This is a genomic window from Mycobacterium sp. 1465703.0, assembly GCF_001672975.1.
Classification (GTDB): domain Bacteria; phylum Actinomycetota; class Actinomycetes; order Mycobacteriales; family Mycobacteriaceae; genus Mycobacterium.
The window spans coordinates 1-41,642 of the sequence record NZ_LZKU01000172.1; the positions used below are offsets into that span (position 1 = coordinate 1).

The window sequence follows — 41,642 nt, forward strand, 5'->3', positions numbered from 1 at the left end:
CCGTCCCGACGTCATTCACGTTCAGTTACTCGGGCGCGGTGACGGCTCCACCGGAGTGGACTACACGGTCAACGCGGGTCTCGGGTATCCGCTCGTCACGGGCCCGGCCGATCATGCCGGTGCGATCAATCATGTACTGCCGGCCTGGGATGTGTGCTGCGGACTGTACGCCGCGTTGGCCGTCGTCACCGCCGTCCGCCACCGCGAACAGTCCGGGGCGGGTGCACGGGTCAGCCTGGCGTTGGAGGACGTCGCGCTGGCCACCGCCGCGAATCTCGGCTTGCTGACCGAACCGCAAGTCAATGGAACACAACGTGAACGGCTGGGCAACGCCATCTACGGCCAATACGGGCAGGACTTCACCAGCCGCGACGGCGCCAGATTCATGGTGGTCACGTTGACCGGTCGGCACTTTCGCGATCTGCTCGCGGTGACAGGGACCGGTGCCGCGGTGTCGGCGCTCGCCGAGTCGCTGGGCGTCGACTTCGGGTCCGAAGGCGACCGCTACCGCTACCGCGACGTACTGTCGAGCCTGTTCGCCACCTGGTTCAGCGATCACACCGCCGACGAGATCACCGCTGCGCTGTCGAAGACCACGGTGCTGTTCGAGCGGTACCGCACCTTCGCCGAGGTCGCGGCCGGACCGAAGGTTACTGCGAATCCAATGTTCTCGCGATTGCGGCAGCCTGGCCTCGGCGACTATTTCGCCCCGGGCCTGCCGGCCGCGTTCGACGGCACTCACCCGGTCAGCACCGCCGCACCCGCATTGGGACAAGACACCGCCGACGTCCTGATGCGTTTGGGGTTGTCCGCCGCCGAGATCGAGCGCCTGGCGGACGCCAAAACCATCGCCTGCTGAGCAGCCGGAAGGGAAACACCGCGCATGACCAAGCTCGCCCAGACCCTCGGACTGTCTGAGTTTCAAACCGAGATCATCTCTACCGTAAGACAATTCGTCGAGAAGGAAGTCATTCCCAACGCGGCCGAACTGGAACGCGGCGACACCTACCCGCAGGCCATCGTCGACCAGATGCGTGACATGGGCCTGTTCGGGCTGATGATTCCCCAGGAGTACGGCGGCCTGGGCGAATCGCTGCTGACCTATGCGCTGTGCGTCGAAGAGCTCGCGCGCGGCTGGATGAGCGTGTCCGGGGTGCTCAACACCCACTTCATCGTGGCGTACATGCTGCGCCAGCACGGCACGGACGAGCAGAAGCGGCGGTTCCTGCCCCGGATGGCAGTTGGCGAGACCCGCGGCGCCTTCTCGATGTCAGAGCCGGAGCTGGGTTCCGATGTGGCCGCGATCCGCACCCGGGCCCGGCGCAATGACGACGGCACCTACACCATCGATGGTCAGAAGATGTGGCTGACCAACGGCGCGACCTCGACGCTGGTGGCGGTATTGGTGCGCACCGACGAGGGCTCGGACAAACCGCACCGCAACCTGACCGCGTTCCTCGTCGAGAAGCCGGTTGGCTTCGGCGAAGTCGTTGGCGGCCTACATATCCCCGGCAAGATCGACAAGCTGGGCTACAAGGGCATTGAAACGACCGAGATGATTTTCGACGGCTATCGGGCCAGTGCCGACGATGTGCTCGGCGGCACCACGGGGCAGGGCTTCTTCCAGATGATGGACGGCATCGAGGTCGGCCGGGTCAACGTCTCGGCGCGCGCCTGCGGTGTCGGAATTCGCGCTTTCGAGCTCGCGGTGCGCTACGCGCAACAACGCGAGACGTTCGGCAAGCCGATCGCCGAGCACCAGGCGATCGCATTCCAGCTAGCCGAGATGGCGACCAAAGTCGAAGCCGCACACCTGATGATGGTCAATGCCGCCCGGCTCAAGGACTCGGGAGAACGCAATGACGTCGCCGCCGGGATGGCCAAATATCTGTGCAGCGAGTACTGCACCGAGGTCACCCAGCAGAGCTTCCGGATCCACGGAGGATACGGCTATTCCAAGGAATACGAGATCGAGCGGCTGATGCGTGACGCGCCGTTCCTGCTGATCGGTGAGGGCACCAGCGAGATTCAGAAAAACATCATCAGCAAGCGACTGCTGGCCGAATACCAGGTGTGACGACATGAGCGTTCCGGATTTCGCTGCGCGGCCTCAACTTTCCGAGGATGTCGCGCGGATCATCCGCGGCCGGATATTCGACGGCATCTATGCCGCTGGGTCATACATCCGGCTGGACCAGTTGGCCGCGGAGTTGGGCATCAGCGTCACACCCGTGCGCGAGGCGCTGTTCGCGCTGCGCGCCGAAGGCCTGATCGATCAGCAGCCGCGTCGGGGTTTCGTGGTGTTGCCGGTCACCGGACGCGATGTCACCGATGTGGCCAATGTGCAGGCGCACGTCGGTGGTGAGCTGGCCGCTCGCGCTGCGATCAACATCACCGACGACCAACTCCACGAGCTCAAGGAAATTCAGGCGCAGCTGGAAGATGCCTACGCCGGCGACGAGCACGAGCACACCGTGCGGCTGAACCATGAATTTCACCGGGCCATCAACATCGCGGCCGACTCGCCTAAGCTGGCACAACTGATGTCGCAGATCACCCGCTACGCACCCGAATCGGTGTTTCCCGCGATCGAGGGCTGGCCCGAGCAATCGATGAAGGATCATCGGCGGATCTTGTCGGCGCTGAAGAAGCATGATGACGATCTGGCACGCGCGGCGATGTCGGAACATCTTGCCGCCGGGGCGGTGCCGTTGATCGACCACCTCGTCGCGCGCGGAGTGGTGACGGACGCCGGCGGTCCGTTGTCTTCGTGAAGCGGCCCGGGTGATATCTGTTGTTGCCCGCGACGCCTAGGCATACGCTGCAACCCAAGGGGGCAACAAAGCGGAGCGAGGAAGAGTGTCCCCAATACTTCGCGGATCGAGCGTGTTCCTTGCGTGCATGACGGCAATCGCCTTCCCGGCACCGGTGAATGCCGACCCGGTCGACCCGATACCGGGCACCGGTGTATTTGTCGTCGGACCTGACATCGCACCCGGGCTTTACCGAACTGCCGGTTCGGCGTCGACGTTCGGGGTCTGGATAAACAATGTCCCGACCCAGGACTCGATGTGCGCCTGGCTCACCTACAGCACACCCGATGCGAGCAAAGATCATGTGGTGCAAACCAATATGTCGGTCGGTCCGATGTTCGCGAACATCAACACAACGATTAAGGCGTTCGAGTCGCAGAACTGTCAGCCGTGGACACGGGTCCCCTGAGCCTGGTCCACCAACATCTCCCGCAGCCGGCGGATGTCGACCTTTCCGGTGCCGCCGCGCGGAACGTCGTCGTCGGAATCCAGCAGCAGCCACACCGTCGGAACCTTGAAGGCACTGAGCAGGCCTCGGGCACAGCCGCGCAGCCGCTCGGCAGTCAGTGCGCGATCGCCACGCACCACCGCCGCGCCCACCTGTTCGCCCGCGGTGCTCGGCACATTGGTGACAAAGGCGTTGTCGATTCCGTCGATCGCGCGCAGCGCGCGCTCGACCTCGCTGGGGTAGACGGTCGCGCCGCTGACTTTGAACATGTCGTCGGATCGTCCGTGATAGAAGAGGAATCCATCGTCGTCGAGGTAGCCGAGGTCACCGGTGGGATAGAAGCCGTCGGCGGTGAAGAGGTCCTCGCGGCTGCGCCCGCAGATGCCCCGCAGCGTGTGCGGTCCCCGAATCGCGATCATTCCGGCACTGCCGGTCGGGAGGGGCGCACCGCCTTCCGCGTCGAGAATGCGGACTTCCATTCCGGGAAAGGGCTTTCCACAGCTGCCCCACGCCGAGGCGGGCATGTCGGTGTCGGCGGGGTAGCCGCAATACGGTCCGAACGACTCGGTCATGCCGAACAACGCCGCCCGCGCCCCGGGCCGTGCGCGTTGCTCGGGCGGAAGCAGCGCCTGCAGGCTTCCCGGCTGCAAGGCCGAGAGGTCAGCGCCGACCGCGCTGGCGTGCCGCGCCAACGTCTCGGCTTGGTCCGGCCAGCCCCGAAACAGCGTGACGCGTTCGCTTTCCAGCAGCCGCAGGGTGGTTTCCGGCCGCGGTATTTCCTCGGTAACCAGAGTGGCACCGGCCAACAGCGTGGTCAGTATTCCGCTGCCAAACCCGCCCACCCAGAAAAAAGGCATCGGCAGATACAGGCGGGTATCTGCCGTGATGCAACGCGCCGCCAGGCCCGATTGCACGGCGCCCAACGCGCTGCCGTGGGAATGCATGACTCCCTTGGGGGATCCACTGCTACCCGAGGTGAACGTGATGACCAGCAGGTCGGCGGTCGTGACCGTTGCTGTCATGGGGTCGACGATGTCGCGGGCCTGCTCGCTCGCGCAGGCGTTTTCGAGCCGGTCCATGGGCCAAACCTGGCGTAGCGCAGGGAGCTCGGGTTGCCCCGCCGCCTGAAGGTCGTCGAGGTAGCGGTGGCCGCGGAATTCCTCGACGCTGATCAAGAATTGCACGGAAGCCGCCCGCAGCTGTGCGGCCAGCTCTGCAGCCGTCAGCAAGGTGCTCAGCGGAACCAGCACCGCGCCGATGCGGGTCAGGGCGACGGCTACCTGCACCCAGCGGGTGCTGTTCGGCATGATCAGCCCTACCCGGGTGCCCTTGCCGACGCCGGACTCCACGAAGATGGCGGCCATTTCCCTTGTGGCGCTGTCGAGTTCGTGATAGCTGACGCGTGAGGACGGGTCGACCACCATCGGCTTGGAACCGTATTGCGCGGCCCGCGACCGTACCAGCGCATCGATGGTGTTAGGCATCGAACAGCTCCCTGAGTCGCCGCATGTCGACCTTGCCGCTGGACAGCAGCGGCACATCGGCGCGGCGCAGTGCAACGAACCGCTTGGGGATCTTATAGGTGGACAGTTCGGCTTTGAGCCGTTCGCGCAGCGCCGCCGCATCCAAGCCATCCGAGTCGTCCGGCTGCACCACGGCCGCGGCGACGACCTGACCGCGCCGCGCATCCGGGACGCCGATGACGTACGCCACCATCCCGCCGGTGGCCCTACCGATGGCCTGTTCGACCTCGGCCGCTGACACATTGGCGCCCGCCGTTTTGATCATCGCACCCATGCGTCCGGCGAAATAAAAGAATCCGTCGTCGTCGGTCCGCACCAGATCGGCCGTGTGGAACCAGCCGTCGGCATCGAAGCACTCCTCGCGACTGCGTTTGTAGTACCGCTGCATCAAGTACGGACCGCGGATGCACAGTTCGCCGACTTCGCCGACACGCACGACGGCCGCCGTGTCGGGATCGACGACCTTGGTTTCAAATCCCGGTGCCGCCTTGCCGAACGAGCCGCGGCGGTGTTCGGGTTGGTCTGATTCGTCATCGGCTATCAGCAATACGCTGCCGGCCTCGGTCATGCCCAGCATGTTGTGGCGCAGTTCCGGGTCGGCGGGCCGCGCTCCGACGGCCATGATCGGATAGAGGTTGCCCCGCCGAATCGACGACAGGTCACGTGCGGCAAAACTCGGATGGTCGGCCAGGTGTGCGACCGCTGCGCTGAATCCGTTGGTGATGGTTGGCCTTTCGGCTTCCAGCAGGTCCAGCGTTGCCCCGGCATCGGTGGCGTTGGAACACACCAAGGTGGATCCGGCCACCAAGGTGGCGAGCAGGCCGAAGGCGAGCCCGCCGATCCAGAAGAACGGCGAATTGCAGAACAGCTTGTCATCGGCCGTCAAACCCCGGATGCGATTGAGATTTCGCTGATGCCCGAGCAGCGAACCGTGGGTGTGCAGCACTCCTTTCGGGGCGCTGGTGGAACCCGACGTGTACACGATGGCCAGCGGATCACATGGTGCGACATCTTTTTCCAACGCCATCACCACGCTGCCCGGTCGTCGGTACAGCGTCTCGTGCGTGACCGCAATATGGCGCAATTGCGGTGCTGCGGCACAAAGTAATTGGGATCCGAAATCGGCCTCGCCAAGCACCTCGCGTAGGCGTTGCACATAGTCGTGGGAACGGAAGGACCGAGCAGTCAACAATATCTGGACATCGCTGTGGGTCAGCTGCTCACCCAATTCGCGAGCGGTAACGAAGGTGGAGAACGGGATCACCACGGCCCCGATTCGTGCCGTCGCCAGCATCCCCACCACGAACTCGGGTCCGTTCGGGTAGAGCAGGCCCACATGGGTTCCCTTGCCGGCACCGAGGGCAATCAGTCCGCGGGCAAGCTCCGCCGACCGGGAGTCGGCTTCGGCGTAGCTGAGCCGGTCGCTATCGCAGACCAGAAGCGGATGGTCACCGCGCACGCGGGCTTGATGCCGCATGATCTCGGCGACCGTCAGCGCATCACCGGGCATGGTCGCGCTGCGCTGCGGGCTCGCCGAAGAAGCTCTGGATCGCGCCGAGATCGGCCTTCCCCGACGGAGTGCGGGGAATGGTGTCGACGATCGCGATTTCGGTCGGTATCTCATAGCGAGCCAGTCGCTCTCGTAGATACTCAACCAGCCGGTCGCTGTCGGTTGAGGCCTGCTCGCGTAGCTCAACCATGGCGACCGGCGTCTCGCCGAGTCGCTCGTCTGGCCGGGCGATGACGGCCGCACCGGCCACAGCGGGGTGGCTCTCCAGCGCGGCCCGAACGTCCTCGGGCATCACCTTGAACCCGCCGCGGATTATGGCCTGGTCGGCGCGCCCGACGATCCAGAGGAAACCGTCGGCGTCGATGCGGGCCATATCCGTGGTCCGCATCCATTGCGCGGTCGGCCCCAGCTGACCGGGCTTGACCTCGAGCAGGCCGACTTCATCCGGGCCCAACGGTATTCCATCGTCGCCGACCACCCTGAGCTGAGCACCCGGATTTGCCCGACCGACGCTGCCCCGCTTGGTTTTCCAGTATCGCTGATGGTCGGGCAGCGTCCAGCCCGCCACCCCGCCACCGAATTCTGTTGCCGCATAGGAGGTCAGGACCGGAACGCCGTACTTCTCGGTGAAGGCATCGGCATCCTCGGCCGACAGCGGTGCCGTCCCGCAGGTGACCGCCCGAACACTTTCCAAATCGGCGCGCGAAACATCGGAGTGCAGTACGGTTCGCAGGGCGGCCGGTACCAGCGATACCGCCCGGGGCCGGTGTTTGCGCACCGCATCAATCCATGCGTTGAGCTCGAATCGCTCCAGCAATACGAATGGTCTTGCCTCGGCGATGCATTGCAGCACGCGGAAAACCCCGCCGATATGCACCAGCGGCGAGTTCACGATCGCCACGCCGCGGCGCAGCTCGGTGGGCGCCGGCGAGCGGTCGGGCTCAGCGCCCATCACACTGCGGGCCAGCATGTCGTAGCTCAGATCGATTCGCTTGGGCGGACCCGTCGTGCCGCTGGTCAACATGCGTACCGCCACATCGGACGGCGGGCCGGCCTGGCTTACCCGCGGCCCGGATACCTCGACGCCGTCTAACACCTCCGAAATCGCGACCGTGGGAGTGCTCGCTGCCACCAGCGACGTCAAGTCTGCACGCTCGCCGACGATCACCGGAAGCCGCAGTCCCGCAATGTCGGCCGTGGTGCGCTCATCGCCCCGGGACGGGTTGATGACCACGACCGTTCCACCGCCCAGCAGCACGCCCAGAAATGCCGCCACCTGACCGGGCCGGTTGCGCAACAGCATCCCGACTTCGGCTCCGCCGGTAACGGCGGCGATGCGTTGTGCCATTGCGCCGAGCTGAGCCCAGGAATTCCATTGACCCTTGAACTCGATAGCCGGCGATTGCGGCGCGAGGTCGAGCACGTCGGCGATGCGTCGGACCAATGGGTGACGCGACATCAGCGGATCTTTGGTTTGCGCGCGGGAACCTCGGATTCGTGCTGAGCGGCCAGCTCCGCTGTTCCCAGTGGGTTTCCCAGCCGGGTGTAGATGAGGCCCTGTTCCAAAGCGGCGCGATACGGCTTGTCCAACGATTCCCAAATCGCTTTCACTGTGCCCGCGGTTGCGGTCGGCGGCTTGGCGGCGATGGTCGCCGCAATCGCATGGGCGCGGCTCCAGAGCTGGTCGGCGGCGACGACCTCGGAGACCAAGCCAATCCGCAGGGCGGTATCTGCGCTGACCCGTTCGTCGTTGCCCATCAAAGCAATCCGCAGAGTTTCGCCCAGGCCGATGCGGCGCATCAGGCCGATCGGTTCCAACGCGCACACCAAGCCGGCCGACACGTGGGAGTCGAAGAATGTGGCGTCTTCGGAGCAGATGACAACGTCGGACTCGTTGATGAAATAGAACGCGCCCGCCGTGCACATACCCTGTACCGCGCATACCACCGGCTTCCACATCTTCTGCCACTTCGGGCTCAGCGCTTCACCGGGATCCTCGTGGTTCCAGATGTTTTCGGGCTGCCCGTATGGCGTCTTGATGTCCAGCCCGGCGCTGAACGCGCGGTCGCCGGTGGCACGCAACACCACGGCATGCACCGACTCGTCGAGTTTGACCATGCGCCATGCGCGGGCCATTTCCTCACACATGGTGCGGTTGAACGCGTTGAGCTGCTCGGGACGATTCAGCGTGATGGTGGCGACGTGGTCGCTCGCGTCGACGTCGAGCAGGATGGTTTCGAAGGTCATCGGCATTGCCAATTCGGTTTGCGTTTCTCGACGAAGGCCTTGGGGCCTTCCTGCGCGTCCTCGGTACGCAGCACACGCTCGCGGAAGGTTTCGGCGAGCATCTCAGCCTCGTGCAGCGGCACATTGAGGCCCTTGAGAATCGCCAGGCGTGTGCCACGGACTGCCAGCGGCGCATTGGAATTGACGATGTCGGCGATCTCGTGCGCGCGCTCCAGCAGGCGGTCGTGCTCGACGATCTCGCTGATCAATCCGAGGTCGTAGGCGCGTTGTGCGCCCATCCGCTCATGCTTGCCCATCAAGGCCATCCGCAACGCGATCGAGCGGGGCAACACCCGAGATACCCGCACCAACTCGCGGCCTGCCACCAGGCCGATGCTGACGTGCGGATCGAAGAAGGTCGCCTGTTCGGATGCGATGACGATGTCGGTGATAGTGACCCAATCCATGCCGGCGCCACAGCAGATTCCGTTCACAGCGGTCAACACCGGCTTGGCCATGGTGCGAAACGGAGGCGTACCCTCCTGCGGCGCCTCCCACTGGTCGTACGTCGACAGGTACGGCCGCTCGTAGATCACCTTGCCGTCTTCGGGAATTTCTTTGACATCGGCGCCGGTACAGAAGGCGCGGCCGGTGCCGGTGACAATGGTCAGCCAGACGTTGTCGTCGTTTTCGGCTTCGTCGTAGGCAGCCCGAAGTTCGGTGATCATGTGCGGGCTGAGCGCGTTGAGCGCGTCCGGGCGGTTCAGGGTGATGGTCGCGGTGTGCCCGTCGACCTCGTACTTGATCGTGTCGAACGAATCAGTTGGCATATCTCATCCCTTCACACCGGGTCATCGGCCATCGAACTTCGGCGCGCGTCGCTGCCGAAAAGCCTCCAGGCCTTCCTTGAAATCTTTTGTCCGGCACGATAATTCCAAGTTGAAGAGCTCTTGGGTCAGCGATTGGCTCAATGTTGCGTGCTGGCCGAAGTTCAGCGCCTGTTTGGTCAGCCCAATCGCGGCGGTCGGTCCGGAGGCCAGCCGGCCCACCAACCCCTCAGCGGCCGGGTCGAGGTCGGAGCCGCTGACCGCTTGGTGAATCAATCCCCAGTCGGCCGCATCCGGCGCGCTCACCTTCTCGCCGAGCAGCAGCATTCGCCTGGCCCGTGCCAGGCCGACGAGACGGGGCAGCAGCCAGGTGGATCCCGAGTCCGGGCTGAATCCGCGATCGATGAAGGGCTCCCAGAACACCGCATCGTCGGCGGCCACGGTGAAGTCCGCGGCCAGTGCCAGGCTGCAGCCGAATCCCACCGCCCAGCCGCGCACGCTGCACACCACCGGCAGCTGGATGGTTGCGATGAGCTCGATCACCCGGTGGGCGGCGTGGGGGATCCGGCGCACCAGATCACCGGTGCGGGGACGCTGCCCACCGGGATTGTTGGCAGCCACCCAGTCGGCGCCGGCGCAGAAGTCATCACCGGCGCCCCGGAGGTGAACGGCTCGCAGCGAATCGTCGGCGGCCGCAGCAGTCAATGAGTCGACCAACGCCGCGATCATCAACTGCGTCAACGAATTACGCCGGGAAGGACGGTCGAGCGTCACCAGTAACACCGCACCGTCCCGGTGCACTGTCACCGAACCCTCGGCACCGGCCGTGTCGGCCCCCTGACTCACCGTCGAATCCGGCCTTTCTCCGCCGATACGGTTACCCATACAGTAGGCAATACGATTGATACGCTGTATAAGTTAGCAAGGATACGCTGGCTGCGGAACAACGGGGTGAAAGCGAGGATCATGGCCTTGTCGGAAGGGCATGCCACACCCGCGTCGACGCGCGACAGCGACGCGAGATTCGGGGAGGCGCCGCTCGCCCAAACCGTGGCGGCCGCGGCCGCCATGCGCCGGCTCAGCTCGCTGCTGGTATCCCTCGAGCATCCGCACCGCGCCGTCGACGCCATGCTGGAGAAGTTCGCCGAGTGGGAACGCGAACTGGCTGCCGCGGCACCGGCAGACAACGCGCCGCGCATCGGCGAGATGCCCGACGATCCCCGACGCGTCTACCTCAACCACGCCACCGATATCGGTGCGTACAACCCGTGCTTTCCCGAGTACCGATTCGACCGACTGGATCCCGAGAAAGCCAGCGGGAGAGTTGAATTCCCGTTGATATACGAAGGCCCGCCGGGATTGGTGCATGGCGGATTTCTGGGGGTCTTCTTCGACTGTGTCATTCAGCACCACAATTGCGTCACCGGCCTTTCCGGCAAAACCCGATCCCTGGTGGTGACCTTCCGTCGACCGACACCGGTGTTGACCGAGCTGCGATTCGACATCGCTCGTTCCCAGGGCGAACGCGGCATCACCTCGACCGCACGGTTGTTGCTCGACGACGAAGTCCTGTGCACCGGCGAAGTCAACACGTTGGCGTCGCGGCCGGAGAAGCTTGCCGGATCGCGATTCGGCAGGCGCCGAAAGGAGTCCGATAGATGACCGCCTCGAGCACCTCTGATGATCGCGTGCTCTTCGACATCGATCCCGACCGGCGCATCGCGACCATCACGCTGAATAATCCCAAACAGCGGAACTCCTATGACGCGGCGATGCGTGAGGCTGTGGCCCGTTGTCTGGATCAGGTGGCCGAAGACGATGACCTCACGGTGGTGCTACTGCGCGGCGCCGAGGGAGTCTTTTCCACCGGAGCCGACATGAACAATGCCTATGGGTGGTATGGCTCGTCTGCTCGACAGAATCAGGAAGCCGGCGACGACGCGGCCGCCAAACGCCGCCCAAGTCAGCGTCGGCGACTTGCCGTGGACCGCAAATCCTTTGGCTTCTATCACAATTTCATGGGATTCCCGAAGGTGACGGTGGGGGAGATCGCCGGTTACGCTCTCGGCGGCGGCTTCGAGATGGCGTTGATGACCGACATCTCGGTCATCGCGCGTGACACCAAGATCGGCATGCCGGCAACGCGTTTCCTGGGTCCCGCACTGGGCAGCTTGCACATGTTTTTCCATCGGCTCGGGCCGGTGCTGGCCCGGCGGCTGCTGTTGACCGGCGACATCATCGAGGCGGGTGACGTTGAAAACCTCGGAATCTTCACCGACACTTGCGATCCCGGCGCGGTCACCGGCCGGGCCCGATATTGGGCCGAGAAGGCGGCGAAGATGCCCGCCGACGGCGTTGTCATCGCCAAGGAGGCGTTCCGGCTGGTCGAGCAGAGCCAGGCATACCAGGGTGAAGAGGTCGCCAGTTATCTGTTCCACGCTTTCGGCACCAATCTGCAATTCGGGCCGGGCGAATTCAATTTCGTCAAGACCCGTGCGCAGCATGGCGCCAGGGAAGCATTCCGGTTACGCGACGAGCACTTCCACGTTCCGGAACCCGAGGCCTGACAAGGGGTTTGGCGGGGCCTAGCGGGCGGCTGCGGCCTTGGTCCGGGACCCGGACGACTTGGCAGGTCTGCGCTGCCGTGCTGGCGCCGACTTGCTGCTTTTCGATCCGCGGCTCTCGTCGATCAGCCGGCTGGCGTGATCGAGAATGCAGGTGAGCCCGTACTCGAAATTGGTTTCATCGGGCGCCCCGATGCGATGACCGATCCGGGTCACTTGCGCAAGGAGCGGGGTCTTCTCCGGGTCGATCGCCACCGCATCCTCGATCGCTCGGGGTCCGACGTCCGACGACTGATTCTTCTCGTACAGCCGTTGCAGTACCACTGATCCGCGAACGTGGACCGAAACCGCCGAATAGGTGTCGAACGCGTCCTCGGGTGATAGGCCGGCCTCCACCAGATTGGCAACGGCCTTCTCCATCTCCTGAGCGCCCATCCGCGCCGCTTTCGGACTCAGGGCCGCCCGAATCAAAATCAGGTCGCACAGAATTGGATTGCCCATGAAGGTCTTACGCATCAAGCGGGCGTGGTTGCGCAGGGTCTCGCGCCAGTCGCTGGCCTCGACGTAGGGAGTGGCGAACACGTACTTGCTCAGCGCGCGGTCGGTCATCGCGTTGAGTAGGTCGTCCTTCTTGCGGAAGTACCAGTAGATGCTTGTCACACCGACGCCGAGATGTTTGCCGAGCAGCGGCATGCTCAAGTTGTCGATCGACACCTGCTCCGCGAGTTCGAATGCGCCGCTGATGATGTCATCAGGATTGATGGACCCGCGCTCGCGTCGTTGGCGCTTATCGGCGGTTGCCTGTTTTGCCACTACGGGCACCTCCATCAAAATCCGTTTCGGGCATTCGGTCCGGCGGCCGTGCTGCCGGTACAGTTGAATTTACCGGCACTTCTCTTCTGACCTGCGTATACGCCTACGTATCGTATTCTTCCTCTGCTACTGTAATACCTATCGTAGGCTTTTTGGTAAACCGGCTGGACAGGCAGAAATGACCGGACTAGAGCTACGGATTACGCAATGGATCTAGGACTGGCGAATGCCACTGCGGTCGTAGTCGGCGGTAGCCGCGGTATGGGATTGGCGACGGCACGCTGCTTTGCCGACGAGGGCGCCCGGGTCGCGGTGGTGGGACGTAGCCGCGACGCCCTCGATGCCGCGGTGACCGATCTCACCCAACGCGGTAGCCCGGACGCGGTCGGACTGGCGGCCGACATCGGGGATGACGGCGCGGTCGGCCAGGTGTTTGATGAGCTCGCTCAGCGATGGGGCGGCGAACTCAACGCTCTGGTCATCACCGTGGGTCCGGGCGCCGCGGGCACATTCGAAGATCTGACCGACGACCAGTGGCGCCAGTCTGTCGAAGACGGCGTGCTGGGCATGGTGCGCTGCGTCCGCGCGGCGCTTCCGCTGCTGCGCAAGGCGCAATGGGCCCGGATCGTCAACTTCTCGGCGCACTCGACTCAGCGACAAAGCATCATGCTGCCCGCCTACACGGCGGCGAAGTCGATGCTCACCAGCGTTTCGAAGAACCTCTCCCTGCTGCTGGCCAAGGACGAAATCCTGGTGAACGTGCTGTCGCCCGGCAGCATCGCGTCGGAAGCCTTGGTCGGTTGGGGTGATTCGGTGGGGGTCGACGGCAACGACCCCTACGCCCTGATGAAGGCCATCGCCAAGCATTTCGGTCATCCTGCACACCTGCCCCGTGCCGGCCTGCCTGACGAAATCGGCCCCGTCGCCGCGTTCCTGGCATCGCGACGCAACTCGTATATGACCGGAGCGAACATCAACGTCGATGGCGGTTCAGACTTCACCTGATTACAGGCCGAAGAAATCGATTGGCAGACAAAAGGAGTCGACCATGGCTACGGCAGCAGAGGCGCGAGCGTGGGCGCCCGGCGCATTGCGGGGGATCGGTGACTCCCTCTACACCCCGTTCTGCGGCACCGATGGCGATGACATCGACTGGGACGCCTACCGGACGCTGGTGCGCTACTGCGTGGGCGATCTCGGACATCCGATGTTGTGGTGCACCAGCGGAATCGCCGAGTTCTGGTCGCTGACTCTCGACGAGCGCAAACGCCTGCTGGAGGTGGCGGTCGAGGAGGCGCGCAGCATCAATCCCCACGTGGTGGTGCAGGCCTGCACGGCGGCCATGTCGGCGAAGGAGTGCGTGGACTTGACGCTGCACGCCCAGCAGGCGGGCGCCGATATCGCCTACATCCAAACGCCGATGATGGAGGCGCACGGCGGCGACGGCGTGCTGCGTTTCTTTCAATACGTGGCGGCGCGAACGGATATCGCGTTGGGCATGTTCAATTCGCCTTCGTCGGGTTATGTGCTGACACCGGCCGAAAGTGCCCGGATCTATAACGAGGTTCCCGCGGTGTGCGCCACCAAGGAGGGTGCGTTCCGGCCGGCATGCAGCCGGATGCTGCATGAACTGGCCCCCGGCCTGGCGGTGTGGGAATGTGACAAGACGGTGTACCGGGCCGGCTGGCTGCGCGACGGGATCGTCTGCCCGGCGCAATTGGGCACCTCGGGTTATCTTTTCGAAACACCCACGCGGCGTTTGTTTTCCGAATACTGGGATCTGGTGCGCAGCGACAAGCTCGTGGAGGCCATGGACTACGGCCGCGAGTCCGGGCTGGACCAGTTCGATCTCGACATCGGATCCTGGTGGACGTGCTATCCGGGGCGAGCGGATTACTTCACGCACTGGGGCGGCGCGTTCAAGTACGCCGCGTCGCTGCTCGGCCTGCCCATCGGGGCATATCCGCATTCCCGCCCCCCGCAGGCCGAGCTGCCCGCCGAGGCGAAGGCCCAGATCGAGAACGCTTATAAGCGCCTGGGCCTACTCGAAACCGTGTTGCAGTAGAAGGAATTACACAGCGAAGCGGGCCCGGTCAGCGACCGGGCCCGCTCGATTAGCGTGCCGTCTATTTCTGCTCGGCCCGCTCACGCTGTTCGTAGGCCTTGGCCTTACCGCGAGCCTTCTCAGCAGCGGCTTCCTTCTTTCCAGCATTGCGCTGGGCTTCCGCCTTGTCCTGCTGAGCCTTGCCCTCGTCGATCAGGCCGTCATTGCCGATGATGATCCCGATGACCTGCTTGGTCTTTCCGAGGGCATCTTCGACGATGCCTCGAACGAGTTCGATCGGGCCGCTTTTGACGTCAACCATTGCAACTACCTCCCATTGTCGGCTGGCTTCTGTTGGGTTTCCCGATCGCGCGGGCGGTGCAAACGTGCCTCCAGCGTGTCCCACGCCACAAGAATTAAGTCTTGCCACGTCGACGGGGGTTTGTGTGCCGAAAATGAGTTGCCGGCGTTCGGTTACGGCGCCGTCAAATTCGTTGTCCGCGGGCCGTCGATCCGGGGGTGGGTGAAGCGACGGTTTGGCGCGTGAAATCGCAGATTGGTCGGGGTTTCACACCCGACTGACGCCGGTTGTGGAATGCGGTACCGATAGGTATACAGTATGGGTACAAACTCGCCTGTTAGTCAGCTATGAGGGGACAGTCCGATGAGCGCCGCCGACCGTGTGGTCACCGATGAGGCGGTGCTGTATGAGACCACTGAAACCGGTGTGGCAATTCTGACGTTCAATCGCCCCGATCGCCTCAACGCCTGGGGCCCCGACATCGCCGCCGGGTTCTACGCGGCGATCGACCGCGCCGAGCAGGACCCCGCCGTCCGGGCCATCGTGTTGACCGGCCGGGGCCGGGGGTTTTGTGCGGGCGCGTATCTGGGCGCGCCGAGTTCGGCACCCAGCTACGGCGAGACGATGGAGAAGGCGGGTCAGACCAACCTGGCCGAGCTGGTCGGGGAGCGCCCGCCCCACTTCGTCACGACGCTGCGCAAGCCCGTCATCGCGGCCATCAACGGTGCGTGTGTCGGCATCGGCTTGACCCAGGCGCTGATGTGCGATGTCCGGTTCGCCGCCGCCGGCGCGAAGTTCGGAGCCGTGTTCGCCCGCCGCGGCCTGATCGCGGAGTTCGGCATTTCCTGGATACTGCCGCGGCTGACCAACTGGGGCGTGGCTCTCGATCTGTTGCTGAGCGGGCGGACCTTCCTCGCCGAGGAGGCGGCCGAGCTGGGCCTCGTGAAAGAGGTTGTCGCTCCGGACAGTCTGATGAAGCGTGCCCTGGACTACGCCGAGGACATCGCAACGAATTGCTCCCCGGCGTCCATGGCGGTGATCAAGAGGCAGGTCTACGGCGACGCGACCCGCGACGTCGAACAGGCCAATTCGCTCGCCGAGGTTTTGTTGCACGAGGCCATGCCGCGCCCGGATGTGATCGAGGGCATCACGAGTTTTCTCGAGAAGCGGCCGCCGCAATTTCCATCGCTCGATTCGACCGACGCTTAGTGTTCGCCGGTAATGGCGGAAAGGATGATCATGGCTGACTTGGGTTACCAGGCGATCGACGTTGACAATCACTACTACGAGCCGCTGGACTCGTTCACCCGCCACCTGGACAAAAAGTTCAAACGGCGCGGCGTCCAGATGGTCAATGAGGGCAAGCGGACGTGGGCCGTGATCGGGGATCGCGTCAACCACTTCATCCCCAACCCCACCTTCGACCCGATCATCGTGCCGGGCTGCCTCGACCTGTTGTTCCGCGGCGAGATTCCCGAAGGCGTCGACCCGGCCTCGCTGATGAAGGTCGAACGGTTGGCGGACCATCCTGAGTATCAGAACCGCGATGCCCGGATCACGGTGATGGACACCCAGGACATCGAGACGGTGTTCATGCTGCCGACCTTCGGATGCGGGGTCGAGGAGGCGCTCAAACACGACATCGAGGCGACGATGGCGTCGGTGCATGCGTTCAATCTGTGGCTCGACGAGGACTGGGGCTTCGACCGGCCCGATCGCCGAATCATTGCCGCGCCGATCATTTCGCTGGCCGACCCGGCCATGGCCGTCGAAGAGGTCGAGTTCGTGTTGGCGCGCGGCGCCAAGTTGGTGCTGGTGCGGCCCGCGCCGGTGCCCGGCCTGGTCAAGCCGCGGTCGCTGGGCGATCCGAGCCACGACCCCGTGTGGGCCCGGCTGGCCGAGGCGGGGGTGCCGGTGGGATTCCACCTGTCCGACAGCGGCTATCTGCACATCGCGGCGGCGTGGGGCGGCAAGGCCACCTTCGAGGGCTTCGGTGCCAAGGATCCGCTGGATCAGGTGCTCCTCGACGATCGTGCCATTCACGACACGATGGCCTCGATGATCGTGCACGGCGTGTTCACCCGTCATCCGAAACTCAAGGCGGTCAGCATCGAGAACGGCTCCTACTTCGTGCATCGGCTGATCAAGCGCCTGAAGAAGGCGGCAAACACCCAACCCCGGTATTTCCCGGAAGACCCGGTGGAGCAGTTGCGCAACAACGTGTGGATCGCGCCGTACTACGAGGACGACTTGGCGGAGCTTGCCGAAGCCATCGGCGTCGACAAGATCCTGTTCGGTTCCGACTGGCCGCACGGAGAAGGCCTCGAATCGCCGGTGTCGTTCGTCGAGGAGCTGAAAGGCTTCAGTGAGTCCGACGTCCGAAAGATCATGCGGGACAACGCTCTAGATCTTCTTGGCGTGCAAGTCGGCTCGGCTGCGTGAGTAACCGAGGCCGGCTACGCCCGTGAGCGAATGGACCATTGGGGCGGTTCTCGACGAAATCGCCGCTGTCATACCCGAGCGGACCATGACGGTCTGCGGCAGCCGCCGCAGCACCTTTGGCGAATGCGCGGAGCGCACCCGTCGGCTGGCCAACTTCCTGGTAAGGCGGCGACTGGGCGCGCACCGGGAACGCGAAACCCTGCAGAACTGGGAATGCGGGCAGGACCGGGTGGCGCTGATCATGCACAACGATCTGTATCCGGACATGGTCATCGGCTGCCTCAAAGCCCGGACCGTACCGGTGAACATCAACTACTACTACACACCGGGCGAGGTCGGCGAACTGCTCGACTACGTAAAACCCCGAGCCGTCATCTATCACCGGGGGCTGGGGGCGAAATTCGCCGACGTGTTGACACATGCCGGCGTTGACCTGCTGCTGTCGGTTGACGATGCAAGCGGCGTTCCGGAACTGCCCGGCGCGATGTCGTTGGATGACGCACTGGCGCAAGGGGATAACGAGCACACCGTGACGGCATCCCCGGACGATCTGCTGATGATCTGCACCGGCGGCACGACCGGTCGGCCCAAGGGTGTGCTGTGGCGACAGTCCGACATCTACGTGTCGTCGATGGTCGGGGCGGACCACGCCTGCGCACAGGAGATCCACGACAAGGTGCGCGGCAACGCCGGGGCGCCGTGGTTCGCGGTCTCGCCGTTGATGCACGCGGCCGGCATGTGGACTGCGTTCGCGGCGGTCATGGCCGGTACGCCCGTGGTGCTCTACGACACCTCGAAAAGGCTTGACCCGCACGTCGTCTGGGAAACGGCCGAGCGTGAGAAGGTCGGCATGATGACCATGGTCGGGGACGCCTACGCCGCACCACTGGTGGCCCAGTTGCAGGGCGGTTCCTACGACCTGTCGTCGCTGTACGCCATCGGCACCGGCGGCGCCGCAACCAATCCGAAGTACCAGCAAGCCCTGCTGGAGTTGTTACCCCAGATCACGCTGATCAACGGTTACGGCTCATCGGAGACCGGGAACATGGGCTTCGGCCACAGCCGGCGCGGTACCCAGACCGATACGTTCACACTGCGTGAAGGCGGATTGGTTCTTTCCGAGGACTACAGCCACTTCCTTTCCCCCGGCGAGGCCGAGGTGGGGTGGGTTGCGCGGGAAGGGCGAATACCGTTGGGCTACTTCAATGATCCCGACGCCACCCGCAAAACGTTCCCCGAGATCGACGGCAAGCGGGTGGTGATCTCCGGCGACCGTGCCGCACTGGAACCCGACGGAGCCCTGCGGTTGTTCGGTCGCGATTCGTTGGTGGTCAACACCGGCGGCGAGAAAGTCTTCGTCGAGGAAGTCGAAGAGGTGCTGCGCGCCCACCCGGCGATCGCCGACGCGTTGGTCGTCGGTCGGCCCAGCGATCGCTGGGGCGAAGAACTCGTCGCGCTCGTCGAACTCCGGCATGGTGCCGCGGCGACGGCCGAGGAGCTGCACACGCTCTGCACGTCGAAACTGGCGCGGTTCAAGGCGCCTAAGGACTTTTTGTTCGTCGAGCACGTCCAGCGCCTGGGCAACGGCAAGGCCGATTACCGTTGGGCGAAACGTTACGCAACAGCAAAGGCACCGATGTCGACATGAAAGCTATCGATTGCCTGGTCAACGTGCACTTCGGTGAGACCGAGAAGCAGCCGACCTGGATGCTCAAGGTGCGTGACGACTATTTCAAGGGCCCGCAGTCCATGTTCGAGCCGGTCGAGATGTCGGAGCTGCTCGATGAGATGGATGCCCAGGGCGTGCGCAAAGCCATCCTGATGGACAACATCGCCAAGCCGTCGGTGACCGCGCGCAAGTTCGTCGAGGAGAAGCCCGAGCGTTTCGCGCTGGCCATGGGTGGGGTGAACCTGCTGCGGCCGATACCGTCCCTGCGGGAACTGGCTTCCGTCGTCAGCGACCTGCCCGTCGCCTATGCCGCTGTGGGGCCAAGCTTTTGGGGCGACGGACAGTACCCGCCGAGCGACGCCGTCTACTACCCGCTCTACACCAAGTGCGCCGAGCTCGAGCTGCCGCTGTGTATCAATACCGGAATCCCGGGGCCTCCCATCCCCGGAGAGGTGCAGAACCCGATCCACCTCGATCGGGTCTGCGTGCGTTTTCCGGAACTGAAGCTGTGCATGATTCACGGCGCGGACCCGTGGTGGGACCTCGCAATCAGGCTGTTGATCAAATACGCCAATTTGCGGTTGATGACGTCGGCGTGGTCGCCGAAGCGGCTGCCGGAGAGCCTGTTGCACTTCATGCGGACCCGCGGTCCGAACAAGGTGATCTTCGCTTCGGACTGGCCCGTACTGAAAATGCACCGCGTCGTTCCGGAAGCCGCGGGGTTGGATCTGCCCGATGACGTGCTCGAGAACTACCTCTACAACAACGCACACGAATTCTTTTTCGGCGGCCAGGAGAAAGGCTGAGCATGGACCGTTATGAACTACGTAGGCTCGACTACAGCCTGACGCCGGATCACGAAGCGTTGCAGACCGCCTACCGTGATTTCTTCAAGACGCACTGCTCGATCGAAACCGTGCGCGCAGCAGAGGAAACCGGCTTCGACAAGAACCTGTGGGAACGGCTGTGCGCCATGGGTGCAACGACCATGGCCGTCCCGGAATCCGCGGGCGGCGATGGCGCGACGCTGGTCGACTTGACGCTGGTCGCCGAGGAGATCGGCCGGTCGCTGGCGCCCGTCCCGTGGATCGACCAGGTCTGTACCGCACGGCTGCTCGCTCGACTCGGCGCGGTAGAATCCGACATCGTCCACGGCAAGCGACTCGCCGCGTTCGATCCACAGCAGGACAGCGCATCCGGATCCCGGCTCCTTCCCACCGGGTCGATTGCCGACCAGATCATCGTGCGCGACGCCACTGGAGACGGGGCCGTCGTCGCGCTGACCTTCGGCACCCGGCCGACCAAGGTGGACAACATCGGCAGGCTCCCGATGGCCTGGGTGGATCCGGCCACCGCGGACACCCGCACCGTGCTGGCCAGTGGATCCGATGCGTTGGCGGAATACCAACGGGCGCTGGATGAGTGGCGGGTGCTGACTGCCGCGGCGTTAGTGGGCCTGGTCGAGGAGACCATGACCATCGCTGCCGAGTTCGCCAAGACCCGCTACACGTTGGGGGTGCCGATCTCGACACTGCAGGGCATCTCTCATCCGCTGGCCAACATCGCGATCACCGTGCAGGGCGGCCGTAATCTGGCGCGACGCGCGGCCTGGTTCCTGGACAACGAGCCCCAGGAGCGTCCGGAACTGGCGGCCTCGGCGTTCGTGTTCATGGCCGAAGAGGCGGCCAAGGCCGCAACGATGGCGGTGCATATCCAAGGCGGCCTTGGTGTTTCGGCGGAAGCGGCCGCGACGGCATATCTGGTGCGTGCCCGCGGCTGGGCACTGGCCGGTGGGGATCCGGGCGCCAGCGCCAAATACATCGGCGAACTCGTCGCCGCACGGGAAAGCGGAAAGGGCGCCTAAGTGGATTTCTCACGAGTCACGCTGTCCGAAGACGACCAGCGCTTCCTCGAGGAAGCCCGCGATTTCCTGCGCACGCATGTCACCGAAGACGTCAAGCGCCGAGACCGCGAGACGGGCGACAACTTCGACGAAGGCGTGCACCTGGCGCTGGGCGCCGCCGGCTACCTGGAGCGCGAATGGAAGCCGGCAGCCGAGGGCGGCTTTACCCGCGTGCGTCGCCGCATCTGGGAGCTGGAGAAGCGGCGCGCGCACGTGCCCTGGGTGACCTGGGGCACCACCGCCATGGTGGCTCGTTCGGTCGCGCGGTTCGGGTCCGCCGAATTGCGAGACGAAGTGCTACCGGGCGTCTTCAGCGGCCATGTCCGGCTGTGCCTGGGTTACACCGAACCCGAGGGTGGATCCGATATCGCCACCTGTAAGACCCGGGCCGTCCGCGAGGCGGACGGATCGAGCTGGATCATCAACGGCTCCAAGATGTTTACCACCGGCGCGCACAACTGCCAGTACGTCTTCCTCATCACCAACACCGATCCGAATGCTCAGAAGCACAAGAGCCTCACCATGTTCCTGGTCCCGCTGAACTCCCCGGGCATCGAGATCCAGGGCATCCGCACCGTCGATGGCGACCGCACCAACATCGTCTACTACAGCGACGTGCGCGTCGACGACAAGTATCGGCTGGGCGACGTGAACGCCGGCTGGACGGTGTTGCGTGAACCGCTCAACACCGAGCACGGCGCGGTGGCGGCCGCACCCGACGGGCTGCAGGACGTATCGATCATGATGCACCAAGCCGGCTTCATGGCCGACGCCCTGGACAAGGCGGCAGCCAAACTCGCACAGCGAGACCCGAACGGGCACAGACTCATTGATGATTCATCAGTGGCATACCGGTTGGGACGCAGCGCCGCGCGGATAGAAGCGTCGCTCAGTGCACCCAGCATCTTCGGGCGCGTCGCCCTCGCCCAGACGATGCGTGACGTTTCCCCCGACCTGATGGACATTCTTGGTACGGCGTCCACGCTGCCCGTCGGTACCGATGGCGCGGCCGATGACGGAGCCGCGGAGTACGTTTACCGATTCGCGCCGCTGGTGGGGATTTACGGCGGAACCCTCGAGGTGTTCCGCAACATGATCGCGCAATACGTGCTGGGCCTGGGCAAGCCGGCGTACGCGCCGGTCGCGCGGAAAGCCTCCTAGCGCGCGGGAATCCGCTCAGGTCGTGAGGATCGTTGCCGCCGCGGTACCCGGCGCGCCGTACAGCTGAGCGAACCCGACGCGCGGCTCACCGGCCACCTGACGATCACCCGCCTGGCCCCGCAGTTGCCGTACCAGCTCGTGGATTTGGCGCAGACCGGACGCCCCGATCGGCTCGCCGTTGGCGATCAGCCCGCCGTCGGTGTTGACCGGCATCGCGCCATTGATCTCGGTGGCGCCGTCGGCCAGCAGCTTCTCCTGATCACCATGCTCGCAGAACCCGCACTCGGCCATGTGGATGATCTCGGCGCCGGCGTCAGTGTCCTGCAACTGGATCACGTCGACATCGTCGGGGGCGATGCCGGCCTTCTCGAAGGCGGCACGGGCGGCGTAAACCGTTGGGGCCACGTCTTCTTCGACCGGCGCGCAGGTGGTGTTGACCTCGTAGGCCCCGTAGCGGCGGGAGCGGACCTCCACCGCCCGCAGGTAGACGGGCTTGGAGGTGTAGCGGTGCGCGATGTCCGCCCGGCACATGACGACGGCGGCGGCGCCCTCGTCGGGCGCGCAGAACATGTACTGGGTCAGCGGATAATTGAGCATCGTCGAGTTCAGGATGTCTTCCTCGGCGATCGGTTTCCGGCGAAAAGCGTTGGGGTTCATCGCCCCGTTGCGGAAGTTCTTCGCGGCGACCTTGGCCAGGGTCTGCTGGGAGATGCCGTGATCGTGCAGGTAGCGGTTGGCTTTCATGCCGAAGAACTGGGTGGTCAGATACTGCCCGTTCTCCGCATACCAACGCGGCATGCCGACCAGTGCGGGATCCTCGGTGAAGGCACCGCGCGGGTGCTTATCCAGGCCGACGGCGATCCCGATGTCGTAGTCGCCTAGTCGGATGCCGTCGGCGCACGCCTTGGCGGCACTGGCAGCGGTCGCGCATGCGTTGAACACGTTGGTGAAAGGGATGCCGGTCAGCCCGACCATGCCGACGATCGCGTCCGGGTTGGCCACCGTCCAGCTCCCGCCGGTGGCGAACTGGACGTCCTGCCAAGCGATACCGGCGTCGGCGACCGCGGCGAGGATGGCGTCGACGCCCATCTGCATTGCCGACTTGCCCTCGAAGCGCCCGAACGGGTGCAAACCCACGCCGATGATGGCGACATCGTTAGTGGAGGTCACGCAATAGCTCCCGCATTCTTGAGTTCCTCGATCCGGTCCCAGTCCATGCCGAGTTCCATCAGCACCAGCTCGGTGTGCTCGCTGGCCTGCGGTGCCCGCGTCGTCGTCAGCGGCTCGTGGTTGAACTGCACGGGGCCGCGGACCACGCGGAACGGCTTGCCGCCGCCGGCGAGTGCGACTTCAGCGATCATGTCGTTGGCGATCGCCTGTTCGTCGTCGATTAAGTCCAGCAGGCTCTGGAAGGGCGCCCACTGGCCCATCATCGTCTTGAGATGCTGCCGCCAATAGTCAAACGGCTTGGCGGCAAACGCTTTTGCGATCAGTTCCGCGGCGGCACCGGCGTTTTGGATCAACGGGAGTACCTCGGAGAACCGGGGATCGTCGGCGGCCTCGGGGATGCCCAGGTGCTCGAAGGTGTCCCGGATCAACCCGGTCGGGCTGATGATGCACAGGTTGATGGTGCCGCCGTCGGAGGTTTCGTAATTGCCCATGAACGGATTCACCGAGGGCGTGCCGGAACCCGGCATCGGCGTGCGCATGACCTCGCCGGTCTCCATACCCTGCGTCACGCTGGCGCCCGCCGCCCACCAGGCCGTACTCAGCAGCGAGACGTCCAGCTCGACGGCTTCACCGGTGCGCTCCCGATGCAGCAGCGCGGCCGAGATGCCGCCGGCGATGAACATGCCGCCGATCGAATCGCCGAATGCGGGAATGCCTTGTCCCAGTGCGCCGCCCAACTCCTCGGGTGTCAGGGCGTAGCCAATGCCGCTGCGCGTCCAGAACGCTGTGCCGTCATAGCCGCCGGTGTCGCGTTCGGCCCCTTTGTCGCCGTAGGCCGAGCCGCGGGCGTACACGATGTTCGGGTTGACCGCGCGAATGTGCTCGACGTCGAACTTGTGCTTCTGCCGCTGCGCGGGCATGTAGTTGGTGAGGAATACATCCGCGGTCTTGGCCAGCTCGTAGATCACTTCTTGTCCGCCCGGCGTCGAGACGTCGATCCCGACGCTGCGTTTGCCGCGGTTGGGGTGCTCCATCAGCGGATGCCGCTCCGGATCGACCTGAATGCCACCCATATTCACGAAGCCGCGCTGGGTATCGCCGCGCGTCGGGTGTTCGACTTTGATGACGTCCGCTCCCCAGTCGGCCAGGATGGCCCCCGCCGCCGGAACGAAGGTGAACTGTGCGAGCTCCAGGACCCGAAAGCCCGTCATGACTTTGACCATTTTGCCGACCCTACTTCGCGTCGAACGTCACCGGAAGCGCATTCGGCGATCGGAATGGCTGACCGTGGATGTGCGGGTCGTCGTCGGTCAACAAGGTGACGTTGGTCAGTCGATTCAGCAGGCATTCCATTGCGACGCGGGTTTCCAAGCGCGCCAAATGCAAACCCAGGCAGGTGTGCTCACCGGCGGCAAAGGAGATGTGCGGCAGGTGCTTGCGGAAGATGTCGAACTCTTCGGAACGTTCCCACCGCCGCTCGTCGCGGTTCGCCGAACCGATGCACACGCCGATCACCGAACGGGCCGGAATCTTCACACCTTCCACCTCGGTGTCCTCGGTGGTGAAGCGTTGCACGACGGTCAGCGGCGTCTCGTAGCGCAGCCCTTCTTCGATGGCCGCTGTGAGCAGCTCGTGGTCGGCTTGCAGCGCGGCGAACTGCTCGGGATGGGTGAGCAGCAGGTACAACAGGTTTCCCGACGAGCGGTAGGTGGTCTCCAGGCCGGCGGGTAGCAACAGCCGCAGGAACGAGTAAATCGCTTCGTCGGTGAGCTTTTCGCCGTCGATCTCCGCAGTGACCAGGTCGCCGATGATGTCCTCGGTGGGTTTGGACTTACGCTGTTCGATCTGTTCGACGAAATAGTCCTTGAGCGCGGCCGACGCCTCGAAGGCGCCTTCGTAGTTGACGTGGTAGCTGATCAACTGGACGGCGCGCTTGCGGAACATCGGCAGGTCGTCGGCCGGCAATCCCAGCAGCTTGGCGATGACGCGGGTGGGGAATTCGAAAGTGAAGTTGCGGATCAGGTCAGCTCTGCCGGTTTCGATGAACTCGTCGATCAACGCATTGCAGATCGGCCGCACGATGGTGGGCTCCCAGCGGGCCAGTGCCTTGGACTTGAATGCCGCCGACACCAGGTTGCGGTGTTCGCGGTGTTTCTTCCCCTCCATCGCCAGGATCGTCGGCCCCATGAACAGGCCGATGGTCTTGTCGTACGGCTTGGAACTGAACACCCGGCCATCCCGGAACACCGTGTTGACCGCGTCGAACGACATCGCGGAGTACTCCCGTTTGGGCATCAGGGACTCCGGCGTCTTGGAGTAGTCCATCACCGTACCGGCGAACACCCCGGCCTGCGCACGTTTGCGCGCAAAGAACGGGTAAGGGTCGCGCAGGCTGACGGTTTCGTCGCCGGCACCGGCGGCGGTGTGAACGTTGGTCGTCACCTGATCTCCAGCATCTTGATCTCAGCACGATCGAACACTTCTTCGTAAGATCGTACTGTAATTATTACAGTAGGCAATATGGGCGTGGCCATGCGACGCCGATCATCATCGGAGCTATGCCAAATCAGTGCGCCGGTGTGCTGACGCACCCGCAGCGGTGATATCGCCCGTAATGGGCTTGCGGCACAGAACGTCCCGTGGCAGCAGAGCCCCCGCGCAGCGGGATAGGCCGATCTAGCGGTCGGCGTGCGCGGAGCCCGAGTTGGTCAGCCGTGCGGCGCGGGCCAGCAGGTCGGCATAACGCACACCGAGCAGTCGCGGCATCGCCGCCATCGCGCGCCCGTCGGGCCCGATGAGGATCCTGGCCCGGTTCTTCTCGGCCCCACGGAGAATGAGCCGAGCGGCCTTTGCCGGTGAGGTCAGGGCAGAACGGTCGAAGAGTTTGGCCGCGAGGTCGGGATCCTCGGTATCGGCGGTGCGCATATTGGCCCCGAAGTTGGTACGCACGACGCCGGGATGGACGCAGTGCACAGTCACCGGACGACGTTCCATGATCATCTCCTGGCGCAGCGCCTCGGTGAAGCCACGCACGGCGAACTTCGAAGCGCTGTAAGCGCCTTGGTAGGGAATCGCGATGAGACCAAAGGCGCTGGACAGATTCACCAGCCGGGAAGGGCGTCTGGGGGAGCCCGCCTCGATGAGTTGCGGCAGAAAGGCTTTGGTGCCGTTGACAACCCCGCCGACGTTGATGGCCATCAGCCAGTCGAAGTCCTTCCAGGACATGTCCGCCACGCCGGCGAACAAATCGACTCCGGCGTTGTTGAACAGCAGCGAGGCGGGGCCGTGCTGCCGGCGCGCCTGGTCGGCGAAATCCAACACCGCATCGCGGTCGGCGACGTCGACCCGATACGGCGTGACCTGCCCGTCGGGACACCCGTCGCGCGTTTCGGCCAGTCCATCGGGGTCGATGTCGGATGCCGCCACATGCGCCCCGTCGCGGGTGAGCGCCTGTGTCAGTGCGCGTCCGATGCCGGAGCCGGCACCGGTGACCACAGCGACGCGGCCTTGATACTTCATGAGGTCCTCCGCAACCACTCCCGTCAGCCGTTCACCGCCTGCTCGCGCGCCCACCGGTAGTCGGCCTTACCCGACGGGCTGCGCTCGATGACCGAACGGAACACGATCGCTTTGGGCAGTTTGTAGCGTGCCAGCGTCTGCGCGGCGTGCGCCACCAGCTCGCCGGCGTCGGCCTCGGCGCCTGGGGCGAGCGCCACGACGGCGACGACCTCCTGGCCCCACCGCTCGCTGGGCCGCCCGGCGACCACCACGTCGGCCACCGCGGGATGCGATGCGATGGCCGTTTCGACCTCCTCGACGAAGATCTTCTCGCCGCCGGAGTTGATGGTCACCGAATCGCGGCCCAGCAATTCGATGCAGCCATCGGTGCGGTGCCGTGCCCGGTCGCCCGGCACGGCATACCGGACACCGTCGATCACCGGAAAAGTCTTGGCGGTCTTGGCCGCATCGCCCTTGTAGCCGAGCGGCACATAGCCCCGCTGCGCCAGCCAACCCATCCCGTCATGCCCGGGCGGCAGGATCGCGGTCAGGTCCTCGGCGGCCACAAAGGTGTCCGGTCCGGCGTTGAAGGTGCCGGTTGCCACCGCACCCGACGTCGACATGTGGTGCATCTGTGCCCCGGTCTCCGACGACCCGACACCGTCGACCACGACGGCGTTCGGCAGCGCTTCGATCAAACGTTGCTTGACGTACGGAGTCAGCAGGGCACCGCCGTTGGCGACGACGGTCAACGACGACACGTCGGCGATCCCCTTCTCGATGGCAGCGACCAGGGGGCGTGCCATCGCATCGCCAACCACGGTGACCACCATGACCTTTTCCCGTTCGATGGTGCGCACCACGTCGTCGGCGTCCAGATGATCGACGATCGTGGGGAACACGACGGACTGCCCGGTGGTGATCGCGGTCATCACACTCCACTGCGCCGCACCGTGTATCAGCGGGGGCAAAATCATCAGTTTTGTGCCCGGGCCCGAAGCGGCCCGGTTCACGATCTCGTCGACAGACGCCGAGGGCTCGCCGGTCATGAGGTTCCGTCCGCCAAAGGAGGTCATGAAGATGTCGTGCTGACGCCACAACACGCCCTTCGGCATGCCGGTGGTGCCACCGGTGTACAGGACATACAGGTCGTCGGCGGAGTGCTGCACCGGCGGCGGCTCTGGCGACACCGCTGCCAGAGCGTCCTCGTAATCGATTGCGCCATCCAGTAATTCGTTGCCCGAATCGTCGGCGATCTGGATCAACACGCGTAGCTGTGGAAGATCCGGCAAGATCTCGGCCACTCGCGGTGCGAATGCGGCGTGGTAGAGCAGCGCGGTCGCCCCCGAATCTGCCAACAAGTACTGCAGCTCGCTTTTCACATAGCGGAAGTTGACGTTGAACGGGGCGACCCGCGCCTCGAAGCTGCCCAGCAATGCCTCGACGAATTCGTTCCCGTTGTAGGCGTAGAGACCGAGCAGATCTTGGCCGACTTCGTGCCCGGCCAGCGCCGAGCGCTCGGTGTGGCATCCCAACCCCTGCGAATGCAGAAATGCGGCCAGCCGACTGGAGCGATCGATCACCTGGGCATAGCTGTAGCGACGGTCCCCCTGGATGATCAGTTCGCGATCGGGGATTGCGGCAGCGACGGCCTTCGCCACGGCCGTGACCGTGAATGCCGTTGTGGTGTCGGACATCATGCCTCTCACGGCTGGTGGGGTAGCAGTCGGACCATCAAGCCGTTGGCTTCGCTGAGTAGGGTTCCATCGGCGGCTATCATAGTAGCGTCAATGAAAACCTTCCGGCCGTCGACGCCGGCGATACGTCCGTGGGCGGTCAGCGGCTCGTCGATCGGGGTGGTCTTCCGGTAGTCGACGTGCAGGTAGGCCGTGCGCGTCGGCCGGATGTCCGCGGCGGTCACGACCATGCCGAACAGCCAGTCGTAGAACAGCGGGATCATGCCGCCGTGCACGGCCCGGTTCCCGCCGATGTGGGCGGTGCTGAAATGACCGGCCATCCGCACGCCGTCGGGACCGGACTCCGTCACCATCCAGGGCGGTATCAGCGGGTGGGCCAACCCGGGCAGGCTCAGCACCCGGCCGGCCACCGCCTCGGTCTCCGGGACTTGGTGGCCCTCCAGCAGCGCGCAGGCGTTCTGCAAGTGGGCGGTCGCGGCGGCCCACAGCGCGGGGTCGGGCTTGGTGGACACGGTCAGGTCCTGCAGGCGGCGCAGCGCGGCGACGAACGGGCCCAGTTCCGCGGGCGCGTCCTCGACGGGTCTGACGTCGGGGAATCCGCCTCGAACTTCTGGTGCAGTTTCGGTCATCGCGTTCCTTCGTCCCAGGCCCGGAGCAGATCGTCGGTGCTGGTGATCGTGGCCAGCAGCGACAGGGTGTTGGCGATCATCGCTGCACCATAGTCGGGGGGTACGCCGGCCACCGCGTCGCGGGGGACGACCACCCGGTAGGCGGCGTTGACGGCATCCATGACGACGTTGGGAATCGCGATGTTCAGCGAAACACCCACCACGACAATGGTCGACACCCCGAGATTGCGAAGCACCGCGTCCAGGTCCGTGCCGCCCATCGGGCCCACGCCGTGCCACCGGCGCAACACCAAATCGGAAGGCTCCGGCCCTAATTCGGGCAACAGCTCCGCCCCCGGCGTGCCGGGCGTGATGTCCACCTTGCTGCCGCCGCCCATCGCGAAGATCTTCGCGTTGTGGTTGGAGCCGAGCCCGTCGGGCCGCCGCTGCACCAGGCAGTGCACCACCCGCACCCCGGTCGCCCGGGCCGCGGGCAGCAGCCGCGCGATGTTCGGCAGCGCCTCGCGGCGGGCCTCCTCGGCAAGCATCGCCAGTCCCGCGTCGGGGCCCATCACCGCGCCCTGGCACTCCTGGGTGACGATCGCGGTGTGCCCGGGTGCGGTCAGCCCGGCCAGTCGGTCCGTCATGCGGGGGCGCCCACCGGGGCGACGTCATAGAACTGCTTCGCCCACTTCCGCAGCGCCATATAGCCTTTCGCGTCGACTTTCGACAACGCGGGGTGTTCCACGTACTTCTGGTAGCGCCAGATTTGCAGATCGTCGAACACTGTGGACAGGAACTGCTTCTCGATGACGTCCCGCAGTTTGCCTTCCGGAACGTCCGCGGTATCGCCGGGAAGCCGCGGCCACCAGATCGAGTAGAACAGGTCCGAGCATTCGTCGTCGACCGGTGTGCAGGTGAAGATCAGCCGATGATTCTGCGCGCCCTCGAAGACGCTGATCGCTCCGCCGAGGCCGAATAGGTGGCTGTGGAACCGCAGCGCGAGGTCCTCGGGGTTGTCGCTGCGCGCGTCCGGCCAGCCCGCGATGAACTGCCATTCCTGGTCGACGATCTTCCAGTCCAGCACCCTGGGCGTCACGCTGGCGTGGTGCACGTACTCGAAATGCGCGCTGTCGGGGGCATTCTCGGCGACGATCTGCGGATGTACTGGTTCGCGTTCCGCGCGCCGGGAGAACTCCGGGTACGCCCGGTAGTAGGCCGCCGGGTCCGTCTCGAACTGCGGGAACTTGTGGAAGATGTCCGGCATCTCCCACTGGGGCTCTTTGCCGTCCGGGTGGTGCCAGACGAAGACGCAGTCGTACTGCTCCCGCACGGGAAACACCTTGAGGCGTAGCCCGCGGTTGGGCCGGTCCGGCTGGTAGGGGATGTATCGGTTGGTGCCGTCCGGACCCCAGCGCCAGCCGTGGAAGGGGCACTCGACGCAGTCGCCGACCACCTTGCCGCCGTGACCGATGTGCGCGCCCAGGTGTTTGCAATGTGCCTCCAAGACGTGCAGCGCACCCTGCTCATCCCGGTAGGCCACCAGATCCTCACCGAAATAGTGCAGCGGCCGGACCTCGCCGACGGGAAACTCTGGGGACCAACCGACCATGAACCAGCCGGTGACTTTCCAGGTGAATGGGACTTTCACGCCAAGCCTCTCGATTCCTGATAGATACTAAGTCCATTACAGTATAGATTTCAGCAGTCAGGTCCGTAAGCGGCAAGGGAGTGCGATGACTGAGGCGGCTGACGAGCTGGAAGACCTCCGGCAACTGAAGGCGCGCTACTGCCGTTTCCTGGACACCAAAGACGTCGGGGCGTGGCGTGACGTATTCGCCCCCGATGTCGTGGTCATCCTGGACATGGCCGTGTCCACCGCCGGCGCCGATCCCCAGACCGCTGCACCGATCGAGGGGGTCGACAACTTCGTCCCGATGGTGATGGGCGGCCTCGAGAACGTGGCGACCAAGCATCACTGTCACACGCCCGAGCTCACGCTCACCTCGGCCACCACCGCGACCGGTATCTGGGCGATGGAGGATCTGCTGATCTTCGGTGACGGCCGCGAGTTGTACGGCGCGGGCCACTATCACGAGACCTATGAGAAGCGGGACGGTGCATGGCGGATCAAGAGCCTGCACCTCACCCGAACCATCCTGAAAATGACCGGTGGTGAAGATGGCTGACGCCGATACCAACTTCGATGTGCTCGTCATCGGTGCGGGATTCTCCGGGTTGTACATGCTGCACCGGCTGCGGCAGCTTGGAATGCGCACCCGAGTGCTGGAGATGGCCGAAAACGTCGGTGGCACGTGGCTTTTCAACCGGTATCCGGGTGCGCGGTGCGACATCGAGAGCATCGAATACTCCTATAGCTTCTCCGAGGAGATTCAGCAGGAGTGGGTGTGGACCGAGTCGATGCCGGCCCAGCCCGAGATCGAGGCCTACCTCAACTTCGTGGCCGACCGGCTCGACCTCCGTCGCGACATCCAATTTGGCACCAAGGTCGTCGCGATGACGTTCAACGAGGAAGACGGCGTGTGGCTGGTGCGCACCGAAGCCGGCGAAACATTCCGCGTTCGGTTCGTCGTCGCCGCGTCCGGCATCCTGTCGGTGCCGCTGGAACCCGACATCCCCGGAATGGACACCTTCGCCGGGACGTCGCTGTTCACCAGCCGCTGGCCCGCGGGCGGCGTGGACCTGGTCGGCAAGCGTGTCGGCGTCATCGGCACCGGCTCCACCGGCGTGCAGCTCATCCCGGTGGTTGCCCGAGAAGCCGTGCACCTCACGGTGTTTCAGCGCTCACCCGCATATACCCTGCCCTGGCGGGTACATCGGTTCGAGCCGGGTGAACTCGACGACATGAAGGCGCGCTACGCCGAAATCCGGGCAGCCCAACGAGCCCACCCGATCGGAGCGGCAAGGTTGAGCGCCTTCTCCGTCTTGCTCGAGATGCTCGGCCGGCCGCCGCTCAAGTCGGCGACGCGCGAAGAACAACTGCGCGCCATCGAGGAGAACGGCGTGCTGGGCGCGTTGAACTGGGGCGACGTCTTCTTCGACATCGAAGCCAACCGGATGGCCGCCGCACTGTACGGCGAGGCGGTGGCGCGGATCGTCAAGGACCCCGATACCGCGGCGTCGTTGGTACCGGTGCATCCCTTCGCGTGTAAGCGGCCGATCATCGACCAGGGCTACTACGAGACGTTCAACCGGGACAATGTCACCCTGGTCGATCTGCGCAAGTCGCCCATCCGCGAGGTCACTCCGGTCGGCATCCGCACCGAGAACCGGGTGCACGAGCTCGATGTCATCGTTTACGCCACCGGGTTCGACGCCATGACCGGTGCGCTGAGCCGGATCGACGTGCGCGGTCGCGGCGGAATGTCGCTGGGCGAATTCTGGGCCACCGACGGGCCGCTGTCGTATCTGGGCCTTGCGGTCGCCGGCTTCCCCAACCTCTTCACGGTGCAGGGTCCGGGCAGCCCGAGCGCCGCCACGAACTTCGTGGCCGCCCTCGAACAGCACGTCGAGTGGATCGGTGACTGCATTGCGTATCTGCGCGCCAACGACATTCGCACCATCGAGGCGCTGAGCACTGCCCAGCAGGAGTGGATCGACCACGTCACCGCGCTTGTCGCGCCCACGGTGTTGGTTCACCCGTCCTGCAACTCTTGGTACAACGGTGGCAATGTGCCCGGAAAGAAACGGATGTACATGGGTTATACCGGCGGAATACCCGAATACCGGCGGCGCTGCGACGAAATCGCGGCCGGCGGATACATCGGTTTCAAACTGGCTTAGCTGTTGAGGGTGAGTGACATGGCGAAGGCGTTGAGCGGGCTGAGTCTGGCCAAAGATGTTGCCCGCGAATTGGGAATGCTGATGCCGCGCACAGTGACCGGCCTGCAGGAGTCGACCGGCTGGGACCCACTGTCGCCGCGAGGTGCGCGCCAGTTCGGCGAGGCCATGCTCGACGAATTGGTGCTCAGCGGCTTCTCGCTGCTGGGTAGAAGTCCCGCGCCGATGCAGCCACTGGACGCTTGCACCGCGGCCGCCGAGGAGCTCTCCTCGCTGGGTATCGACCGGGCGCACGCCGACCCGAAGCCGTTGCGGGCGACCTCGATACGGAAGCGCAGCATCCCGGGTCTGGCGTATGAACGGATGGCCTTCGAGCACGACCCGGGGTTGCCGGCCACGCTGGAGGCCGATGGCCTGGGCGGCCCGGCACGGGCGGTGGTGCATCTATGCCGGCACCGCGACGAGCCCAGGCCGTGGCTGGTCTGGGTACACGGCGCCGGCCAGGGAGGCACCGAAGACCTGTTGTTGTCAGGGATCGGACGCATCCATCACAAGTTGGGTTTCAACGTCGCGCTCCCGATCCAGCCCGGCCACGGGTGCCGGCGGCGCCAGTGGCCGGTCTATCCCGACATGGATCCGCTGGGCAATGTGGCGGGCATGATGCGCGTGGTCTCCGAGGTTCGCGCGGTGGTGCGCTGGGTGCAGCCGCGAGCCACCGCCGTTGTGGTGGCAGGGATTTCGATGGGCAGTCCGGTGGCCGCCCTGGTCTCCCACTTGGAGAAGCAGGTCGACGCGGTCGCCCTCTACACGCCGATCCTGGGGCTCAACGCGATGATCGCGCGCCACCTGCAGCGGTGGGGCTCGTCGCGCGAGGGATTCCGCGAATTGCTGGAATCGCCCGTGGTGACCCAACTGACCTCGGTGATCGATCCGCTGGCGGTCACCCCGTCTCCGCCGCCGGATCGCCGGCTGATCGTCGGGGCGTGGCATGACCGGATGGCGATGCGCGAGCCCGCCGACGCCTTGCAGGAACGCTGGGGCGGGGAACTGTACTGGTACGACGGCAGCCACGTCGGGCACATCTTCTCGCGGCGCGTGCAGCGGATCACCGACCGATTCCTGCGCGACGTGGCGGCGCGAAAAGCCGTGGTGCCCGACTGATGGCACCCACGTGGACCGCGCGAACGGTGGTCGAGCTCTACAACCTCGTCGTGTGGAACGAATGCAACATCGACCTGGCCGATGAACTGTTGGCCGACACCGTGATTCGGCATGAGGTCGGTGGGGTGCGCACGCTGACCCACGCCGAAGCGGTGCAGCGGGTGGTGGACATGTGGGCGCTGGCCGACTCGCTGCACTTCGACCTCAACATCGTCATCGAGGGCGACGATGGCGAGCACGTGGCGATTGTGTACGACTCGACGATCAAGACCAAGGATGGCACCGAGACCAACATCGCCAGCATCGAGGTGTTCCGCGTCGTCGATGGCAAGATAACCGAGGTTTGGAACTGCGGCTACCAGCAAGGGGTTTGGAATTGAGTGACCGAGCGCTTGATGAATTGGGCTTCTACCTGCTGGCCGGGGCCGGCGGTGAGGGCCCGGCAACATTGATGGACGAGGCCCGCCGCGGCGAGGAACTCGGCTTCGGCACCGGCTTCATCTCCGAGCGGTGGAACGTCAAAGAGGCGTCGTCTCTGGTCGGGGCGGCGTGTGCGGTGACCAACCGGATGCAAATCGCCACGGCCGCAACCAATCACAACACCCGTCATCCCCTGATCACCGGGTCTTGGGCGACCACGATGCATCGCCTGTCGGGCGGCCGATTCACTCTGGGCGTCGGCCGCGGCATCGCCGCGATCTACGGGGCATTCGGCATCCCGGCGGTGACGACGGCGCAGATGGAGGACTGGGCCCAGGTCATGCGCCGGCTGTGGCACGGCGAGCTGATCTTCAACCACGACGGCCCGATGGGCAAGTACCCCATCCTGTTTCTCGATCCCGACTTCAACGAAGACATTCGGCTGGCGCTAGTGGCCTTCGGGCCCAACACGCTCGCGCTCGGGGGACGCGTGTTCGACGACGTCATCCTGCACACCTATTTCACGCCGGAGACCTTGCAGCGCAGCGTCAACACCGTGAAGTCGGCGGCGGAGAAGGCCGGCCGTGACCCGGACAGCGTGCGCGTGTGGTCGTGCTTCGCCACCGTCGGCAACCACCTACCCGAAGAACTGCGGCTGAAGAAGACCGTGGCGCGGCTGGCCACCTACCTGCAGGGCTACGGCGATCTGCTGGTCAGCACCAACAACTGGGATCCCGCTGTGCTGCAACGGTTCCGCGAGGATCCGGTGGTCACCTCGATCGCGGGCGGGATCGATCACAAGGGCACGGCTGAGCAGATCGAGCACATCGCGACGCTGATTCCCGACGAATGGCTGGAGCCCTCGGCCACCGGGTCGGCGCAGCAGTGCGTGGATCGCATCCGCAAGGAATTCGACTACGGGGCCGACGCCGTCATCTTGCACGGCGCCACACCCGACGAGCTCGAACCGGTCGTCGCCGCCTACCGCGCGACGGACTAGCTTTAGCGGGCCGGCGTGCCACTCACGGCATGATGACGGTCCGGCTCACCGGCTCGGCGGCGGCCTGCCTGCTGGACAGGCCACGCTTCAGCGAGGCGAGCAGGACATCGCGCGTCTCACGGGGATCGATGAGTTCGTCGAACCCCATGTGCTCGGCGGACCGGAAGGACGCCTGCAATTCGGCCTCACGCAACTTTGCGGTGACGTCCTCGCCGGCGTGCGTCGCCCGGCCCAGCGCGGCCGCGCTCATGGCACCCATCGTCGCGCCGGGGTAGGCGAAGGTCGCGGACTGGCTGTCGAAACCCAGCAGGGACATGACCATCGAGCCGAACCCGTAGGCCTTGCGCAGCGTCACATGCAGCTTCACCGTGGTGGCCGTGGTTTGGGCGGCGAACATCCGTGCTCCGGCGCGCAGCACACCGCTGCGCTCGGACCGGCTGCCGGGCAGCATTCCGGGATTGTCGGCGAGGAAGACGAGGGGCAGGTGGAACGAGTCGGCCACCATGATGAAGTGCGCCGCCTTGTCCGCGGCCGCGGCGTCGACGGAGCCGGCGAGCACCTGGGGCTGGTTGGCCACCACCGCGACCGGGTGACCACCGAGATGGGCCAGCGCGCAAATGATCGCCTTGCCGTACTGCGGCTGCACCTCGAACCAGTCGGGCCGGTCGAAGACCACGTCGAGCACGGCGCGCATGTCGTAAACGCGGCGATTGTCGCGGGACACGATGTCGAGCAGCTCCGGCGTCGCACGTGGCTCGGTGTCCTCGTCCGGCGGCAACGATGCCGGGTACGACCATGCACTCGGCGGAAAGTAGGACAGGTAGCGCCGGACATCGTCGAGGACGGACTCATCGTCCTCTGCGACATTGTGGATCACCCCGCTGGGCAAAGCGACATCGGGCCCACCGAGGTCCTCCTTCGAAATGTCTTCTCCGGTGGACTCTTTGACGACGGGCGGCCCGGCGGTGAAGATCGCGCCCTGCCTGCTCATGATCCGGAAGTCGCAGACCGGGGCCACCAGCGCGCCGTGTCCGGCCGACGGCCCGAACACGGCGCCGACGGTCGGGACGCGGCCCGAGCACTGCGCCTGGGCCAGCAGGTCGGTGGGGGTGCGGCCGTAATGCCCGCCGCCGGGCCGAAAGCCGGCGCCTTCGAGCAGCATCACCAGCGGGATCTTGTCGCGCAGCGCCAGTTCGGCGATCCGGTATCGCTTGGAGTTGCCGCCGGGCCCGATGCTGCCCGCCATGGTGGTGAAGTCCTCGGCGCCCAGCATCACCGGTGAACCGTTGATCTCACCGGAGCCGACGACCAGGCCGTCGGCCGCGATCTCCCCGCCGACCAGGGTGCCGAGCTCGCGGAATGTGCCGGGGTCGAGGAGGTACTCGATTCGTGCGCGGGCGTCGAGCTTGCCCTTGTTGCGGTGCTTGTCGAGTCGCTCCGGGCCGCCCATGTCCCGCGCGTGCTGACGGCGCCGCTCGAGATCCTCGAGCGTCTCCTGCCAGTCCGGGGACTTCGTCATCTCAGATGTCCTCACTCGTCGGGCGGCACGTACTGAAGTGCTTACTGTAGCGTCCGCAAGAGGTGCGCGGCCACCTGATGCGATGAAGTAGCCCATGTCGCAGCGCTTTTGCCAGCAAGCCGGTGCCGCCATTGACCCTACCGAATCGCTTACTGTAGCTTCTCAAGTATGAGGTCCGAGGGCTCCCAGCTGGAACGGAGCCCGCGCGGATGACCGCAAGAGCGGTGCCCGACCTCAAAGTCGACGGGGGCATCTTCACCGACCTCACCCGGGTGCCGGAGCTGGCGCGCACGCTCGAGGAACAGGGCTACGACGCGTGTTGGACCGGCGAGATCAATCACGATCCGTTTTTGCCGCTGCTGTTGGCCGCCGAACACACCACGCGACTCGAATTGGGCACCAGCATCGCGGTGGCCTTCGCGCGGAACCCGATGATCGTCGCCAACCTCGGCTGGGATCTGCAGACCTACTCACAGGGGCGATTCATCCTTGGGCTGGGCACCCAGATCAAGCCGCACATCGAAAAGCGATTCAGTATGCCCTGGAGTCATCCGGTGGCCCGGATGCGCGAATTCGTGCAGGCGCTGCGCGCAATCTGGTCGGCCTGGAACGACGGAACGAGGCTTCGGTTCGAGGGGGAGTTCTACACGCACAAGCTCATGACACCGATGTTCACCCCTGAGCCGCAGCCGTTTTCGGCACCCAAGATCTTCATCGCCGCTGTCGGCGAAGCGATGACCGAGATGTGTGGAGAGGTCGCCGACGGCCTACTGGCCCATGCGTTTACCACGAAGCGGTATTTGCACGAGGTGACATTGCCGGCGGTGCAGCGTGGCCTGAAGCGCGCCGGTCGTGATGTGAGCGCATTCCAGATGGCGTGCCCGGTGTTCGTGGTGACCGGCAGCGACGACGCCGAGTTGACGGCCGGCGCGGCCGGTGTCCGCAAGCAGATTGCCTTCTACGGGTCCACGCCGGCCTATCACAAGGTCCTCGAACTACACGGCTGGGGCGATGTGGCGACGCAGTTGCACCGACTCTCACTGCAGGGGGAGTGGGATGCCATGGGGGCGTTGATCGACGACGAGATCCTCAATGCCTTCGCCGTCGTCGCAACGTACGACAAGCTCGCAGCCGCGCTACAAGCCCGCTGTGATGGTGTCATCGACCGCGTCATGCCGTCGTTTCCCCGCACCGCGCCCGCGGCCACGATCACCGCCGTACTGCAAGAGTTGCGTCACTGAGGAGATGCGCATGAGCACTACCACGATGGACGAGGCAGCCAACTTATTAGCGGACCCGTTGGCGTACACTGACGAGCGGCTGTTGCACGCCGCGCTGACGCACTTGCGCGCTAATGCTCCGGTGTCGCGGGTGGAGGTTCCCAACTACCGGCCGTTCTGGGCGATCACCAAACACGCCGACATCATGGACATCGAACGCGAAAACATGCTCTTCACCAACTGGCCGCGGCCGGTGCTGACCACCGCGGAAGGTGACGAGATGCAGGCCGCCGCCGGGGTGCGCACGCTGATCCACTTGGACGATCCCCAGCACCGGGTGGTACGTGCCATCGGTTCTGACTGGTTTCGCCCAAAGGCCATGCGGGCCTTGAAGGTTCGGGTTAATGAATTGGCCAAGATCTACGTCGACAAGATGATGGCCACCGGTCCCGAATGTGACTTCGTGCAGGAAGTGGCGGTCAATTACCCGCTGTACGTGATCATGTCGCTGCTGGGCCTGCCCGAGACCGATTTCCCCCGGATGCTCAAGCTGACCCAAGAGCTGTTTGGCAGCGATGATTCCGAATTCAAACGCGGCAGTACCAACGAGGACCAGTTGCCCGCGCTGTTGGACATGTTCCAATACTTCAACGGTGTGACGGCGGCCCGCCGCGAACACCCGACCGAGGACCTCGCGTCGGCGATCGCGAACGCCCGCATCGACGGCGAACCCCTGTCGGACATCGACACCGTGTCCTATTACCTGATCGTGGCGACCGCCGGTCACGACACCACCAGCGCGACCATCTCCGGCGGTCTGCAGGCGCTGATCGAGAATCCGGACCAGCGCCAACGTCTGTGCGACAACCTGGATTTGATGCCGCTGGCCACCGAGGAGATGATCCGCTGGGTGACCCCGGTCAAAGAATTCATGCGGACCGCGGCCAAAGACACCACCGTGCGCGGAGTGTCGATCGCCGCAGGCGAGTCGGTGCTGCTGTCCTATGTTTCGGCCAACCGTGACGAGGACGTGTTCAGCGATCCGTTCCGGTTCGACGTCGCTCGCGACCCCAACAAGCACCTGGCCTTCGGTTACGGCGTGCACTTCTGTATGGGTGCGGCGCTGGCCCGCATGGAGGTGAGCAGCTTCTTCTCCGAGTTGCTGCCCCGGCTCAAATCCATTGAGCTGACTGGTGACCCGGAACTGGTCGCCACCACGTTCGTCGGTGGACTCAAGCATCTGCCGGTTCGGTATTCGCTGGCTTGAGTGTGGGCCGGCCTTTTGACGGGGTCTACACTCCCCGTGGAGGTCTGGGCAATGACGCGTAGGACGATTGTCATCACTGGTGCCAGCGATGGGATCGGTGCGGCGGCCGCCCGTCGGATCAGCCGCGGCGGCGACAACGTGGTGTTGGTGGGGCGGTCGCCGAGCAAGACCGCGGCCGTGGCCGCTGAGCTGGACGCGGACTACTTCGTCGCCGACTTCGCCGACCTGTCTGCGGTCCGGGCCTTGGCGGACAAGATCCGGTCGCAGTATCCGCGCATCGACGTGCTGGCCAACAACGCCGGGGGTGTGTTCTCGAAGCTGCAGCGGACCGCCGACGGCCATGAGATAACTTTTCAGGTCAACTATTTGGCGCCGTTCCTGCTCACCACGCTGCTGCTTGACGTGCTGATCTGTTCACAGGCCACGGTTGTCAATACGTCCAGTTCGTCACAGCGGCTGTTGCGGAAAGTCAAGCTCGCTGATTTCGAGACGACGGACCGGCGCGGGCCCAGCACCGCCTATGCAATAGCGAAGCTGGCAAACATCTTGTTCACCAAGGAATTACATCGGCGCTTTTCCGCTGACGGCCTTGCGGCGGCGGTGGTCCACCCGGGCTTCGTCAACACCAACATCGGTCACTCGTCCGGTTCGCGGTTCCTGACCACCATGCAAAGCACACCCGTCAGCCGAATGATCAAGACCGCCGATCATGGTGCCGACCAGCTGGTCTGGCTGGCGACCAGTGTGCCCGGTATCGACTGGGCGGCCGGCGAATACTACGTGAAAGGCAAGGTCGCCAAAGCCAATCGGGCGGCCAGCGATCCCATCCTCGTGCGTGACTTGTGGGATCACACGATGGCCAAGCTCGGCTAGGCAAACCCGGGCGCGAATTCGCCCGCGGCGCTGAGCCGGCTCCGTCGGACACCGACCCGCCGGGGATAACCAGCTCGAAGTCGGCCGTGTCCTACCATCCCGTCGATACTCTGCAGTATCCAGTCGATACTGTCAAGTATGCTATGACCATGTCACCCGTCAAGCCGCACCGAACCCGCCCCACCCGCGGCGAGGTCCGTGACCGGATCCTGGACGCGGCGTCGAAGGTTTTCGCCGCCGAAGGGTTCGCCGGCGCCACCATCGACGCGATCGGGCAGGCGGCGGGCTTCACAAAAGGCGCGGTCTACTCGAACTTCGAATCCAAGGACGGACTGTTCCTCGCGCTGCTCGACCGCGAGTTCGAGCTGCGCGGCGAGCAGATCGCCACGGTGCTGGACAGCAGCGGCGGCGACACCGGCACGGCCGCACGCGAATTGAGCCGGTCATGGCTCGACTCGCTTCGCGACCATTCCGACTTTTACGTGCTGTTCGTCGAATACTGGCTGCGCGCCCAGCGTGACCCCCAGCTGCGCGAGCGCCTCATCGAACGCCGCCGCGCGGCCGCCGCCGACCAGGCGGTGCACATCGTCAAATCGACCCCCTCCGTGGCGTCCGATCACGAGCTGGCCGACCTCGCCCAGCTCGTCGTCACGATCAACCTCGGCATCGCGATGGAAGAGGTCCTGCGTCCCGGGACCATCAACCCCGACCTGCTCGCGCAGCTGATCACCGCAGTGCTGGAATCGGTCCCGGTTTCCGCCGATCAGGGAGAGCCTCACCATGGATACAAATGACGGGCCTGACGCTGCGGCGCCGATGATCACCGCGCGCGGTTTAGGCGTCGACGGCGAGCACGGTCTCCACGGTCACCGATTCCTCCAGCTCGTCGATGTCTTCGAAGGCCGCGATCGAGCAGTGCCGGCGGATCGCGCGCGGGGTTGTTTGACCGAGGACGGTCAGCGTGCCGTGGCTCAGCTTGAAACGTCCCGCGAGCGTCAGCAGCAGCGTGGTCTGCCCTGGTCCGCCGGGCATCCGAATCGCGTGAAAACCCGGTGGGAGCTCGAGATCGATATCCGAGAAGAGGGGGCCGTGCTCGCCGTCGACGCCTAAACCGCGCGCGGTGATCATCGGCGCCGCAGCGTCAGGCCCGTCATTTGTATCCAT

General features: G+C 64.9%; 40 protein-coding genes and 1 pseudogene. 23 read left to right on the forward strand and 18 right to left on the reverse strand.

From position 1 onward, the window contains the following. The 4 genes from A5625_RS15470 to A5625_RS15485 all read left to right on the forward strand — a co-directional run. Positions 1 to 859, forward strand: an 859-nt coding sequence (locus tag A5625_RS15470) for a CoA transferase (RefSeq protein WP_066995329.1), incomplete at its 5' end; no start/stop codon positions are given. 24 nt (positions 860 to 883) lie between these two features. Continuing rightward, positions 884 to 2,077: an acyl-CoA dehydrogenase family protein gene (locus A5625_RS15475; RefSeq protein ID WP_066995334.1), complete on the forward strand. Its 1,194-nt coding sequence runs from the start codon at positions 884 to 886 to the stop codon at positions 2,075 to 2,077. Positions 2,078 to 2,081: 4 nt separating this feature from the next. After that, a complete protein-coding gene (locus A5625_RS15480) occupies positions 2,082 to 2,774 on the forward strand; it encodes a GntR family transcriptional regulator (RefSeq protein ID WP_066995337.1) in 693 nt (230 codons plus the stop codon). 85 nt (positions 2,775 to 2,859) lie between these two features. Further along, on the forward strand, positions 2,860 to 3,222 hold the full coding sequence (locus A5625_RS15485; protein ID WP_156748269.1) for a hypothetical protein: 363 nt from the start codon (positions 2,860 to 2,862) through the stop codon (positions 3,220 to 3,222). On the opposite strand, the gene A5625_RS15490 is transcribed toward A5625_RS15485, so the two are convergent. From A5625_RS15490 to A5625_RS15515, 6 genes are read right to left on the reverse strand one after another with little or no spacing between them, the layout of a single operon-like run. Further along, on the reverse strand, positions 3,198 to 4,745 hold the full coding sequence (locus A5625_RS15490) for a class I adenylate-forming enzyme family protein (protein ID WP_066995343.1): 1,548 nt from the start codon (positions 4,743 to 4,745) through the stop codon (positions 3,198 to 3,200). The genes A5625_RS15485 and A5625_RS15490 overlap by 25 nt on opposite strands. Further along, positions 4,738 to 6,294, reverse strand: coding sequence for a class I adenylate-forming enzyme family protein (locus tag A5625_RS15495; RefSeq protein WP_066995347.1), 1,557 nt, complete (start codon positions 6,292 to 6,294; stop codon positions 4,738 to 4,740). The genes A5625_RS15490 and A5625_RS15495 overlap by 8 nt, the downstream gene beginning before the upstream one ends. After that, on the reverse strand, positions 6,284 to 7,753 hold the full coding sequence (locus A5625_RS15500) for a class I adenylate-forming enzyme family protein (RefSeq protein ID WP_066995350.1): 1,470 nt from the start codon (positions 7,751 to 7,753) through the stop codon (positions 6,284 to 6,286). The genes A5625_RS15495 and A5625_RS15500 overlap by 11 nt, the downstream gene beginning before the upstream one ends. Next, positions 7,753 to 8,547 (reverse strand): enoyl-CoA hydratase/isomerase family protein, encoded by a 795-nt coding sequence (locus tag A5625_RS15505; protein ID WP_066995353.1) that lies wholly within the window; start codon positions 8,545 to 8,547, stop codon positions 7,753 to 7,755. Before A5625_RS15505 ends, A5625_RS15500 begins: the two co-directional genes overlap by 1 nt. Next, the gene (locus A5625_RS15510; RefSeq protein WP_066995356.1) at positions 8,538 to 9,350 is read right to left on the reverse strand and encodes an enoyl-CoA hydratase/isomerase family protein; all 813 of its coding nucleotides are present in this window, start codon (positions 9,348 to 9,350) and stop codon (positions 8,538 to 8,540) included. The genes A5625_RS15505 and A5625_RS15510 overlap by 10 nt, the downstream gene beginning before the upstream one ends. A 21-nt stretch (positions 9,351 to 9,371) precedes the next feature. Next, positions 9,372 to 10,193 carry an enoyl-CoA hydratase/isomerase family protein gene (locus A5625_RS15515; protein WP_066995358.1) on the reverse strand — a complete coding sequence of 274 codons (822 nt, stop codon included), beginning with the start codon at positions 10,191 to 10,193 and terminating at the stop codon, positions 9,372 to 9,374. Between the two features lie 120 nt (positions 10,194 to 10,313). On the opposite strand from A5625_RS15515, the gene A5625_RS15520 reads away from it, so the two are divergent. Next, positions 10,314 to 11,009: a hypothetical protein gene (locus A5625_RS15520; RefSeq protein WP_066995360.1), complete on the forward strand. Its 696-nt coding sequence runs from the start codon at positions 10,314 to 10,316 to the stop codon at positions 11,007 to 11,009. After that, positions 11,006 to 11,914, forward strand: a complete 909-nt coding sequence (locus A5625_RS15525) for an enoyl-CoA hydratase/isomerase family protein (RefSeq protein WP_066995362.1) — start codon at positions 11,006 to 11,008, stop codon at positions 11,912 to 11,914. Before A5625_RS15520 ends, A5625_RS15525 begins: the two co-directional genes overlap by 4 nt. An 18-nt stretch (positions 11,915 to 11,932) precedes the next feature. On the opposite strand, the gene A5625_RS15530 is transcribed toward A5625_RS15525, so the two are convergent. After that, positions 11,933 to 12,739 carry a TetR/AcrR family transcriptional regulator gene (locus tag A5625_RS15530; protein WP_066995365.1) on the reverse strand — a complete coding sequence of 269 codons (807 nt, stop codon included), beginning with the start codon at positions 12,737 to 12,739 and terminating at the stop codon, positions 11,933 to 11,935. A 192-nt stretch (positions 12,740 to 12,931) separates the two neighbouring features. On the opposite strand from A5625_RS15530, the gene A5625_RS15535 reads away from it, so the two are divergent. Next, positions 12,932 to 13,729 (forward strand): SDR family NAD(P)-dependent oxidoreductase, encoded by a 798-nt coding sequence (locus A5625_RS15535; RefSeq protein ID WP_066995373.1) that lies wholly within the window; start codon positions 12,932 to 12,934, stop codon positions 13,727 to 13,729. Between the two features lie 43 nt (positions 13,730 to 13,772). Beyond that, the gene (locus A5625_RS15540) at positions 13,773 to 14,789 is read left to right on the forward strand and encodes a dihydrodipicolinate synthase family protein (RefSeq protein ID WP_066995374.1); all 1,017 of its coding nucleotides are present in this window, start codon (positions 13,773 to 13,775) and stop codon (positions 14,787 to 14,789) included. 61 nt (positions 14,790 to 14,850) lie between these two features. Here the strand turns inward: A5625_RS15540 and A5625_RS15545 are convergent, their stop codons facing one another. Continuing rightward, positions 14,851 to 15,090, reverse strand: a complete 240-nt coding sequence (locus A5625_RS15545) for a general stress protein CsbD (RefSeq protein ID WP_066995375.1) — start codon at positions 15,088 to 15,090, stop codon at positions 14,851 to 14,853. A gap of 342 nt (positions 15,091 to 15,432) precedes the next feature. Between A5625_RS15545 and A5625_RS15550 the strand changes: the two genes are divergently transcribed. Genes A5625_RS15550 through A5625_RS15575 form a run of 6 tightly spaced genes read left to right on the forward strand, consistent with a single transcriptional unit; the run spans position 15,433 to position 22,244 of the window. Beyond that, positions 15,433 to 16,278 carry an enoyl-CoA hydratase gene (locus A5625_RS15550; RefSeq protein WP_066995376.1) on the forward strand — a complete coding sequence of 282 codons (846 nt, stop codon included), beginning with the start codon at positions 15,433 to 15,435 and terminating at the stop codon, positions 16,276 to 16,278. A 30-nt stretch (positions 16,279 to 16,308) separates the two neighbouring features. Then, the gene (locus A5625_RS15555) at positions 16,309 to 17,511 is read left to right on the forward strand and encodes an amidohydrolase family protein (protein WP_066995424.1); all 1,203 of its coding nucleotides are present in this window, start codon (positions 16,309 to 16,311) and stop codon (positions 17,509 to 17,511) included. Positions 17,512 to 17,533: 22 nt separating this feature from the next. Continuing rightward, positions 17,534 to 19,159, forward strand: coding sequence for an acyl-CoA synthetase (locus tag A5625_RS15560; RefSeq protein WP_066995382.1), 1,626 nt, complete (start codon positions 17,534 to 17,536; stop codon positions 19,157 to 19,159). Beyond that, positions 19,156 to 19,986, forward strand: coding sequence for an amidohydrolase family protein (locus A5625_RS15565; protein ID WP_066995391.1), 831 nt, complete (start codon positions 19,156 to 19,158; stop codon positions 19,984 to 19,986). The genes A5625_RS15560 and A5625_RS15565 overlap by 4 nt, the downstream gene beginning before the upstream one ends. 2 nt (positions 19,987 to 19,988) lie before the next feature. After that, on the forward strand, positions 19,989 to 21,044 hold the full coding sequence (locus A5625_RS15570) for an acyl-CoA dehydrogenase family protein (protein ID WP_066995393.1): 1,056 nt from the start codon (positions 19,989 to 19,991) through the stop codon (positions 21,042 to 21,044). Continuing rightward, positions 21,045 to 22,244 (forward strand): acyl-CoA dehydrogenase family protein, encoded by a 1,200-nt coding sequence (locus A5625_RS15575; RefSeq protein ID WP_066995395.1) that lies wholly within the window; start codon positions 21,045 to 21,047, stop codon positions 22,242 to 22,244. A gap of 15 nt (positions 22,245 to 22,259) precedes the next feature. Here the strand turns inward: A5625_RS15575 and A5625_RS15580 are convergent, their stop codons facing one another. From A5625_RS15580 to A5625_RS15615, 8 genes are all read right to left on the reverse strand, one after another. Then, complete coding sequence (locus tag A5625_RS15580) at positions 22,260 to 23,414, reverse strand: thiolase family protein (protein WP_066995397.1); 1,155 nt, start codon at positions 23,412 to 23,414, stop codon at positions 22,260 to 22,262. Continuing rightward, a complete protein-coding gene (locus tag A5625_RS15585; RefSeq protein WP_066995426.1) occupies positions 23,411 to 24,625 on the reverse strand; it encodes a CaiB/BaiF CoA-transferase family protein in 1,215 nt (404 codons plus the stop codon). Before A5625_RS15585 ends, A5625_RS15580 begins: the two co-directional genes overlap by 4 nt. Before the next feature lie 22 nt (positions 24,626 to 24,647). Continuing rightward, complete coding sequence (locus A5625_RS15590; protein WP_066995399.1) at positions 24,648 to 25,856, reverse strand: cytochrome P450; 1,209 nt, start codon at positions 25,854 to 25,856, stop codon at positions 24,648 to 24,650. Positions 25,857 to 26,090: 234 nt separating this feature from the next. After that, positions 26,091 to 26,933 carry an SDR family oxidoreductase gene (locus tag A5625_RS15595; protein ID WP_066995428.1) on the reverse strand — a complete coding sequence of 281 codons (843 nt, stop codon included), beginning with the start codon at positions 26,931 to 26,933 and terminating at the stop codon, positions 26,091 to 26,093. Between the two features lie 23 nt (positions 26,934 to 26,956). Then, positions 26,957 to 28,609, reverse strand: a complete 1,653-nt coding sequence (locus A5625_RS15600) for an acyl-CoA synthetase (protein ID WP_066995430.1) — start codon at positions 28,607 to 28,609, stop codon at positions 26,957 to 26,959. A gap of 8 nt (positions 28,610 to 28,617) precedes the next feature. Further along, positions 28,618 to 29,238, reverse strand: a complete 621-nt coding sequence (locus tag A5625_RS15605) for a PaaI family thioesterase (protein ID WP_066995402.1) — start codon at positions 29,236 to 29,238, stop codon at positions 28,618 to 28,620. Continuing rightward, positions 29,235 to 29,864 carry a cysteine hydrolase gene (locus A5625_RS15610; protein ID WP_066995403.1) on the reverse strand — a complete coding sequence of 210 codons (630 nt, stop codon included), beginning with the start codon at positions 29,862 to 29,864 and terminating at the stop codon, positions 29,235 to 29,237. The genes A5625_RS15605 and A5625_RS15610 overlap by 4 nt, the downstream gene beginning before the upstream one ends. Then, the gene (locus A5625_RS15615) at positions 29,861 to 30,868 is read right to left on the reverse strand and encodes a Rieske 2Fe-2S domain-containing protein (protein WP_066995405.1); all 1,008 of its coding nucleotides are present in this window, start codon (positions 30,866 to 30,868) and stop codon (positions 29,861 to 29,863) included. The genes A5625_RS15610 and A5625_RS15615 overlap by 4 nt, the downstream gene beginning before the upstream one ends. An 85-nt stretch (positions 30,869 to 30,953) precedes the next feature. Between A5625_RS15615 and A5625_RS15620 the strand changes: the two genes are divergently transcribed. From A5625_RS15620 to A5625_RS15640, 5 genes are read left to right on the forward strand one after another with little or no spacing between them, the layout of a single operon-like run. Beyond that, the gene (locus A5625_RS15620; protein WP_064952340.1) at positions 30,954 to 31,406 is read left to right on the forward strand and encodes a nuclear transport factor 2 family protein; all 453 of its coding nucleotides are present in this window, start codon (positions 30,954 to 30,956) and stop codon (positions 31,404 to 31,406) included. Beyond that, positions 31,399 to 33,021: an NAD(P)/FAD-dependent oxidoreductase gene (locus A5625_RS15625; protein ID WP_066995433.1), complete on the forward strand. Its 1,623-nt coding sequence runs from the start codon at positions 31,399 to 31,401 to the stop codon at positions 33,019 to 33,021. The genes A5625_RS15620 and A5625_RS15625 overlap by 8 nt, the downstream gene beginning before the upstream one ends. Before the next feature lie 18 nt (positions 33,022 to 33,039). After that, positions 33,040 to 34,179: a PHB depolymerase family esterase gene (locus tag A5625_RS15630; RefSeq protein ID WP_066995408.1), complete on the forward strand. Its 1,140-nt coding sequence runs from the start codon at positions 33,040 to 33,042 to the stop codon at positions 34,177 to 34,179. After that, positions 34,179 to 34,559, forward strand: a complete 381-nt coding sequence (locus A5625_RS15635; protein WP_066995411.1) for a nuclear transport factor 2 family protein — start codon at positions 34,179 to 34,181, stop codon at positions 34,557 to 34,559. Before A5625_RS15630 ends, A5625_RS15635 begins: the two co-directional genes overlap by 1 nt. After that, on the forward strand, positions 34,556 to 35,599 hold the full coding sequence (locus A5625_RS15640; RefSeq protein WP_197516117.1) for a TIGR03857 family LLM class F420-dependent oxidoreductase: 1,044 nt from the start codon (positions 34,556 to 34,558) through the stop codon (positions 35,597 to 35,599). Before A5625_RS15635 ends, A5625_RS15640 begins: the two co-directional genes overlap by 4 nt. A gap of 22 nt (positions 35,600 to 35,621) precedes the next feature. On the opposite strand, the gene A5625_RS15645 is transcribed toward A5625_RS15640, so the two are convergent. Then, on the reverse strand, positions 35,622 to 37,118 hold the full coding sequence (locus A5625_RS15645; RefSeq protein WP_066995415.1) for an acyl-CoA carboxylase subunit beta: 1,497 nt from the start codon (positions 37,116 to 37,118) through the stop codon (positions 35,622 to 35,624). A gap of 209 nt (positions 37,119 to 37,327) precedes the next feature. On the opposite strand from A5625_RS15645, the gene A5625_RS15650 reads away from it, so the two are divergent. The 4 genes from A5625_RS15650 to A5625_RS15665 all read left to right on the forward strand — a co-directional run bounded on the left by A5625_RS15650 (position 37,328) and on the right by A5625_RS15665 (position 41,272). After that, on the forward strand, positions 37,328 to 38,359 hold the full coding sequence (locus A5625_RS15650) for an LLM class F420-dependent oxidoreductase (RefSeq protein WP_066995417.1): 1,032 nt from the start codon (positions 37,328 to 37,330) through the stop codon (positions 38,357 to 38,359). Positions 38,360 to 38,384: 25 nt separating this feature from the next. Beyond that, positions 38,385 to 39,605 (forward strand): cytochrome P450, encoded by a 1,221-nt coding sequence (locus A5625_RS15655; protein WP_066995436.1) that lies wholly within the window; start codon positions 38,385 to 38,387, stop codon positions 39,603 to 39,605. A 51-nt stretch (positions 39,606 to 39,656) separates the two neighbouring features. Beyond that, positions 39,657 to 40,478 (forward strand): SDR family NAD(P)-dependent oxidoreductase, encoded by an 822-nt coding sequence (locus tag A5625_RS15660; protein WP_066995420.1) that lies wholly within the window; start codon positions 39,657 to 39,659, stop codon positions 40,476 to 40,478. A gap of 149 nt (positions 40,479 to 40,627) precedes the next feature. After that, positions 40,628 to 41,272 carry a TetR/AcrR family transcriptional regulator gene (locus tag A5625_RS15665; protein WP_369830015.1) on the forward strand — a complete coding sequence of 215 codons (645 nt, stop codon included), beginning with the start codon at positions 40,628 to 40,630 and terminating at the stop codon, positions 41,270 to 41,272. 52 nt (positions 41,273 to 41,324) lie between these two features. Here the strand turns inward: A5625_RS15665 and A5625_RS15670 are convergent. Beyond that, positions 41,325 to 41,642: pseudogene (locus A5625_RS15670) on the reverse strand (hypothetical protein); the annotation flags it as partial.

What these genes read in the sequence shown, in the direction of transcription:
- A5625_RS15635 (WP_066995411.1), top strand. Translation starts at nt 34,179, where the DNA reads ATGGCACCCACGTGGACCGCGCGAACGGTGGTCGAGCTCTACAACCTC.
- A5625_RS15490 (WP_066995343.1), bottom strand. Translation starts at nt 4,745, where the DNA reads ATGCCTAACACCATCGATGCGCTGGTACGGTCGCGGGCCGCGCAATAC.
- A5625_RS15570 (WP_066995393.1), top strand. Translation starts at nt 19,989, where the DNA reads ATGGACCGTTATGAACTACGTAGGCTCGACTACAGCCTGACGCCGGAT.
- A5625_RS15530 (WP_066995365.1), bottom strand. Translation starts at nt 12,739, where the DNA reads ATGGAGGTGCCCGTAGTGGCAAAACAGGCAACCGCCGATAAGCGCCAA.
- A5625_RS15645 (WP_066995415.1), bottom strand. Translation starts at nt 37,118, where the DNA reads ATGACGAAGTCCCCGGACTGGCAGGAGACGCTCGAGGATCTCGAGCGG.
- A5625_RS15610 (WP_066995403.1), bottom strand. Translation starts at nt 29,864, where the DNA reads ATGACGGACCGACTGGCCGGGCTGACCGCACCCGGGCACACCGCGATC.
- A5625_RS15480 (WP_066995337.1), top strand. Translation starts at nt 2,082, where the DNA reads ATGAGCGTTCCGGATTTCGCTGCGCGGCCTCAACTTTCCGAGGATGTC.
- A5625_RS15630 (WP_066995408.1), top strand. Translation starts at nt 33,040, where the DNA reads ATGGCGAAGGCGTTGAGCGGGCTGAGTCTGGCCAAAGATGTTGCCCGC.
- A5625_RS15650 (WP_066995417.1), top strand. Translation starts at nt 37,328, where the DNA reads ATGACCGCAAGAGCGGTGCCCGACCTCAAAGTCGACGGGGGCATCTTC.
- A5625_RS15620 (WP_064952340.1), top strand. Translation starts at nt 30,954, where the DNA reads ATGACTGAGGCGGCTGACGAGCTGGAAGACCTCCGGCAACTGAAGGCG.
- A5625_RS15540 (WP_066995374.1), top strand. Translation starts at nt 13,773, where the DNA reads ATGGCTACGGCAGCAGAGGCGCGAGCGTGGGCGCCCGGCGCATTGCGG.
- A5625_RS15655 (WP_066995436.1), top strand. Translation starts at nt 38,385, where the DNA reads ATGGACGAGGCAGCCAACTTATTAGCGGACCCGTTGGCGTACACTGAC.
- A5625_RS15600 (WP_066995430.1), bottom strand. Translation starts at nt 28,609, where the DNA reads ATGTCCGACACCACAACGGCATTCACGGTCACGGCCGTGGCGAAGGCC.
- A5625_RS15475 (WP_066995334.1), top strand. Translation starts at nt 884, where the DNA reads ATGACCAAGCTCGCCCAGACCCTCGGACTGTCTGAGTTTCAAACCGAG.
- A5625_RS15495 (WP_066995347.1), bottom strand. Translation starts at nt 6,294, where the DNA reads ATGCCCGGTGATGCGCTGACGGTCGCCGAGATCATGCGGCATCAAGCC.
- A5625_RS15535 (WP_066995373.1), top strand. Translation starts at nt 12,932, where the DNA reads ATGGATCTAGGACTGGCGAATGCCACTGCGGTCGTAGTCGGCGGTAGC.
- A5625_RS15510 (WP_066995356.1), bottom strand. Translation starts at nt 9,350, where the DNA reads ATGCCAACTGATTCGTTCGACACGATCAAGTACGAGGTCGACGGGCAC.
- A5625_RS15500 (WP_066995350.1), bottom strand. Translation starts at nt 7,753, where the DNA reads ATGTCGCGTCACCCATTGGTCCGACGCATCGCCGACGTGCTCGACCTC.
- A5625_RS15550 (WP_066995376.1), top strand. Translation starts at nt 15,433, where the DNA reads ATGAGCGCCGCCGACCGTGTGGTCACCGATGAGGCGGTGCTGTATGAG.
- A5625_RS15520 (WP_066995360.1), top strand. Translation starts at nt 10,314, where the DNA reads ATGGCCTTGTCGGAAGGGCATGCCACACCCGCGTCGACGCGCGACAGC.
- A5625_RS15595 (WP_066995428.1), bottom strand. Translation starts at nt 26,933, where the DNA reads ATGAAGTATCAAGGCCGCGTCGCTGTGGTCACCGGTGCCGGCTCCGGC.
- A5625_RS15625 (WP_066995433.1), top strand. Translation starts at nt 31,399, where the DNA reads ATGGCTGACGCCGATACCAACTTCGATGTGCTCGTCATCGGTGCGGGA.
- A5625_RS15545 (WP_066995375.1), bottom strand. Translation starts at nt 15,090, where the DNA reads ATGGTTGACGTCAAAAGCGGCCCGATCGAACTCGTTCGAGGCATCGTC.
- A5625_RS15660 (WP_066995420.1), top strand. Translation starts at nt 39,657, where the DNA reads ATGACGCGTAGGACGATTGTCATCACTGGTGCCAGCGATGGGATCGGT.
- A5625_RS15565 (WP_066995391.1), top strand. Translation starts at nt 19,156, where the DNA reads ATGAAAGCTATCGATTGCCTGGTCAACGTGCACTTCGGTGAGACCGAG.
- A5625_RS15665 (WP_369830015.1), top strand. Translation starts at nt 40,628, where the DNA reads ATGTCACCCGTCAAGCCGCACCGAACCCGCCCCACCCGCGGCGAGGTC.
- A5625_RS15585 (WP_066995426.1), bottom strand. Translation starts at nt 24,625, where the DNA reads ATGACGGGCTTTCGGGTCCTGGAGCTCGCACAGTTCACCTTCGTTCCG.
- A5625_RS15505 (WP_066995353.1), bottom strand. Translation starts at nt 8,547, where the DNA reads ATGCCGATGACCTTCGAAACCATCCTGCTCGACGTCGACGCGAGCGAC.
- A5625_RS15605 (WP_066995402.1), bottom strand. Translation starts at nt 29,238, where the DNA reads ATGACCGAAACTGCACCAGAAGTTCGAGGCGGATTCCCCGACGTCAGA.
- A5625_RS15555 (WP_066995424.1), top strand. Translation starts at nt 16,309, where the DNA reads ATGGCTGACTTGGGTTACCAGGCGATCGACGTTGACAATCACTACTAC.
- A5625_RS15525 (WP_066995362.1), top strand. Translation starts at nt 11,006, where the DNA reads ATGACCGCCTCGAGCACCTCTGATGATCGCGTGCTCTTCGACATCGAT.